We start from the raw sequence: 46,283 nt of genomic DNA on the forward strand, positions 1-46,283 counted from the left end.
AGCATATTTGCATCGGCCAGCACCACTACCGCATCTTCTTTACCTACTTTATTAATAAGCTCCAGTTTCTTTTCTGTCGCAACGGGGTTTATACGGGTATATTCACTATCAATAATTTCACTCACCTTCACCATGCCTAAATCCAGCTTATCACCTTTGGTTTGTGATATACCCCAGTCAATCAGGTTATTCAGTAAATCCACCGTATGCGAAACGTGTTCACCCAACTTGCCTGATAGTTCTTTAAAATCATCGGCAGTTATCATTTCGCTATCCATCATATCAATCATGGATTTAACTGACACTAAGGGGTTGCGTACATCATGGCTGATAATAGCCAGAAACTTATTTTGTAAACTGTTCAGCTTGCTCAATCGCTGGTTTTTCAAACGCAGCTCAAGCATATTTATCACCTGTTTACCCAATGTTTTCAATGCAAATTTTTGGTCTTCGGTAAGTTCACGGGGTTGCGAGTCAAGCACACACAATGTACCTATTTTGAAACCGCTTCTGGTTACCAGCGGCATCCCTGCATAAAACCTCACATTGGGATTATTAATCACATAGGGATTATCAAAAAAACGTTCATCTTCGATGGCATTAGGTACCACCATCAATTCATCGTTCAATATGGCATGGGCACAAAATGCAACATCCCGGTTGGTTTCAGGGTCGTCAATACCAATCCTTGCTTTAAACCATTGTCGTTGCGAATCAATTAAGGATACCAACGACATGGGGGTATTGCAAATTGCAGATGCCAGTTTTACCACATCATCATAATCTTGCTCTTCGGGAGAATCGAGTATCTGAAGATTTTTAAGTTCGTTCAAGCGTTCCGCCTCGTTCTCAGGGATTGGTGCAACTATCATATTAAGCGTTTCCTAAAACTTTATCCCAATTTTATAAAATCAACGCAAATAAAAGCAATTTGTTTGAAGATACCCTGTTAGGATGTTAAACCTATGAGCATACTACAAACAAAAGCCTCTGTTTTTTATTACTTTTGCACCAAACTCAATGTAAAGAGATGCCAAATTTTAGCGAACACCCCGAGATTCAACGAAGCAATAAGCAAGACCTTTTCACTGCACCTGATTTTTATGAAATTGATGACTTGCTTACCGAAGAGCATAAACTAATACGAAACACTGCCCGTGATTGGGTGAAGCGCGAAATAAGCCCCATTATTGAAGATTGTGCCCAACGCAATATTTTCCCCAACCACATTGTAAAAGGTATGGGAGAAATTGGTGCATTTGGTCCGCAACTGCCTGCCGAATACGGTTGTGGCGGTTTGGATTATATCGCATACGGTTTGTTGATGCAAGAAATTGAACGTGGCGATAGCGGTATGCGCAGTACTGCATCAGTGCAAGGTTCATTGGTAATGTACCCCATTTATAAATTCGGTACTGAAGAGCACCGTCGTAAATACCTTCCTAAACTTGCCACCGGCGAAATGATGGGCTGCTTTGGCCTTACTGAGCCTAACCACGGTAGTAACCCCGGCGGTATGGAAACCAATATTAAAGATATGGGCGACCATTACTTGCTAAACGGTGCCAAAATGTGGATTAGCAATGCCCCATTTGCTGATGTAGCTGTAGTGTGGGCTAAAAACGAAGCCGGAAAAATACGCGGTATTATAGTAGAACGCGGTATGGAAGGCTTTACCACACCTGAAACCCACAACAAATGGTCGTTGCGCGCAAGCGCCACCGGTGAGTTGGTGTTTGACAACGTTAAAGTACCAAAAGAAAATATATTCCCAGAAGTTGAAGGTTTGCGAGGCCCGCTAACCTGCCTAAACAGTGCCCGCTATGGTATTAGCTGGGGTGCTGTGGGTGCTGCTATGGATTGCTACGATACTGCCGTTCGTTATTCAAAAGAGCGTGTGCAGTTTGGCAAACCCATCGGTGGTTTCCAATTGCAACAAAAGAAACTGGCCGAAATGCTTACCGAAATCACCAAAGCACAGTTGCTATGCTGGCGTTTAGGTAATTTAATGAATGAAGGTAAAGCTACGGCTGCCCAAATATCGCTTGCTAAACGCAACAACGTAGATATGGCCTTGCAAATAGCCCGCGAAGCTCGCCAAATGCTTGGCGGTATGGGTATTACCGGTGAATATCCTATTATGCGCCACATGGCTAACCTTGAATCGGTTATTACCTACGAGGGTACACACGATATACATTTGCTTATATTAGGTAACGAGATTACCGGCATACAGGCGTTTAAATAAACCACTATTGCATAAAAGAACGGGCATACTTGTATTTTTTATTGTAGCATGGCAATGCTGCTTTGCTTACAGAGATATGCCCGTACTTACCCACTTGGGTAAAAACGACCAAAAAGACACCTTCGGGTTTAATTTGGTTACTTCAGTACCCCAACTGGTGTACGGACTGCTGCAAAAAAAGCAGGTAACCCTTTGGGATTCTCCCGCAAAAAACATCAACATCAGTTTTGATGCCCTGCAAAGTATTGAGAAAAACAGCAATACGCAGTTTACCAATGCTAACGATTTGTTTTTGTACGAGATATGGAGCAGTAACCGCAAACGCACCAAGTTTGAGATTATAGGCTTTTCATTCATCAACAAAAACGAAAAGGGAGAACCTGTTTCATACGGCTTTGTGGATATGGAAGAAATGGCAACTTTGCTAAAAGATAGCATTATTGCCTCTAATGCCAATGGCGGTAACAATACCACTTTTTACACCGCTTTGTATAGCCGCAACTATCACTTTAACGTGGTGCAATTTGGCACCAACACCTTTAAAGATAACCTGATAAAAGCCTTACAGATAAAGGATAAGGCGTTTAACAAAAAGAAGAAGATTGTTGGCAAAACAGCTCTACCTGCTCAAAAACTGGTGGTGTACGAGATTGTAAAATCAGCCCGCAGCGAGTATTTCTACAAAACCATCAATAACTTTTTAAACGATAACCCCGAGTTTTTCTTTAACAACGGCGGTACTCGCATTTTTAATCACCTGAACCACGATTTCAATTTTTCAGTAAGTAATATCGAAGTTACCGAAGTATGGGAAAAAACAGGCTCAACAACACAAAGCAGCTCATTGCACGTGGTACTTTATTTCAATGCTTTTGCATTGCCGCCTATACCCATACAACGATTTACTGATTACCGGTTGAAAGTTGATTTTCAAGACCTGAAAACCATACTCGCTACTAAGAGTTTTGATTACTTGTTGAAAAAAATTAACACGCAGGATATACCCCCCGCACAATCGGGCAAGTATATTAGAGCACTGGAAAATTACTTCTGGACACAGATAACCGAATACGTTAAATACGACTAATACGATGAACGAAAAAATTAAGTTTGGAACCGACGGCTGGCGCGCCATTATTGCCAAAGAATACACCTTGGATAATGTTGCCCGTGTAGCTGAAGCTACCGCCCTTTGGCTTACCAAAAACTACCCCGGTGCCAGCGCCGTTGTAGGCCATGATTGCCGCTTTGCAGGCGAAATGTTTGCTGAAGCCACCGCAGTAATACTTGCACAAAAAGGTATAAAAGTATATTTGGCTAAAGAGTTTGTGAGCACCCCGATGATATCGTTGGGTACTAACAGCCGCAAAGCCTCAGCTGGTATTATCATCACAGCCAGCCACAACCCGCCCAGCTACAACGGATATAAGATAAAAGCAGGCTACGGCGGCCCTGCTACCCCCGCCATGATTGATGAGGTAGAAAGCCTGATACCCGATGCAATGCCCGTACCCAATGAAACCGTTGCAGATTATATTGCAAAAGGGTTGATTGAGTATATTGATTTGGAAGCTGAGTACATTGCCCACGTTGAGAAGAACTTTGATTTGGATTTGATTCGCAACTCAGGTATTGAGATTGCTTACGATGCAATGTACGGTGCCGGCCAAAACGTAATGCGTCGCTTGTTTCCGGATGCTACTTTCCTACACTGCGATAACAACCCCGGTTTTGACGGCCAAGCCCCTGAACCGATTGATAAAAACCTTACCGAGTTAAGCGAAACCATTAAAGCGGCGGGTGATATTGATTTTGGACTTGCTACCGATGGCGATGCTGACCGCATTGGCTTGTATAACGCCAAAGGTAAGTTTATCGACTCGCACCATATCATCCTGTTGCTGATTAACTATTTGGTGAAACACAAAAATTTAGGCGGCAAAGTAGCCGTTAGTTTCAGTTGCACTGATAAGATTAAAGACCTTTGCAAAAATCTTGGGTTAGAAGCTATTATCACCAAAATAGGCTTTAAATACATTTGCGAATACATGGTTGAAGACGATGTATTGGTGGGTGGAGAAGAAAGCGGCGGTATAGCCATTAAAGGCCACATACCTGAGCGCGACGGCCTATGGATGGGCTTTACCTTGCTTGAATACATGGCAAAAACAGGCAAAAGCCTTGATGAGTTGATTGAAGAAGTGTACGCCATTGTAGGTCCTTTTGCAATGGAGCGCATCGACCACCACATTAGCGAAGAGCAAAAGCAAAAAGTGCTTACCAACTGCAAAGAAGGTAACTACAACGCCTTTGGTTCAATTGCTATTGAGAGCGTTGAAGACATTGACGGTTGGAAATTCCACTTAGGCAATGGTGAATGGACAATGATACGTGCCAGCGGTACCGAACCTGTGTTGCGCACCTACTGCCAAGCTCCTTCATCAAAAAGGGCATTTGATATATTAAACGCCCTTGCTACTGAAATTTTGAAGTAATTACTATACCCATTAATATAAAAAGCCCGCCTTGCTTTGCAAGGCGGGCTTTTTGTTTAAGAGACATTATTCTCATTTAAATGCTAACTGGCGGGTATCTTCTTCTACCACCTTTTCAAAAAACTTCTTAAATTCATTGTATTCCGCTACAGGCACTATATCAGCCAAAATACGTACAGTGCGCTTAGCAACAATTTTATTACCCACTACTTTATAAGTAACGGTATACTCTGCCGCATTGCATTTTAGGTGCACATTAGCCGGTAATTCAGCTAGTTTTGTTCCTTCAGGAAGGGTTAGCGATATTGTCTCTTCTGAAACATTGTATTGCAGGTATCCCCAAACTCTGATAGGGTATTTCCTTTCTTCGCTAGACAAGAATGCTATCGACGAAAACTTAGTAGACCATGGAAAACTAAAAATGTTAAGCCCGGTAATTTGAGTAACTGTATTACCGATAGTGTAATTGTAATCATAAACAATAGAATCACTTATAGCTTCCAAATCATTAAACTTATACGTGTTCAACTTAATGCTTGAGTTATCCCCGGTTAGGTTTTGCAACAGTTTCTTACGTCGTTCGGTTTCAGGTATATCAGCATATTGATGACGCACGTCGCTGGCCCAATCACCATATTTTGTGGTTTTTGTGTTTATCGTCATCTCTTTGCCGCTAAACTGGGCATCGGTAACACGAATAATATTGTCAGGAATTGCTGTAGGAGGCGCTAAATAAAAAGGCTCTTGGCTGGTTCCTTCTAACTCATCGTATATTTTTAACGCATACGAGTTTTTAAGTACAGTAGGATGAGATGTAAAACCATTCTTATCAGAAGTTAATTCAACAAAATATTCCTTACCGTCAACCGTAACATTACCAATACAGTGATTAAAATCAATTGAAGGCAGTAAAAGGTCTTTTTGACCATTGTCGCGAGTATTAATCAATACCAAACGAACGCTATCAATACCTGCTTCGCGGCAAAGAGCTACAAATAATGTAGAAACGTCTTTACAATCGCCCACACGTGTATTGATAACTTTGGATGCCTTTTGAGGAATTAAACCACTTTGACGGAACGATACTAAGCTGTAACGAATGTTCTTAACAATGTAATCATGAATAAGCATCACCTTCTCAAGTTTGCTAAGGTTTTCTTTGCCTTTAAACAATTCTTGCGCGGTTTCTTTTACCTCAAAGTCTGATTTTGCCTTTGTTTTAGCCAAATCAGAGTACCAGTTTGATATAAACTTCCAATCAGGGAATGATGAGATAAACAACACCTCACCGTAATCCACCAAGTCAGTCATGTACGACTCACTCTTAATCGCCGGGATATCCCTCTTTTCCCATTGGTACATGGTATATCCGTCCATCACAGTTTTATTTGAAGTTAAATCTCCTGAGAATAGCTCTTTAGACTTAACTACTGTGTCTGACTCTGGTTTAACAAAGTTTTTAATAGGCGCGAACCCTTTGTTTGAAAACTTGTGCCTGAACTTAATACTTGTGTCAATTAACAACGAGTACGATGAGTATTTAACAGGGTAAAACAGCTCAAAATAGTGTTTATCGGTAAAGTGTGGGGCAAGCTTACCGGTTTGGTAGTTCTCAATCTTGTAAGTAATGTGGATACCATCACCTGCCTCAAGGTTGGTAAACACTACACTATTACCATCACTTTCAGCCTCCAATTTGGTTCCGTTTGCCTTAAGAACTTCAACCTTCTCAATGGTTACATCCTGTGTTGAATAATAAGGTACACGATACTCTTTCCATACATCTATACCAGCCTTATTAAGTACTTTCACAACCAAAATGTGCTTTTCTTCAGAAACCCCATCACCATATACAACACGCTGCACAGCATTTACCAAAATAGCACTGTTATCATCTGGATAGTCTGTTGCGCTGCCGCCTTCATTAAATGCTTTGTACACATCTATCTCAGGGAAGTTTTTAAACACATCGGCCTCTTGTCCGTCAAGCTCCCTTGTTTTTGTACGAGCACCAAAGTTTGTAGGGCTCAACTCAATAGCCCTTACATAATTTGTTTTTGCCGCGATATGGTCTTTCTTCTCAGCATAGCATTTGCCCCTTAATTCCCAATACCTGCTTATGGTTGGTGCTATCCTTACCATGTTATTCAGCAAATCTATTGCGCCGTTATAATTTTGAATTTGCATATATATATCGGCCAACTCATAGTGCAAGCCAACCCCAATAGGGTTATCGGCTACAAGTTGTCTGTATATATCCAACCCTTCATACACATTACCGCTTGAAAAATGTATTTGTGCTATTTGCTTTAAAATACTGATGTTGTAGTATTTTTTAGTGTACTTTTTAAGCACCTTAATAGCCCCGCCGTTGTTGTTTTTAGATTTTTCAATCAGTGCTTTATACAATACAAAAAGGTAATTATCAGGATAACGGTCATAGGCCATTTCAATAACACCTATCAACTCCTCGTTTTTCTCTTGGGCACCATACAGGTTCATTTTCTTTTCATACACCATCTCGGCATTGCTGCCAACAACTGCCTCAATACTCTTTAGTAAAGAGTCGGCTTTGGTATAGTTCTTATTCTCCACTGCCTCGTCATAAAGCATATCCAACGAAACAATGTTGTCTTTATCGTTCTCCTTCAGCCATTCAATAGCCTTTGCAATTGCTGTTCTATTGCCCTCACTCTGATAAACACTTATCAGTTTAAGCACCACATAACTGCTTTTAGGAGCCATTTCCTGAGCACGGGTAAGCACCTTGCGGGCTTGGTAGCGCATATCACGGTCGCTGTATGCCCTAGCTAATAAAATAAGGTTTACAAACGATGGATCTTGCTCAACTTTCTTTTCAAAAAATTCGAAGTATGAAGGATTGATTGCCTTAAATTCAACAGGAGATTTATCATACTCCTTATCATCCCTATCCGCAAATGTTAATCCCTGTATGTTCTCACCGTTTTCGTCGGTAATACGCATTAAAAAGTTCGAATTATCAGCCTCACTTTCTCCCACTTGAACTAATACACGGTTGTAACCCTTCTTAAGCGTAGTTTCAACCCAATAGCTGTCAAAATCATTATTGCGCTCCTCAGCTTCACTCAAAATCAATTGATCGTTCAACCACACTTTGATTGAGCCGGAAACACCAAAACGTAAGTGTACTTTTTGCTCAGTAGGAGAGTTTACAAAGTTTTGTGAGTATATAACCGAGTTTCCTGCATAAAAGTAATACTCAAGGTCAACCCAGCGGTCTAAACGTACATCATACAGCGTAAACCAGTTAACCTTTGCGCCTAACTTGTTTTTGAATTGAGTACTAACCTTGGGATTCTTAATAGGCTCGTAGTCTTTATCAAAACCACTGGCCGAAATATTTTCAAAAGAACCCACACACATCCATTTGGTAATTGAACCTATTTGTTCAAACTCTTTTTTGGCATCACTAAACTCCCCTTGAGACTCAAAGTGGTCTCCCAGTGTTGAGTGCAAACGTGCTTTTAAGTTTCCGGGTAGTTTTGGGTCTTTTAACAGGCTTTTTAAAAACTTAAGCCTCTTTTTATCCTTTACCCCTCCGCCATTGGCAACTGCCGAGGTATTCCAGAGTACATCCATATAAGGATATGGGTTGGCGGATATTTTGTAAAAGTTTTGAAAACTTTCTAATGCGTAATCGGCATAACCTTCATCGTGGTAAACAAAACAAAGACCAAGATGTGCCTCTTCAGCAGTGCTTGCATCGCGGGTGGCTTCCAAAAACAACTCAAGAGCCTTAGCACTGTTGTTGTTGTAAAAACTTTGCCAACCTTCATCAATCTTAGATTTTTGGGCCGTAACGCTTAGGGCAATCAGCAACCCTAAAAAGAATAGCGAAAATTTACGCATGTAACTATATAATTGGTTTAAACGCGAATATAAAAACAGATACGTATTCTTTTTGGTATAAAAAGAATTATTCGATGAAGTTGCAACATCAATTTAAATAACATTCGTTTAATAAAGTGTATGTTAAACTAGTTTAAGATTACCGTTATAAAACGGTATTTGCTTTAGGTGTAACCACCCATTTTTGACATGAAATATATTTCAATAACCTGTAAATCATTATATTATAAAAATTTCGATTTTAAATAACGAATAAAAACTTAGCAACTTTAAGTTTAATTTTTATACTTTAGTGGGCGGAAAAACTTATAACTTAATATTTAAAATTATGGCATTTAACGGCACTGAAGGATCTTTTATCACGCTAACCGCTGGCGCAGCTATGACAGAAACTTTCCGCAACACTTTTTTAGGTAATGGCAGAACAAGAAAAGCGGTTTTTTTTGGTAAAGACAAACTACTAGACATTTTGAACCAAACTGATTGCGTTGGTATCCGTTGCTATTTCGGAGGAGTGGTTACAACTGTTGACCCTAAATCGAGCGTGATTGATTTTTCGCTTGTTTTGGTTGGTGCAACCGCAAATGAAAACGACATGCTTGGCGAAATGGACAAAATCTTGGACGACGGTGTTCCCTGCCCTGCACAATGTGGTGTGTCTAACGCATTAAACCCATCAACTTTAGCAAACCTTTAATTAATTAAGTTCTTGGGATTCTATTCTATTTTTGCATATGTAACAACGCTGTCGGTAATTATCCCGACTTTATTAGCATTTTTTAAACTCAAAAGCCTTGACACCAGCTTAAGGCTTTTGAGCTTATATTTAATCATTACTACAGTTAAAGAACTGGTTTGCGTTTACTACTCATACAACCAGTGGTACAATATCCATATTTACAACCCCTTAAGAATTGTTGAGTTTTTTATTATGCCTTTGATTTATTATAAGGCATTTACAAACAAAAAATTCAAGAACATAACTAAATACGCTATTGTACTAATTACAAGCGTTTATCTCGTAAATCTTTTATTCATACAAGGCCTAAACAAATTCAACACCTACACCATTATTGTTGGCCGTATTTCGCTCATTATTATCACTCTTTTATACTTTTTTGAGCTGTTACAAAAAGTAGAGACTACCAGTTTGTACCGAGAACCCATGCTATGGATTAGTACAGGCTTGCTCTTTTATTCAGTGGGTTCATTTCTTATACATGGATTATACGATTTACACTCTAACTTCCCTGCTGATTTAAGTAAGAAAATTTGGGCCATAAACTCTATATTGAATTTATTTTTAAACCTCATTTATAGTATCGCTTTCTTGTGCAAACCCCAGAGTCAGAAATAATAGTAACCATTATAGCCGGTACCATACTGCTTTTGCTGTTGGTATCCTTTATCGTGTTATTTTTATTCCTTCACCAACGACGGGCTTTTAACCATAAACGCCAAGTACAAAAACTACAAGAAGAGTTTAGCCAAGCACAAATAGAGTTGCAAGAGCAAGTACTGGGCAGCGTATCGGCAGAAATTCATGACAACTTAGGCCAAATGCTGTCGGTAATAAAGCTTAACCTATCAAAGCTTAGCCGCATGGTTAAAGGTCAGGAGGAAGAAGAACTTATTGGCTTGGTACGAACTCAGGTATCGGGCGTAATCAGCGATATGCGCAGCATATCAAAAACCCTTTCGCAAGATTTTATTTCGGATTTTGGGCTGTATGAAGCGCTGAGACTCGAAATGGACAGGGTGCAGAACACCGGATTTCTGAAAACTGAATTAACCACTGAGGGCGAACCTGAGAAGTTTAACCCTAAAATGGAAATTGTACTCTTTAGGATTACCCAAGAACTTATTAATAATACTATTAAACACGCCGAAGCAACCACACTTACCGTAAATTTAAACTATAGTACAGACGTATTGGTGATGACGGTGACTGATGACGGCAAGGGATTTGACCCATCGGCAGTAACACAAAGGGCCGCAGGCGATTCGGGCAATGGGTTAAAGAATATGCAGAACAGGGTGAAAATTATCGGCGGATTATTAACTTTGGAGAGTTCTGGAGATACCGGCACAAGGGTAAAAATTGAAATAAACACACAAAAAAGCCCTATTGTGCAACCTAAATAAACAAATAGTACCTAACCTATATGGCCATAAAAATTGCTTTGGTTGACGACCATACCTTGTTCCGTAGGGCGTTGGCCGGTTTAATAGAATCTGACGACAAATACGAAATACTTTTTGAGGCCGAAAGCGGCAACCAACTTTTTGATTTGATTGACGAAAAGGGAGAACCCGATATTGTGCTTTTGGATGTGAATATGCCCGGACAAGACGGCTATACAGTTGCCGGAAAGTTGCGCAAAAACAACCCAACGGTGCGTATTATAGCAGTAACTATGAATGATGATGAGCCTGCTATCATCAAAATGATTAAACTGGGTGCAAGGGGCTATGTACTTAAAGACTCAGAACCTGAGGAATTGCTTACGGCCTTAGAAGATGTGCACACTAAAGGTTATTATTACTCTGATTATGTTTCAAAAACAATGGCTAACTCAATTAACTACCACACCAAGTGGGACAAAGAGGCCAGCACCATTGAAAAACTTACCCAGCGTGAAATAAACTTCTTAGAACTTGTTTGCCACGATTACTCATACAAGGATATTGCCGAGCGTATGAACGTGAGCGTGCGTACTGTAGATGGTTACCGCGACTCTCTATTCCAAAAAATAAACGTTCGTACCCGTGTTGGGTTGGTAATCTTTGCCATTAAAAACGGCATTGTAAAAATTGTATAACACGCACTATTAGCAGCCTTCCTACTTCTCTTTACCCCGTAAAGAGTACATTTACTTTTCACTAAACAATGGTATTAAAGCGATAGTTAGCTGCCACTTGGCACATAAATAGCTATGCACTTGACACCCGCGATTAATCCCCCTACTTTTGAGCCATGCTCCCCGATTCAGAAAATGCCCTTTTTGATATAGCCTTTGATGTTGTAAACAATACTGCCTGTAACCTTTTTTTAACCGGAAAAGCGGGAACAGGTAAAACCACTTTTCTTAAATACGTACAACAACATACGCGCAAACAAACTGTAACTACGGCACCCACGGGAGTTGCAGCTATTAATGCGGGCGGAGTTACGCTGCATTCATTTTTTCAATTACCGTTCATCCCCTATATCTCCGAAGGTTTCTTTAACAACGGAGCAACTACCAACCGCCACGATTTACTTAGTAAAATCCGTTTTAACAGCGATAAAATAGGTCTGCTCAAAGACCTTGAACTGCTGATTATTGACGAAGTGAGTATGCTGCGGGCGGATATGCTGGATGCTATTGACGATATTTTGCGTCACTATCGCCAAAACCGTAGCACCCCGTTTGGCGGTGTGCAAGTGTTATTAATAGGTGATTTGTTTCAGCTTCCACCCGTGGTGAGTGATAGCGAGTGGCCTTTATTACGCAACGAATACGAAAGTCCCTTCTTTTTTAGCGCAAAGGTGATACGTGATAACCCTCCGCTGTTTATTGAACTGAAAAAGATATACCGCCAAAACGAGGAACGTTTTATCAACCTGCTGAATAATATACGAAACAACGAGGTTGAAGAGTGGGACTTACAATTGCTGGAAGAACACTACCAGCCCGAAATGCAGGATGCTTCGGAAAATACAATTACCCTTTGCACCCACAACTATAAAGCCGACCAAATAAACCAGCAACAGCTTAACCAATTAGACGGAGAACTGTACACGTTTACTGCCGATGTGAAAGGAGATTTTTCAGACAAGGCCTACCCTACTGAGGAAAAACTGACGCTAAAAGTTGGGGCACAGGTAATGTTTATTAAAAACGATGTTGAAAAACGCTATTTCAACGGAAAACTGGCTACAGTTAAAGCAATCAGCGATGGCAAAATAACCCTTGAACTGGAAGGCAGCGGCACCGAGTTACAACTTGAAAAAGAGAAGTGGCAAAACATCCGCTACAAAGTAAACAACGATACCAACCGAATTGAAGAAGAAGAAATAGGCAGTTTCACACAATACCCCGTTAGGCTGGCGTGGGCCATCACCATTCACAAAAGTCAGGGGCTAACCTTTGACAGGGCTGTGATTGATGCAGGCCAGTCGTTTGCCGCAGGGCAAGTATATGTGGCACTAAGCCGTTGTCGCACACTTGACGGCGTTACCCTGCTATCGCGCATTAGCGGGCAAAGTATAAAAAGCGACGAACGCATTATACAGTTTGCCACCCAAGAAAACAGCATGGACGAGGTATTACGTGTGCTGGAGCAAGAAAAGCCTGCCTATGCCGCCCAAGTGCTTATCAATACCTTTAGCTGGGATAAACTGCTTAGCCGCTTAAATGCGTTTTACGAAATCACCCGTGCAAAAAACCTTCCTGAAAAAGAAAAACTTCACGTGCTGGTGCGCGGTATGGTTGAAAAAGCAGCCGAACAAAACGAGGTAGCGGGCAAGTTTATGGCACAGCTAAAATACATTTTCCATAACAAGCCTATTGACGAAACCTTGCTAAACGAGCGCGTTACCAAAGCCAAACAGTACTTTGCCAACACTCTTAACAATGATATTGTGAGTGTGATTACCGAAATACACTCGCTACTGAAATTGAAACCTAAGGTAAAACAATACTTAGGCGATTTGGCTGAGCTGGAGAAACTGGTATGGGCCAAAATACGCGATATTGAAAAAATAACTTTCGGCGATATGCACTTTGAAGTGCCTACTCTGCAAGCACCCGTTGAAAAAATCACCGTAGAAAAAGGTAAAAAGGCTGAGAAGGGCGAAAGCAACCGCATCACACTTGGATTATACAAAGAAGGGAAAACAGTCTCAGAAATTGCCGCAGAACGCAGCATGGCCGAAAGCACCATCGAAGGCCATTTGGCCGAATACATAAGCACGGGCGAGGTGAATATTCTTGATTTTATGAGCAGTGAATTGCTTGACCAGCTTACCCGCTTGATTAATGAATTGGGTGGCGACCAAGCAAAACCCATTAAAGAAGAATTAGGAGATTCGGTTTCGTACGGGCAAATACGCATGGCCGTTAACTACCTTAAAGCAAAACATATTGCAGCCGGATAAATCCATTCTCAATACATTTGCAGTTACAACTGCAAACTATGGATAATACAATTTTTGAACAGGTAGATGGCTACATTGGCCAACTACTTGCCCCTGAAGACTCTGCTTTAAAAAACACCCTGCAATCATTAGCCAGTAATAATATTGACAACGCCAGCATTTCGCCCGTGCAAGGCAAACTGTTGCAAGTATTGGCCAAAATGTGCAATGCTAAAAACATTTTAGAGCTGGGCACATTGGGTGGTTATAGCACCATTTGGCTGGCAAGATCGGTCTCTCAAAACGGGAAAGTAGTCTCAATTGAGTACAGCGAAGAACACGCCCTCATCGCCCAAAACAACATTAAAAACGCAGGACTTGAAAACACGGTTGAAATTCGTGTGGGCAATGCCTTGGATATTCTTCCTCAAATTGCCGCTGAACAGCGTGCCCCTTTTGATATGATTTTTATTGATGCCGACAAACCTCCTTATGTTGAGTACTTTGAATGGGCATTAAAACTGGCTAGACCCGGTACCATAATAGTTGCCGATAATATTATACGCAATGCCAAAGTACTTGATGCAAACAGCACCGATGAGAAAGTAAAAGGCGTACAGCGGTTTAATACATGGCTTAGCAACTGCACCCAAGTTACAGCCACCATATTGCAAACCGTTGGAGCAAAGGAATACGATGGGATGGCTATTGCTGTGGTTAACCATTAATTGCCGTTAATAGATATTTTTCAATCATTCATCCGATAAAAAATTTTCTATGCCGTTTTGCTTTTCAGTAAAAAATCTTTCAAACCCTTAACTATCAAAGGATGTGACAGAAAATGAGTCTCTTTTCTCACCCCTTTTGAAAATATTTTTTTGGTTTTGCACATAAGATTGGCATTCAATTTGAAATATATCATGCAACGGTTCGATGGGATATCGCCCCGTTAAACTATTAAGCAACAATCAGCTTAGTAATTGGTTTATAGGTTAGTTTCCCCGTTACAACCATGTGACGGGGTTTTTTCGTTATAGGGACATATTAAACTAATTGTTACCTATTATGACAAAGCTCTATTCTTTATCTGCATTACTTTTCGCCTTAGTAATTGGCACAATACATGGCGTAGCCCAACCTGTTGTTTCGGCCACAATAGAAGCAAATAATGTAAAAGCCCAAGCTAATACAGCAGGCTTACTATTTAATAATATAGGTTTAGGCAGTGGGGCATTTATAGCCCCAAAAGGTCCCGGCGGCCCATCATCAATATACGCTTCAACGCTTTGGATAGGCGGGCTTGATAACGGCGGCAACCTACACATGGCTGCGCAAACTTATCGCCAAGCGGGAAACGATTTCCACAGCGGGCCTATTGACCAACTAGCAGGAACACCCGTGAATTCGGTAGCTTTTGATTCTTTATGGCGCATTACAAAAGCCGATTATCTTTCTGCCCGTCAAGGGGTTTGGACAGACAACTTGCGTAGATGGCCTGTATCATACACTACTGCTAATGGCACTTACAAACTAGCTCCTTTTCACGATGCCAATAACGATGGCAAAATGGATGTTAGCGGTGGTTTAGAATACCCCATCTTCCCCGGTGATGAAGCACTCTTTTTTGTATATAATGATAAAACCCTTCACGGAGAAACAAGCGGCAGCCAATTAGGTGTTGAAGTAGCCGGTTTTATGTATCAACTAAAAAGCGCCACTAACGAGTATTTAAACAATACCGTGTTTGTTGATTACTACATCACCAACAAAAGTTCAAACGCATACTATGATGTGCTTGCGGGTATTTGGACAGATTTTGACTTGGGTAATTATGCTGATGACCGCATCGGATCCGATTCTGCACGCAATATGTATTATGCCTACAACGGCGACGATAACGACGAAGGAGTAATAGGTTACGGTACTACTCCTGCTGCAATGTGTGTGATGTTTATTAACCAACCTATGTATGCTACAATGGGATACGGTAGCGACTTTAGTGTAATTGGCAACCCTATGTTGGCCGAACAGTACTACGGCTACACACGCGGTATTTGGAAAGACGGCAGCCCGCTTACTTACGGAGGCAACGGCTACAACACAGGCTCACGCACCCGTTATACGCTTAGTGGAAACCCTTGTGCTAATACCGGTTGGACTGAACAAAATTCAGGAGTTGGAGCCGGAGACAGGCGTATGCTTGGCTCGGTAAACTTAGATACCCTGTTGCCCGGAGGCGTTAAAAAAATATCACTAGCCTACTTATGGAGTAGAGCTGCTACGGGCGGAGCAAAAGGAAGTCTTTGCAAAATGTTTGACCAAGCCGATAGCCTTATCAACTGGACAAATAACAACCCTCCCCTTTCAGTAAAAAATCCCGCTACTGAAACTGTTAAAATTTATCCCAACCCTGCAACAAGCGCAGTAACCATCGAAACCGAGGAAGAAAATATTAAGGTTTCACTGTTTGATATTAGTGGTCGTGAGGTGTTATTATCCACCCAAAAAACAATAGATATTTCAGGCTTAACAAAAGGTATTTATGTGGTACGCGGTACTGCAGGTACTACCTATATCAGCCAAAAAATACTGGTCCAGTAAATTTTTCATTTCTTATTGGTTTCTTTAAAACCTGCTCTACGGGGCAGGTTTTTTATTTTTGTATTTAATCCCCTGTTTCACAGGCAACATTTTACCTGTTTTGTTGTATCTTGTAGAAAATTACCCTGGGGAAAAGAGCTCATGACCGAAGAGGAGTTGATAAAAGGATGCATACGGGAAGACCGCACTTGTCAGCAAAAGTTATATAAAACTTATGCAGGCAAGATGTTGGTGGTGTGCCTTCGGTATTGCAGGAGCAGGCAGGAAGCAGAGGATATTTTGCAAGACGGTTTTATACGGGTATTTGACAACATAAAAAAATTCTCTTTCAACGGTTCGTTTGAAGGATGGGTGAGAAGGATAATGATTAACTGCGCGTTGCGCAACTATCGCAAAAGCAGTTATCAAAAAGAGCAGATTGGAATAGCCGATGATTACGATATACCTGAAGACACAGGAGTATATGATAAGTTATCGGAAAAGGAGTTGATGGTGATGATAAACGACTTACCCGAAGGGTATAAAATGGTTTTTAACCTTTATGCCATTGAGGGATATAGTCACAAAGAAATTGCTGATACGCTGGGCATAAACGAAGGGACGTCGCGCTCGCAATTAAATAAGGCACGTAAGCAATTGCAAAAAAAATTATACGATACAAAAGGCTTTAAGGAACCTGCTGAACAAGCAGATAAAATTTTGACAGAATGAGTATGGAGACTAATAAGATTGATGAACTGTTCAGGAGTAAGTTGGGCGATTATTCGTTAGACGCACCTGACCATGTTTGGAAGAGTATTGATGCAAAACGTACACCGCTGCACAAAGCGATAAACTACTTTAAACGTAGAAAAGCCGCTGTGGTCGGTGCATTCTTGCTAATTGCAGGCATTAGTGCTGCAGCATTTATTGGGTTTGGCCCCACTGCTGATACACAGCAAACGGCTGTAGTTACTTCGCAATCAACAACCACAACCCCTGTGGCCAATAGCGAAACAAGCGGCAGCAATGCAGCAGTAGCTACTACTCCATCCGCTACTTCTGCTGAAAACCTTGCAAACACTAACACGCCTGCCACAAACAGTACTACTGTTTATACAACACCAAACCGCACAAATACCAACGATGGAGGTAATACCCGCAACGGTGGCAACAACGGCGGCGGTACCGATGCAACTTCTCACACGGTAACACCCGCTACAAACCCAACACAATCAACTTCTTCAACAGATAATAATACAACCCCTATAGTTACAACTTCTACTACTACAATAACTGATAACAGTACTCCGGCACTTACGAATGAAGAAAAAGAAGTAGTTGTTGCCGATGCACAACCTGTTTCTGAGCCGGTAGCAACCGCTAATAACGAAACCGAAGGCACCGAAGCTACTGATGCGGCTGAAAAAGCTAACAAACAAGCTATTGAGCCTCAAAAACAACGTTGTAACAGCCTAACCGCTGATTTGTATGCAGGAATAGGTTTTGCAGGCCGCAGCTTAAACGCAAACGGTATTGGTGCAGGATATTTTGCAGCTAAAAAACAAGCTGAAAGCTACACCCCTTCGTTCACTGTAGGCGCAAGGTTTAACTTAGACCTTAATAAATCAAAAACATTGAAGTTGCGCGTAGGCTTGCAATACACCCGTGTAGGTGAAAAATTGAACTACAACGCTGAACAAACCTATACCCGCACTCAAGTTTATATCGGTGATATTATCGACCCTGTAACCGGACAAGTAATTGGCCACACCGACCCTGAATACAGGCAAGTTACTGAAACCCGCAGGGTTGCTGTAAGTGCTAATAACTCGTACACCTTTATTGATGTACCCGTTCAGTTAGAGTACAGTTTCTTCAGAACTGAAAAATACAGCCTGTTTGCTACAGGTGGTGCCAGTGCAAACCTTCGCTTCTCACAACGCGGCAGCCAATTAAATACTGACTTAAGCGGTGCCCACGAGATACGCAGCAACAACCCTTACAAGCCAACAACAGGCCTAAGCCTATTGGCAGGTATCGGTGGCGAATATAAATTCAGCCCCATATCTAAATTCTCGTTGCTTGCCGAAGGAACTTACAGCCACGGTCTAACCAACGTAATGCAAAGCAATGCAGGTATGCGTCAAAGCTTCCGCACATTTAATGTAAGTGTTGGCCTTCGCTACCGTTTCTAACAAAAAAATACGTACTTAGCCCCTATGCTAAAACAAGCGGCATTAAGTATATTGGCTCTTGCCTCGCTAACTAAGTTGGCGGGGCAATCCTATTTTACAACACTATCTTCCAATAACCTCAATGCTACCGTCAATGCAAACGGTATCTTGTTTAATCGGGGGCTTGAGGCTCCAAAAGGCTCAGGTACAAAATCCATAAGCATCTCGCAGTTTTGGATTGGAGGGAAAAGCAACGGTAACCTGCACATTGCAGCCCGTTTAAACGATAGCCTTAAAAACGATTTCTGGCCAGGTCCTATTGATACTGTTAATGGCAATGCAGGCGACAGTACTTTTTGGAATTCGATTTACAAAGTAAGTGCGGCTGAAATTGCTACGCACAAAACCGACTATAATAAAAACGGGTACATAATGCCCGATGGTATTAAGCACTGGCCGGGCAGCAACCCTACTCAACAACCTTTTAAGCAGGTATTGGCAAAGTTTGTTGATTACAACGCTAACCGTATTTATGAACCCGAAATGGGCGAGTACCCTTTTATAAAGGGCGACGAAGCTGCATATTTTATTGTAAACGATAAAGCCAATACACATTTTGCTAGCGGCGGTATGCCTATGGGTGTTGAAGTACAAGGTTTGGCCTATGTGTATGCCAATAATCCGGCATTAGCCAACACTGTTTTTTTAGAATTAACTTTTATTAACCGCTCTACTAATAATTACGATTCGGTATTTGCAGGTGTTTGGACTGATTTTGAACTGGGTGCTAAAGGGGATGAGTATATTAGTTCTTTGCCCTCAAAAAACGCCTTTTTTGGTTATAACAGTGATACTTCGGATGCGCTTTACGGAACGTACCCACCGGTGCAAGGAGTACTGTTTTTAAACCGCCCCTTGCAATACACGATTGAAATTGATGCTGACGGCGGAGTAGCCAACCGCGGTTTACCACAAAGCCCGCAAGAGTTTTATAATTACCTGCACCGCAAATGGAGAAATAATATCCAGCTTACTGAAGGTGCCAACGGATTTATGAGCAGTGCTACCCCTGCCGATTTTATTTACAACGGCGACCCTTGTAACCAAGGTAATCCCGGCTGGACTGAGGTAGGCTCTGCACAAGCACCGGGCAAACGCAGCATGATGGGAAGCATTGGTCCTGTGCAATTGCCTTCAAATGGCTTTTTAAGGCTTGAATTAGCCTATGTATGGGAGCGCGGTACTAACGGGCCGCTTGAAAGTATTTGCAAGCTTAATAACACGTTGGATGCGGTAAAAGCTTATTACAATAAATTTATCAGCAGTGTGGATGTTGCCCAACCCTTACAATTTGGAGTGTACCCAAACCCTGCGGCAGATTATGTAGAGGTGAAGTTGCCCGAAAATGTTGATTTACCTGCCTTAGTACAGGTGTTTGATGTGCAAGGTAAGTTGCTACATACCGCAACCGTTAACGAAACCAACCAAGTTATCAATACCCAACAGTTGCCAGCGGGAATGTACACCCTCCAACTCACCACCCAAAACCAATCAGGTTACGCAAAGCTGATGATTGCAAGATGATTTAGATGTTTATAATGTTTAGTGTGCATGACCAACAAGACGTTGATGTGATTTAGCACTACGCCAAAATTTGTTGTGTTTGTACTATGTAAATTTTTTACCTAAGATTTTAACTGTTAGATGATTATAAATTTTAAACAAAAAGTTCTCAAAAAGGTTAGGTTGATACATTGTTGGCAAATGAAGTTACTACTTTTGATTACGCCCATAAATCAGCATCTTTTCATTATTTCTAAACATTGAGTAATTTCTAATATCTATCGGGAAATTATAAGCTGGATTTGAAGCTTTCTCGAGTAATATACGTTTCAAACTTTCTTCTAATTTATCATCAGTTAGTTTGTCTGATCTCTCAATAAGTTTAATTAAAATAACACGTCTTTGCTCTAGTGTAGCATCTGAGCAAGGAGTATTTGTACTTCCGATATGTTTACCAAAGTTGAGACCATAAATAGGCATGCGTTTGCTTGAATTTAGATTACTGCTTACCAAGTTTATTAGTGTCTCCACCCTATCTCCAGCACGAGTTTGCTCACCAATTAATTGCCCCTCTGACGAGGCCGTACCTATACAAACAATTCCCAAAGCATTCTCTAGCTCCGCATTATCATGATATTGCCTTATGACTTTACCAATATCAACAACGTCATCACCTCTAACAATTTCTGTTATACTCCCACATCTCCAACGAAACTGTTCTGACAAAAGATCTATTTGAACGTTAAGAAGCACTTCACCATTTGAGGCAACATCAACTCCAGTATAAACGGTATAGGGATAATCTCCTATTGTCTTTGTTCTCTTTGAACAATCAACACAGTGCTCAAAATCCTTTTCAAGTTTAGTCAATCGATGTTCATAATCTTTGATGAATTGAATATATAATAGAACTAATCCTGCAATAATAGCAACAACAACTCCACCAATAATGATTTCCCAAATATATTTCCTCATACTCATTAAATAGATTTTAAAAATGGTGATAAATCTTGTTCAAGGCTAGAGCTAAAACACCATATTTTCTGCCTAAAAAATGATACAAACGAAAAAAGCCACCCTTTTCAGAATGGCTTCTATAGTTAGTATTGTAACTTAAATTACTATTCAAGTGCGGCAATAACACCTACGATTTCTGAAATCTCGTTGGTAATAGCCGCTTGGTGTGCTTGGTTGTAGCTAAGTTTCAACAATTTTAGCAGTTCACCTGCGTTTTCAGTTGCCTTATCCATAGCCACCATACGTGCGCCGTGTTCAAATGCAAATGAGTTAAACAACGTGCGTTACACTGTCTGAACTAAGATTTTTAGAATTGGATAGCTATTAATCAACCTAATAATCTACATCGACAATGCAGTTGCCCCTGCAGGTTTTTTGTTCAGTTAATTTACCATCAACAAATATTTTCACAGTAATAGTTCGCAATCCAATACTGTTGATTATATCGTCATTTTGTGCCATTAAGTACCCAAACCCCTTGCCTGTGGAATCAGTATAATAACGAAAACTCTTTTCCCAATTGCCCTTCACGTTTTCCACTTCTTCAAAATCATAGGTGTCTGGGTTAAAGTACCTGATGTCTACATCCTCGCTGTCGCTCTCCAGCCGGTAGGTGATAGTTTCATTTAATACATCATCCGATCCGCTGCAGGCTGCAAAAAAGATAATCAGTACCAGCAAGTAAAGGTTTTTCATTTCTGAAAACCAGCAAATTATGTTCCATAAAAGCTTATTAATAAGGGTTTTCGACAAAAATGAGTACTTGCCAAGGCAAGTGATACTGTTACTGCAAGAACTTCATTCGATAGCATGAAAGTATAGATATCACGCATATTTTGAGCGTTCTATCATTTATAAGAAAAAAGCCATTCCGAAATCGGAATGGCTTCTATAGTTAATAGGGTAACTTAAATTACTATTCAAGTGCGGCAGCACCACCCACGATTTCTGAAATCTCGTTGGTAATAGCCGCTTGGCGTGCTTGGTTGTAGGTAAGTTTCAACGATTTCAGCAGTTCACCTGCGTTTTCAGTTGCCTTATCCATAGCCACCATACGTGCGCCGTGTTCAGATGCAAACGAGTCAAGCAAAGCACGGTACAACTTAGTTTTCAACGCACGGGGTATCAAATCGTTTAAGATTTCAACCTTACCGGGTTCAAAAATGTAGTTTACATTGCTATCGTTGCCTTGCATTTCTTCCATATCCACAGGCAGGTATTGCTCATCTTGCAATATTTGTGTAGCCGCATTTTTAAATTGGTTGTACACCAAATCCACACGGTCGTATTGGCCGCTCAAAAAAGCTTCAAATACATAGTTACCGGCTTCAAATGCTGTATCAGCGTTCAGATTTTGGAACAACTCACGGAAACGGTTATCCACCTTGTATCCCATTTTGCCAAAAAACTCAGAACCCTTTTTACCAATACACAACAGCGTAATGTTTTCTTTACCCAAGTGAGCGTACTTGTTTTCAAGCAAGCTGCGGGTTTTCTTAATCACGTTGCTGTTAAAAGCGCCACACAATCCCCTGTCAGAAGTTAACACCACCAACATCAGCTTTTTGGTTTCGCGCTGGTCAAAATACTTTGCCAAGCTCTCATCCTCAACACTTCCGGCAAGGTTAGCCAGCATACCAAACAGTTTGTTGGCGTAGGGGCGCATTTGCATAATGCCGCCTTGAGCCTTGCGCAGTTTAGTAGCTGATACCAATTTCATTGCCTTGGTAATCTGCTGTGTACTGATGGTGGAACTAATCCGTATGCGTATTTCTTTAAGATTCGCCATTTGTTTGAATCTTCTTAATTAATTATGCTTTGTACTTGGCCGTAAGTTCTGCGGCAACCTTCTCAAGTACAGCGGTTATATCATCGTCAATTTTACCTTTGGCCAATAGGTCAAGTGTATCCCTGTGTTTAGCATCAAGGTAAGAAATGAATTCAGCTTCAAACTCTTTTACCTTGTTCACAGGCACGTTACGCAACAAGCCTTTAGTACCCAAGTAAATAACAGCAACTTGGTGCTCAACGCGCACAGGTTGGTATTGTCCTTGTTTCAAAACTTCCACGTTACGAGAACCTTTGTCAAGTACCGATTTAGTAGCCGCATCAAGGTCAGAACCGAATTTTGCAAACGCTTCCAACTCGCGGTACTGTGCTTGGTCAAGCTTCAACGTACCCGCAACTTTCTTCATTGATTTAATCTGAGCGTTACCACCCACACGTGATACCGAAATACCTACGTTGATAGCAGGACGCACACCTGAGTTAAACAAGTTCGACTCAAGGAATATCTGACCATCAGTAATAGAGATTACGTTGGTTGGGATATAAGCAGATACGTCACCCGCTTGTGTTTCAATGATGGGAAGTGCAGTAAGTGAACCGCCGCCTTTTACCAATCCTTTGATTGACTCTGGCAAATCGTTCATTTTTTGTGCAATCTCATCAGATGCGTTCACCTTAGCAGCACGCTCAAGCAAGCGGCTGTGTAGATAAAACACGTCACCGGGATATGCTTCACGGCCTGGTGGACGACGAAGTAGCAATGACACTTCACGGTAAGCTACCGCTTGTTTAGAAAGGTCATCATAAATAATCAAAGCAGGTTTACCCCTGTCCCTGAAGAACTCACCAATAGCACAACCGGCCATTGGAGCGTACATTTGCAAAGGAGCTGGATCAGATGCTGAAGCCGAAACTACTACGGTATAATCCATAGCGCCTTTAGCTTTCAGCGTATTTACCACCTGTGCAACGGTAGAAGCTTTCTGTCCGATAGCTACGTACACGCAAAATACAGGCTGGCCTTTATCGTAAAACTCTTTTTGGTTAATAATGGTATCGATAGCAATAGCCGTTTTACCGGTTTGGCGGTCACCAATAATCAACTCACGCTGACCACGTCCGATAGGAATCATCGCATCAATCGCTTTAATACCGGTTTGCAAAGGCTCTTGTACAGGCTCGCGGAAGATTACCCCGGGTGCTTTACGCTCCAAAGGCATCTCATACAAATCACCTGAAAGGGGTCCCATACCGTCGATAGGTTCGCCAAGTGTGTTAATTACACGACCCAACATGCTATCACCTACTTTAATAGAGGCAATACGGTTCAAACGTTTTACAGTATCGCCTTCTTTCACCTTGTCAGATCCACCCAACAATACCGCACCCACGTTATCTTGTTCAAGGTTAAGGGCTATACCCTGCAAGCCACCGTCAAATTCAATAAGTTCGCCATATTGAACTTTGCTTAGGCCGTATATAATGGCAATACCGTCGCCCACCTGTAACACGGTACCAACTTCTTCAAGCTGGGCTTCGGTTTTCAGGTTTGAAAGCTGCTCCCTTATGATGGCTGAAACCTCATCGGGCCTTATTCCTGTTACTGACATATTAAATTATTGTCGATTTAGTTTTGATGAATTAATTCTTTTTTCAAACGGTTAAGTTTCTTCGCGATACTTGAGTCGTACAAGCTATCCTCGATACGTATTACAAGACCGCCTATTATATCAGGGTTCACAACTGCTTTCAGGTCAACCCTTCCATTTGTTTCCTTTTCAATAAATTCTTTCACAGCTGCCTGCATACCTGCATTAAGTACAGTTGCACTGGTAACCGTGGCCGATTGTATACCGTTGTGCACGTTGTATTGGCGTAAAAACTCTTCGGCCATCAGGGGCAATAACATTTCCCTGCGTCTTGAAGTTACTTTATCAATAAACAACATGGTTAGTTTATTGAAAGTGTTGCCAAAAACGGCGTTCATTACGGCAGCTTTTTTATCGCTTTTAATGATGGGGCTTTTAAGCACATTTAACAAAGCAGGGTTTTCTTTTACCACAATTTGCAAGTTGCGCATATCGTAGTTCACCTGCTCAAGCAGGCCCTTCTCTTGTGCCAATTCCATCAGCGATTTGGCATACCTTGCTGCTATTCTGATTTCAGACATTAGTTTAAAGTAGCGTTTTGCAGGTAATCTTTCACCAATTGCTCCTGCTCAGCAGGATTTTCAAATTTCTTTTTCAGGATTTTCTCAGCCATCTCAATAGAAAGAGCAGCAACCAATTCTTTAATCTCAGCTTTGGCAGCTTCTTTTTCTTTGTTTATGCTATCCTGTGCGCTTTCAATCAAACGCTTGCCTTCGATATCAGCTTTTTGTTTAGCTTGTGCTACAAGCGTATCGCTGATTTCTTTGGCTTCTTTCAAAATTTTATCGCGCTCTGCACGGGCTTCGTTCAGCAGTTTTTCGTTATCTGCTTTCAAAAGCTCCATTTCTTTGCGGGCATTTTCAGCCATCTGCAATGAGCCTTCAATTTTATCTTCCCTATCTTTCAGGCTCTGCAATATGGGCCTCCAAGCAAATTTGCGCAATACAAAGAATACGATTGCGAAAACCACTAAGGTCCAAAAAAATAATCCAAGCGCCGGGGTTAATAATTCCATACGGTTTTTTGTGTTTAAATAACACAACTACGCAGGCCGCCTTGCCCAGCCTGCGTGTTGGTATATATTTTTTGTTTTGAAATTAAGCTGACATGGCAAGGAAACAGATTACTGCACCAAACAGAGCCACACCTTCGATAAAGGCGGCCAAGATGATCGCAGTAGTCCTGATGTCACCTGATGACTCAGGTTGACGGGCGATTGATTCAACAGCTCCTGAACCAATTTTACCGATACCCAAGCCTACGCCAAGGGCAACAAGACCTGCACCAATACCGGCACCTAACGGGCCCCAACTTTCAAGAAGCAATTTTTGTAATAACATAATTGTGTTTATTTAATGTTCGATTTTATATGGGTTTCTTCTTTTTTTATGTTCACTATTAGTGAGCTGCATGGGCGTGCTCATCATCATGGTGTCCGTGGTCTTCCATTGCTTGACCGATAAACAACGAGGTAAGCATGGTAAAGATGAACGCCTGAAGGAAGGCAACCAACAACTCAAGGCAAAACAGGAACAGTGCCAATGGCAATGCTGCCAACGATACACCAAAACCTGCTCCTACGTTTGCTCCGCCATTGCTAAACATAAATATCAAACCAAGGATACTTAGGATGATGATGTGGCCTGCAGTAATGTTTGCAAACAAACGTATCATCAACGCAAAGGGCTTAGTAAAGATACCTAATATTTCAACAGGCCACATAATCAAAAGTAGTGGCTTGGGAACTCCCGGAGGATTGAAAATGTGACCCCAGTAGTGTTTGTTACCTTTAAGGTTGGTAACTACAAGGGTGATAACTGCCAATACCGCCGTAACTGCAATGTTACCGGTTACGTTAGCTGCACCGGGCAACAAACCTAATAAGTTGTTAAACCAAATGAAGAAAAACAAAGTAAGCATGTAAGGCATAAATACATCGCCTGTTTTCTTACCCATGTTAGGGCGCACAACATCGTCGCGTACAAATAGTATCAAAGGCTCCATAAACGATTGCAAACCTTTGGGTACCCATTGTCCTTTTTTAACATAAGCGTTAGCCACTGTAATAAATATAAGGCACAATAGAACCAATGATACAATCATTGAGGCTACGTTTTTGGTTAGTGAAAAATCCATCGGCTTAGCGTTGGTAGCATGGTGATGCTCATCCATAGTAAGTCCGCCATCAGCATTTGCTAAATATATTTTCTCGTGATGTATCACGTAGTTCTTATAATATTTAGGAGCATCGTGGTCATGCTCACCCTCTTTGTGTTTAAACGCGCTTGACAAGAAAATGTCTAAACCGTTTTCTGCACTATATAATATAACAGGCAAAGGAAGGGTTGCGTGGAATGATTTAGTGGCAAAGAATTCCCACTCGTGTGCATCACTAATGTGGTGCATGATTACCGATTTGGCATCGTACTTTGTTTCTGTTGCATGGCCACTGTCGTGTGCATGAGCCTCATCATGATGAGCTGCACCTTCAACAGTTGAGTCATGGTGACCTCCATTTTCGTGAGGAACACTGGCTTTTGTTAACGAAAAAGTAACAAAAAACGCTAAAAGCACTAAAAAGTTTAGGGCTTTAAAATTTGAAAATCCTTTATTGACGCTACTCATCACCGATTGAATCATTTTTCGAATCGGGGCGCAAGTTAATCACTAAATGGTAATTTTCAAACACAGTGAATAATAAATAAAGAATCATGAACATCAGCGCAAAGGAAATACTTGAATTGCCTGATACTGAAACATATAAAACGAAGTACCCGAAACTTAGAAACAAACGGAGTATCAGCGTGCCTAACAGCAACCTTAGTGCTGCGGTAGGTGATGCCTTTAAACTTGTTTTGGAAAGTATATATATAAATAGTGAGATGCTAAAAAAGAAAGCAAACACTCCCCACGTGCCTTGGGGTATGATAGTAGTTACCTGTTGCAATGCAAAGATTACAACAGCCAGCAGAACTGAATATATTAACAGTCGTACAAAAAATTTCGACGGATTCAAGTAAGTAAACAGGCTTAGTTGTTTTTTTTGTTATCCAGCTCTCTCAATATTTTTATTACAGAGGCAGTTAACCCTGCAAGTATACCCAACATAAGAAACAATGGAAAACTAATTTTTAAAAACTCATCCAAATAATGACCCAAGATGCCCAATACACCTGTGGATATCACTAATTGAAGACCTAACGATAAAAATGCGTAAGCGTTAAGAATCCGCTTCGGTTTTGATGGCTTTTGGGGCAGTTCTTCCATGTTGTTGCATTGTATTATCGGCGGGAATATGCTTAGTTGACAACATATTACAGTTACCGTTAAACTCCGCTCCCGACTCTACCACCAACTTATTAACTGTTACATCACCGTGAACTTTAGCAGTGCCTTTTAAGAAAAGTGTCTCTGTAACGGTAATTTTACCTGTAACTGTGCCTGATATATCGGCATTCTGCGCCTCAATATCGCCTTTGATAACGCTTGATGCGCCTATAACCACCCTTGCTTTTGATAGTATGGTGCCTTTTATATTGCCATCAATACGTATATCACCGTTTGAGTTAACGTCGCCGGTAATATCTGTACCTACACCTATTATGTTGATTGAAGCTGAAGGTGCATCCGCATTGCGGCTTTTAGTTTCTTTATTAAACATCATTAAAAAAGATTAACCGAAGTGTGTGTGTTAAGTATCTCCTTTTTAAAAAAGGATTTCGAAGATAGCAAAAATAAACCCGCAAACCAAACAAAGCTTGGGGCAGGTACACCCCCACCCTATTAACTAAGGCGTTTGCTGGGTTGGCTTAATACTGTCTGCACGTTCAAAACGTCCCTCAAGCACCTTTTCCATGTTCTGCCATTTCTCATAGCAGCGGTTATTGGCACGCTCTAATGAATCAATGCGCGCTTCCTGCTCCATTTGCATGCGCAGGTAATCTGTTTTATCAAAACCGGGGATATACTCTTTCAGCGGAGTGTAAAAAAGCAGCAATACAATAAACGTAGTAAACACCACCAGCAACATACTAAACAGTATAAAAACGTTCATCGGCTTCAACACAACAGATGCCCGCTCTTGCAAAGTACCATCGTTCATTATTATCAGGCGGTACTTGTTCTTTAGCCGTTTTATAAACCGTTTATTTTTACCTTTTGCCACTACTTCGTATAAAACCGTTTGGGGTGATTACTTCTTCAAACCTACGTATTTTGGGCAATAATAAGGTAATACCCTAAACTAATATTGCGAAAGTATCGTTATGTAGTATATTTATCTGCTTAAATGAAATAATTTTGCAACTTTACAGTTAGTACTTACGGACGGAAAACAAGAGGTTTTGAACTTAGTCAAACAAACATATATAAAGGCATTAGGACTGGCGGCATTGCTTATTATCACAGTTAGCTGTAATAAAAACAGTACCAGTTGGATGAACCGCAAATACCAAAACATGGTATCGCGGTACAACGTATATTATAATGGCACGGAGAAGTTGAAAGAGGTGCAGCTTAACCTTGCACTTAACCACAAAGACAACTACAACGAGGTGTTGGATGTTTTCCCATACGGGGATGAACAACAAGCCAAAGCACAGGAAGCCACGCTTGACGAGGTGATTAAAAAAGGGTCGAAAATTATCCTTAACCGTCCTGTGAGCAAATGGGTAGACGATGCTTATCTGCTGGTGGGCAAAGCCTACTTTTTTAAAGCCGATTACTACGCCGCCATCGAGACTTTTCAGTACATCAACACCAGGTATAAAAACACCCCTATAGCTCAAGAAGCCACTGTATGGATTTTAAAATCATACATTATGCTGAAACGCTATAACGATGCCGAAGCATTATCAGGTCTTATACGTAACAGCGCCGCTCTGCCCCCTGCTTTGGTAGGTATGTTTGCCGCCGCCACTGCCGAGGTTTACAATAAGCAACACAAGTACGAGCCTGCACTGGATGAAATGCGTACTGCACTTTCAAAAACTAAAAAACGCTCGGTAAGGGCACGTTATACCTATATCACCGCCCAATTGCACGAACGTTTGGGCAGGCCTGATTCAGCCAAGTATTATTTGCAAAAAGTACTGAAACTGAACCCTACCTATGATATGGCCTTCAATGCCAAAATAAGTCTTGCCCGTAACTACGACCCCAAAGATAACGGACAGGTACGCAGTGCCCGCCGCTATTTGAGAAGTATGTTGAGGGACGATAAGAACATCAGCTATTTCGACCAGATTTATTACCAACTGGCCATGATTGAGAAAAGCGAAGGCAATACGGACAGAGCCATTGATAACTTTAAACTTTCGCTTCAAAACTCTCAAAGCAATAAAAACCAACAAGCCTTGTCGTATTTGGCAATGGCCGATATCTACTTTAACAAGCCTGATTACACACTTTCGCAGTTGTACTATGATAGCACTGTGCGTGTAATTGAACCCGGTTTTTACGATTATAAAAACATCATCAAGAAACAATCGGTTCTTTCTGAATTGATAAAATACAAAGTGATTGTGGCACGCGAAGACAGTTTGCAAAAGCTGGCTGCCCTATCTCCATCCGATCTTGATAAAAAAGTTGACCGCTGGATAAAAGAAGAGGAACAACAACGCAAAAAGGCTGAGGAGCAAAAAGAAAAAGACAAGCAAAATGCGAACCCCGGGGGTGGCGGTTTACCCGGCTTTCCCGGACAGCCCGGCCTTGGCGGCCAACAACCTCAACCACAAGGTTCAGGCTCTAATTGGTATTTCTACAGCCAACAGCAACTTAGCATAGGCTACACTGATTTTATCCGTAAGTGGGGTAATCGTAAAATGACTGACGACTGGCGTTACAGCCAAAAGGAGAAGGATATGTTTACAACAATGCCTAATCCTAGCGACCCTATTAAAAAAGACCCGGGCGGAAGCAATACTGATACCTCTAGCCAACAAGTAAACGGTGGCGAAAATAACGACGAATTGAATAAACGTCTTGCCGATATACCCGAAGCAAAACGCAGGTTTTATAAAGACATTCCTTTTACTGATGATGAAAAGGCCCGCTCAAACGCCAAGATTGCGGATGCTCTTTACAACATTGGTATTATTTATCTTGAAAAACTAACCGATATGCCCGAAGCCATTAATGCGTTTGAAACCCTTGTTTCACGCTTTGCGGGCAGTGAGTACGAACCAAGGGCATATTACTACCTACACAAAATTTACAAGACTGATAACCCGGCAAAAGCCGCTGAGTATAAAAACCTGCTGATAACCAAATACCCTGATACTGATTACGCCTTGTTAGTTAACGACGGTACAATTACTACTAAGGGCACTGCGGGGGTTGATTGGCGTAAAACCGACTTTTACAATACTACTTACGGACTGTTTACAAACGGCCGCTACAATGAAGTGAAAAGTCGCCGTACAGTGGCCGATACAATGCTTGCAGGCACATCTATGATGCCTAAGTATGAGTTGCTGTATGCCATGAGCGTGGGTAAAACTGAGAGCAAAGAGAATTACCGCAAGGAACTGGAAAAAATAATAGAGCAATACCCTGCTACCGAAATTGGACAAAGGGCAAAAGACTTGCTGGATGCTGTTTCAAAACACGAAATAAAAGATACTGCATCAAACAGTGTGGCACCAGTACGCGATACCCGCGAAGACTTGTTTAAATACGAACAAGACGGGCAGCATTATACCATTGTAATACTACCCGGTGCTAAGGCCGATATGAACTCTATACGTATTAAAATTGCCAACTACAACGAATCAACTTACCCGGGCAAAGAGTTTGAGGTGGTGGCAGGTTTGTTAAATGCTACTCACAGGATTTTATTAATACGTACCTTTGAAAGTCGTGATAAAGCTAAGGACTACGCAAAAGACCTTGAGAAGTTCCATGCAATGTTTTTAGGCACCATCGAAAAAAAGGAAACGGAGTATCTTACCATCACCCCAAACAACTACGCAGAGTTGTTGAAAATGAAAGAACTAGGTCCGTATTTAAGTTTTTATAAACGCTACTACAGCAAATAATTATGGCTGATAAGCAACCCAAAAAGAAACGTCACCCATTGGTGAGGTTTGCATTATTTTTCTGGATAGGGCTGATGGCCCTTTCTGTTTTTATACTGCTGCTGTTTGCAGGTATCAGTTTCGGTATGTTGGGCAAGCTGCCCGATATACAACAGCTTGAAAACCCTCAAACTTTTTTGGCTTCGGAAGTTTATAGCCAAGACGGGGCTTTGCTGGGTAAATACTATTACGAAAACCGCTCAAACGCCACCTATGAAGAGCTTAGTCCCAACCTGCTAAATGCGCTGGTAGCCACTGAAGATGCCCGCTTTTACAAACACGCAGGGATTGACGTACGCGGATTGGGGAGGGTATTTTTGAAAACCGTAATTCTTCGTCAGCGTAGTTCGGGCGGAGGTAGTACCATTACACAGCAGTTAGCACTTAATCTTTTCTCAGACGCAAGGGCAAACACGCTTATTGAGCGCATCAAACAAAAACTGAAAGAATGGGTAATTGCCATACAGCTTGAAAAACGTTATACCAAAGAAGAGATTATCACCATGTACCTTAATACGGTGCAATTTTCAGGCAACTCATACGGGATAAAAAGTGCCACCAAAGTATTCTTTAATACTTCACCCGATAAACTTACTGTAGACCAAGCTGCGGTGCTGGTTGGAGTACTGAAAGCTATCTCTAAATACAACCCAAAGCTTAATCCTGATAACGCATTGAACCGTCGTAACGTGGTAATGAACCAAATGAAACGTTACGGATACTTGAGCTCTGAGCAATACGACTCATTGAAAGTGCTGCCCATTGTACTTAATTACCAAGATGATACCCACAACGAGGGGCAGGCAACTTATTTCCGCGAATACCTTAGGCAATACCTAAACGCACAAGAACCTGAAAGGGATGATTATTTAGACAAGTATGCTTACGAGATTGATAAGTATTACTGGGAAAACAACCCGTTTTACGGCTGGATTAACAAAAACACCAAGCCTGACGGCAGCAAATATGATTTGTACCGAGACGGATTGAAAATATATGTAACTCTTGACAGTCGATTGCAACGTTATGCCGAAAAAGCGGTTGATCAACACATGACCGACTTGCAAAAATCGTTTAACCAGCACTGGAAAAACAGCTCACCTTGGGGCAACGACAACGAGTTTATCCCTTTAGCCATAAAACGTACTGAACGCTACCGACTAATGAAAGCCGATGGTGCCAGTGAGGATGAGATAAACAAGGCATTTAACCGCAAAAGCAAGATGCGTATATATACCCACGGTGGCGAAAAGGATACAACAATGACTCCTTTAGATTCTGTGAAGTATTACAAGTATTTTGCCCAAACAGGTTTTATGTCGATGGACCCAAAATCAGGCGCAATTAAGGCTTGGGTAGGAGGCATCAATCATAAGTATTTTAAATTCGACCACGTAAATATCCATGCCACAAGGCAGGTAGGCTCTACCTTTAAGCCTTTTGTGTACTCAAAATACGTTTCTGAAACCAAAGATATATGTAAGCGTTTGCCCAACACCCGTTCAAGCATCATCTTAGATGACGGAACGGTGTGGGAGCCGCAAAACTCTGACGGTAAAGAAACCGAATCGGAACCATTGTACAGGGCACTGGCGTTATCGTTGAATAATGTTACGGTAAACATTATGAAACAGCTTGACCCCAATGCGCCAAAAGTGGTGCGCCAAACCGCCCAAAGCATGGGCATACGCAACCACTTGGAAGACGTGTACTCGATTTGTTTGGGAGTATCTAACCTTTCGTTGTATGAAATGGTAGGTGCTTTCTCAACCTTTGCCAACAAGGGCAGCTATACCGAGCCTTATTTTATTGCCAAGATTGAAGATAAAAGCGGTGCAATGATTACCGGTAATGTGATGCCTCCTACGCACGAAGCATTGAATGAAAAAACAGCCTTTTTGATGCTTAAAATGATGCAACGGGTTACCACAGGCGGTACGGGCTCGCGTTTACGTTTTAAATATGGTATTGATTACAACATACCTATTGCGGGCAAAACAGGTACTACACAAAACAACAGCGACGGCTGGTTTATTGGTATTACCCCTGATTTAGTTTCGGGTGCTTGGGTAGGTTGGGACGATATGAAAATACGCTTCCGCAGTACTGATTTGGGGCAAGGTGCAGCAATGGCTTTACCCATCTTTGCTTATTATATGAAGAGTGCCTATGCTGATGAGTCGATTAAAATAAGTAAGGGCGATTTTGAGCCGCCAAAAGATACTGAGGGGCTTATTTATGACTGCAAAAAAGAGGACGATGAGGCAGGCGAAGGAGGGGTCGACGGTCAATCTTTATTTGATAAGTAACAAACTGATTTATCTATAAATAAAAAAACCACCTGCAAAAACAGGTGGTTTTTTATTATCGTTTGAGTAGTTGTTTTGTCTAGTACAAACTATTCGTATTTCTATTACCGGGGTTGTTGTTGTACCAATTGGTGTAGCCACTGCCTCCTGATATGGCCCAATCGTCAAAGAAGTTATATCCGCTGGTGATAGGTGTCTTTTCAACCGGATACACAAAGTTTTCAGGTATCAGTATTGCCCAAGGCATACCGTTGCTGTTTTTGTAATAAATATTGTTGCTGGGGTTTGTGCGGTCAACATAAGTGCCGAATAGCGATGTGTTCGCTAAGTCTGTAGGTTTAAAATTACCCAAGTGTATTTCATATCCTCTACGTTTATTAGTAAACATAAAGGGATTAAATTTATCAATACTCAACTTGCTTCCCTCTACAGGTGTGCTTAGAGCAATGTTAATATAAATAGAATCCGATGCGTAAAGAGGGTTTGTTTTGATGGTATTAAACATCGACCCGCCCATGCGATGCAAAGTAGGCTCAGGACTATCGTAGCAAATAATAACGGCTTTGCTCTGGCCTGCTTCGGTATTATTAGCGTTGCGGGTAATCAGGTTTTGAGTAAGCACTTGGCCTGTTACGCTGGCAATATCGGCAGGCACTAACTCATCCAATTGAAAACCAAAACCATTTACATACGAACCCCCGATGGCTTTCACTTTCATCTTTATTTTAATATCCACCACCTTGTTATCAGCATTATATACTTGTTGAATATTAAATGCCAATACCAAATCATTAAAATCATAATCGGCAAGAGTTGGCCATAAATCTTCAAAAGCAAGCGTGGCTGTTGTTACAGCACTTGGATAGTAGCTGTTAAAAGCACGGTTAGCGTCGTTAGGATATTCGTCTTGGCTATCCATCACACCATCATTATCGGTATCGGCAGAACTATATGACCCAAAACCTTCAGGGTTGCAAGTGCTGGTTGGGATATATCCCGCACAGCTTGCTAATGCCGGAGTTTGCAACGTTCCTGCGTTGTTTTCAAGACCATTGGCATCACATAAATCAACGTTACCTTTAAGTGTGGTTCCGCTTCCAAAATTTGTAATACTGTTAACTTTTATTTTACTACGTGCAGTACTTCCTGCACCATCAATTACCCCATCTATAAACTGTAATTCATCAACTGTTATTTGTGCGCTATTGCCTAACGTAATTGAAGGAATAAGTTGGCCTGGCCCCCAGCTTACTTGCGTAAATATTCCATCAACTTTTAAATATCCATTGTTTATTATAGTTGCATTAGACTCTGAATTTACGGTAGATTGAAAAAAGCAATTATTCTCTAACACTCCTTTGTCGGTAACATACAGCCCTTTTGCTTTTACGTAGTTATTGTTTATAAACTTACATACAGGACTGCCCCAAATAAAAATTGGCCCATTGGCAGTTATAATATCGCCATTGTTTGTATAAATACCATCCAGTACTTTTATACCTGCACCATAAACTTTGCCATAGTTTTCGCCAATACCGCCACCATAAAAATCATAATCTGATGTAGTTGTTAAACTATCGCTGTAGTTTATAATTTTTCCGCCTTGTGTAATTATAGAATAAACGGTGAGAATGGTGTTTTCAAGAAAATAGACCTCACCGTCATCAAATGTATGCACCTCATAAAAGTTTCCGCTGGCACAAACTTTTGCTACACCGCCCTTATTTACCGTTAAATCTATAGAACCGCTTATTGTACCTGTAATGCAGGCTACATCTCCGCTATCCACGGTAATGTTGCTGCTTGGGTTGTTATAGGTTACGGTACAACCGGTGCTACAATTCATCCCTGAGCTTTTCTTAGTGATGATATACGGTGCTTTTGTTTGACTACCATTGAATACTGCTGCTGCAAATTGGTTGGCTTTTACCTTCTCAAACTGACTGCTGCCATCGGGATTTATTTTTTCTATGTAGATAAACTCTTCCCATGCTGGTATTTGGAGGGTATTGGCATATTCACCGTTTGCGTTGGTTGCCCCTGTACTTATCAGTTTACCTGTTGTGGGAACATCACCATACACTTTAATCACGTATCGCTCGCCTGCCTTGGCATCGGCTACTTTAACACGTACATTTAAGGTTTTTTCAGACGAAAAATTAAAATTGGCCGGCACCACCAAGTCTTTAGCCTCTATAGTTACCGCCGAAGCGTTGGTGGATGAGGGGCTGTCGGTTTGCGGAGTATCCCGCTTACAACTTGCAATCAATACTAAGGTAGCACAAAGCAACCCCATGATTTTAATACGGTTCATATCTCTTTTATTTTTAATACAAATTGTTAGTGTTCCTGTTTCCGGGGCTGTTGTTGTACCAATTGGTGTAACCACTGCCTCCTGATATGGCCCAATCGTCAAAGAAGTTATATCCGCCTGTTATAGGAGTCTTTTCAATCGGATATACAAAATTTTCGGGTATCAGTATTGCCCAAGGCAGGCCATTGGCTGTTTTATAAAACTTGTTGTTACCTGGGTTTGTCCTATCATCAAAAGTTCCGAACAAACTTGTGTTTGCCAAATCCGTTGGGCGGTAGTTAGCCATGTGGATTTCGTATCCCCTCCTCTTATTGGTGAATATAAAAGGGTTGAATTTGTTAAAAGCTAGTTTAGACGGAGCCTGCGGAGTGCTGAACACGATGTTTATCCTAATAGAGTCGGATGTGCCTGCTCCGTTAGTTTTAACGGTGTTAAACATCGAGCCGCCTGCACGATTCAAAGTAGGCTCGGGACTATCGTAACAAATAATTACTGCTTTGCTTTGGCCGGCCTCTGTATTGTTGGCGTTACGGGTAATCAGGTTTTGGGTAAGCACTTGGCCTGTTACGCTGGCAATATCAGCAGGAACTAACTCATCCAATTGAAAACCGAAACCGTTTACATACGAACCTCCGATGGCTTTTACGCGCATTTTTACTTTGTATTCAACTACTTCGTTGTTGGCATTTAATACTTGTTGTATGTTGAAGGCCAGTGCCAAATCATTAAAGTCATAATCGGCTTTTGCAGGCCATAAATCTTCAAAGGCAACGGTTGCCGTGGTACTTGCATTAGGATAAAAACTGTTGAATGCACGGGTGGCGTCATTAGGGAATTCATCCAACAAATCTGAAATACCATCATTATCTGTATCCTGTGGCGGTGCTGCACCAAAACCTTCGGGGTTACAGGTACTGGTGGGTATATAACCATCGCAGCTAAAAGCAGCCGAAGAGGTGAGCGCAATACCAATGTTAATTTCAACACCATTGGCATCACAGTAATCCAATGTGCCTTCAAGCACCGGTATCTGTGTCCAATATTTTTCCAACTCAGAGTAATCGGCTTTCACTTTGCTCCTGCCTGTTCCCGTTCCTTTAATAGCACCTGTATTCAGGTATACTGAACCTGCACTCATCATTGCAGCATTATTCAACTCAAGAAATGCCGCATCGTGTTTATTTTGCAAAAAAATACCTGCTTTTATATAGCCTTTATTAATAATTTCTCCCTCATTGTCTATCATCCCTTTCACCTCAAGGCGGCAATTATTGGTAATTATATTGTTAGGGTAATTACCAATATTATTTTCAACATACAAATAGTTGTTGTTGGTAATTGTGTTAACAGAAGAGTTTGTTACCAAGCCACCACTTCCCATAAAAAATAGTTGCCCATTATTGGTTATGGTTGAGTTGTCGAAATTTACTGCACCCATGAAATACATTTTGCCATGATTCTCAATATTTATAAACTGTGGCGCGTAGCTGTTATTTATTTTCAGGCTATCACTCCAGTTTATGATATTGTAATATGAAGTATTAATCATATTGGTAACGCTAATTTCAGCACCTTCAACAAAAACTACAGCAGCGTCATTACCATCTAATCTGATTGTATTAATAGTACCTTTGCCACATACAATTAATTTAGAATTTGTGCCCACAGTAACGTTAACTGTGCCGGTAATAGTTCCTGATATTGTTACAATAGCATCTATAAGAATTAAATTCAGCCCCCCGATATTGTTCCCGGTAATACATACGTTATCATCAACAACATAATATGCTGAACCGGTAGGGTTGGTTACTGTGCTGTTGCAGCTACTGCAACTGATACCAGAGCTTTTTTTGGTAATAATGTAAGGTGAGTTGGTTTGCCCGCCATTAAACACTGCTGCTGCAAACTGGTTAGCTTTCACCTTCTCAAACTGACTGCTGCCATCGGGGTTTATTTTTTCTATGTAGATAAACTCTTCCCATGCTGGTATCTGAATGGTATTGGCATATTCACCGTTTGCATTGGTGGCTCCCGTGCTTATCAGTTTACCGGTTGAAGGAACATCCCCATACACTTTAATCACGTATCGCTCGCCTGCCTTGGCATCGGCTACTTTAACGCGCACATTTAAGGTTTTTTCAGACGAAAAATTAAAGTTAGCTGGTACCACCAAGTCTTTAGCATCGATAGTTACCGCCGAAGCGTTGGTGGATGAGGGGCTGTCGGTTTGCGGCGCATCGCGCTTACAACTTGCAATCAAAACTAAGGTAGCACAAAGCAACCCCGTGACTCTAATACGGTTCATTATGTGTGTATAAAGGTGAGAACTATTAAGTAATATCCTCACCAATAATACCCCTTAGTAATAAAACTGCTTTGTTAAATCTAATATATGGTAGTATAACTTATTTAAACGGAGGTATTTTTAATGCAAACAGAATTTAACAAAAGTTATAATAATTTGTATTATTTAGTAATTTTCTACCAATAATCCTAATACGACTACCGTAACACGCTCTGCGATAAACCAATACATACAACAACCTCTAAATAGCTACTTGTAGTTGCATTAGTACCATGCTTCTACGCTCACTCACTTTTTGGTCGGTTGCCCTAAACACAGGGCGGCTTTGATAATTGAGGGTAAGTTTTGCTTTATACCCGTCGATAAACCAATTGAGCCCGGCATCATACACCGTCATGGTCTCGGCCAAACGGTCAAATTTGGCAGCCATTACCATTACATACGGCATTAATTGGCCGTGCTTTTCACCCAAAACATCTTTTTGAAATAAATAGCCCGCCTGTGCCTGCACTACATTACCCGTACCCATCATAGGGAAAGCATTTCCTCCGCCGTTAAGGTTATTGCTGCCTGCGGCAACCCCGTTGGCTGTATTCATCACCCCGAGGTTTCTCAAGTAACCTTTGCCAAAATCCATGCTTACAAACGTTGCATACGCAGATACAGCTGCTCCTTTGCTACCCACAGGATGATCGTAGTACACATCAGCAGCAAACTGAGCCATGTTTTCATACACCGTGTCGGCACCATTAAGTCTCCACATAGCCTGTGGTTGGTATTGAAACCCCGCACCTATATTAAACACCTTCTTTTTTCCCAAATAAGTTCCTGTCATATAAGGGGTTGTATTGCTTTCTTCATCCAAAAACTGATACATAAAATACCCGCCGTATTGCAACTTGGCAGGCTTGCCCGAGAAATCTGCATTCACATTCAACGGGGCAATCACCGTGCTGTTTTGTGCTGCCATCGGATTGCTCACTATTACCCTGTAGTCTAGTTTACCCAGTTTACCTTTTGCATAAATACTCAACTTGCGCAAAAACTGGTCGGTAGCATCGTTGGTAGATTGCTCAAAAAGCGGCGCATCGTACCCCATTATTGAGGCTACCGAAGGTGATGAGAACCTTGCAAAGCCCGTCCAAGCAGTTAACCCCATACCCATGTGCAAACTGCGTTTAGTAATGTGATACTCGCCCAACGCATCGTGAAAGAAAATGGGTGTTTTACGCGCTGAAATGGCGTTGAAGTTATTGATGCCAAACTGCGTGTACAAAAATACCCGGTCGCTTATTTGCCCGAATAATTGGGCACGCACACGGCGCAATCCTATATCAAAAGTATTGGGAGCATCGTACCCGAAAATTGTACTGCCGGGGTTGTTTTGGGTATATCGCGCCCATACTTGGGCTGTGAAAGTAACTTTTATATAGTGGGTACTGTCGTCGTTAAGATTAAACCTTAAATCCCTGTCGGGTTTCTTTTGTGCTTGCACTTTCTGCGCAAAAAATAGTGCCATCAAAACAACAAAACTTTTAAAAAACATCTTTCTCATTGTATGCCTTCCTTTTGTAAACGCTCAGCCTGTTTGCAGCAGGCCTCTGTAAAAAACCTTAAGCACCGCAACAATAGTGCCTGTACAACAGCTTGCAACCCAAAATAGCCTTGCAGCAAGCTGTTTTAGCAAGCTATACGGCATACACTCAACAACCTATTGAAAATTATTTTTTCTGTTAGATAGAGGTAGTTTTTTACCCTGAAAAGATATGGGAAAAGACTTTTTTTTAGATGGAAATAGTGGTTGGCAAGCTATTAATAGCGACCAAACCAGCTTGAAACCTTCATTTGCACTACGCCAACGATAGCCTCCCAAAAGATGCCCTTGCTCATTTTAGATTGGCCTTCGGTACGGTCGGTAAATATTATAGGCACTTCGGTTATTTTGAAACCGCGTCTCCACGCTCTGAATTTCATCTCAATCTGAAAGGCGTAGCCCTTGAATTTTATTTTATCTAAGCCGATACCTTCCAGCAATTTGCGACGGTAACAAACAAACCCTGCGGTGGTATCGCTGATGTTCATACCCGTAACAAAGCGTACATATTTGCTGGCAAAGTAGCTCATTAGCACACGGCCCATCGGCCAGTTTACTACGTTCACACCCTTCACATAACGTGAACCCACAGCCAAATCATACCCTTCTTCTTCGCAAGCCTTGCTCAAACGCTCCAAGTCATCAGGATTGTGGCTAAAATCAGCATCTATTTCAAAAAAGTATTCATAACTGCGTTGCAAGCCCCAGTTAAATCCTGCTATGTAAGCACGACCCAAACCGTCTTTAGTTTTGCGCTCAAGAATATGCAAACGGTGGTCAAATTCACCGATAAGTTTCTTTACGATTGCACCGGTACCATCGGGCGAAGAATCGTCAACAATCAACAAATCAAACCCCATAGGAAGAGCCAACACCCTCTTAATCATCTTCTCGATGTTCTCCTTTTCGTTATACGTGGGTATGATTACTAATTTGTTACTCAAGGTACCTGTGTTTTTTTAGGAAACCGCGAAAATAGCTATTCACTGGTGAAGTTTCAATACGTTAACGTCACGCAACCGTTTTATTATACTATTTTAATGTAAGATTTATCAAATAAGTGAATGAACCCCGAACTGAAATCCGGTTCGCCCAATCGTAAAGAAGCACTGCTAAGCACAAAAATTAGCCTTAATATAAAATCAGGTCTTTATAAAAAGTAAAGGGGCTGTACCAAAAGGCAAGGGGCTTGAAAACTCCTCCTAATACAATTACCGTGTCGTGAAGGACTTAAGTCCTTCACGACACGGTAATTACAAAAACGATAGGTTTTAACCTCTCGTACCATTCCGTTCCCACGACGGGCTTTATACCCGTTGGTACAACAGATTAAACCGTTGCAAGCTATTACGAATTTTGTGCAGGTTTAAGCGGTTGTGGCAGGGCAAGGAAGTATGCCACGTAATTTAAACTTGAATGTTGATTGCCGATTTGCTCTAACCAATCACCAAGGGTATTTGATGTATAACTTGAATCAATTGGCACCGTGAATGAGAAACTGCCTTCGTTTGCATTGGTTTGCATATACCCGAAGTAGCCGTTTTTAAGCATATCCAAATCAATAGCATCACGCACCCCGTCAAAAAAGTCGTGCAAAGTAATTTGCAATCCGTCCAAAGTAAAGCCGATATTATTGGCATCAGGGCCACCACTGTACATATTAGCTACCGAACCCAAACTGGCAGGGCACATTGGTATAACATCGTTAGTATTGTAGAAACGGAAAGAATTTCCGGCAAACAATGTGTTGTAGTAATCAGCAAAATCAACATTACCCGCAGCAGGTGCAGCAAAGGTAAATACCTGCATATTCGGGTATGGGGTATTGCGGCCATAGTATTTGCTGCTGGGTTCGTTATTCAGGTACCATTGCATCCAAGGGGCAAACACGCTGGCCAAGTTACCGCCCAAGCTATGACCGGTAATTGTAACCTGCAAATCATAGGATGAAATCATGCCCATCAAAAAATTAGGCAGGGTTACATTAGTATCAGTATCCACCATTGTTTGCAAAGCTGCCAAGCCGTCGCCGGCACCGGCAGATATACAGGCATTGTAGTTGCCGCTCACTGATGAAGGGACAAACGTTGTCCAAGGATCTTGTTTAAACACGTTAAAATCTTCCTTAAACCAGTCTACAAAACCGGTTTCAGAAAACTGAAGCAAAGAACCACGGATTGCAACAATACACTCACTGTTATTACTGGCTGCAAAAGCAAAGTTTGGGTCGCTGTAATTGTTAGCCCAAACAACACTCCAGCCATTAGTAAAGCCCGGATATTGATCAAGAACTGATTGTGGGTTTTCGTTGTAAGCTGCAAGAGCAAAAATCATTGGCAGTGTACCAATGTTGGGGTTTGTAGTAGAAGTTGTCATATTGATAAGTATTAGGTTTTAATTAGGACAAATCTCACCCCTATTGTTGGTTGCTAACAGGTCAGAAATATCTGTTTTTGGGAGTAGATAATTCTTGTTGTCATAACCTACTTTCTAATTGAAGAATAATATTCAAAATTATTATATTTGACATAAACTAAACATTGTATGGAACTTAAGAGTATTACTATTAAAAATTATAAAAGTATTAAAGAAATAACGATCCCCATTGATAGCTATGGAGAGGGGGATAACAAAAGCAGTACTACAATATTAGTAGGCCTAAACGAAAGTGGTAAAAGTTCAATACTTGATATTATTAATGCCTCACAAACAGAATTTTCAACCATCGTTTTTTCAGACTCATTTCACAAAGGTTCTAATGAAGAAGAATCTCCTTTCATTGACGTTTGTATCGAATTAAAAATAATTGACAGAAATTTTTTTGAAGCTGGGCTGCTACAAAAATATCCTCTTTTTAAAATACTTGGTGCTACTTTTAAAGTTAAAAACGTCTCTCAAAGCATATGGAAAAGTGAAAAAGAAAATTTCGGAAAAAAATATTTAGCTGATTTTGAAACAAATATTACATATGCGAAATATGCCCTGTTAGATTCCGAAATAATAACTATTACTGACCTCATTGCAACGCACGGACTCCCTCAAAACTCATCACGGGAAAGTATAGAAAAATCAATACCCACTGTTAGCTTCCTTTCAAAAGAAATTCTAGAAAAATTAATTACCGCCCAATTCGAAAATGTTTTTGAAACTAAAATTCCAAAAATACAACTTTGGAAACCCAAAAAATCATTTCTTATAGATGAAGACATTGATTTACTTTCATTTATGAATGACACTTCTTTATCTATCCCACTTAGAAATATTTTTCATATTAACGGAGATGGTACTGATGAAAAAATAAAACATCAAATTGAGAAAGCACTAAAAAAAATTGAAAATAAAGCCCAATTAGAAAACTCCCTCTCGAAAAGTATTACCGCCTTCATTAACAATGCATGGAAAGAACATAAAATTAATATTAAGGTTCGCATCGAAGGAAATATCTGTAATGTTTTTGTTGAAGATAAAGATACCGAAGACCGATTTTATAATATGTCTCAGCGAAGTGATGGATTTAAGCAATTCGTTTCTCTTCTTCTTACGTTATCAACATCTAGCTCAAGTAATACTTTGTCAAATAACATAATACTTTTAGATGAACCTGAAACACATTTACATCCGAGTGGTATAAAATACATGCGTGATGAGATTCTGAAAATTGGTAAAAACAACCATGTAATTGTAGCAACTCATAGTCATTATATGATTGACACACTCACTCCAGAAAGGCATTTCATTGTTTCGAAAGAAAAAATGCAAACCAAAATTGAGCAAGTTGACAAAAATATCTCTACCCTTGAGGACCAAGTTCTTGTTAAAGCATTTGGTATCAATGTATTCAAAGAACTTTTACCACAAAACATATTAGTGGTTGAAGGAGGTGATGATAAATCAATTATATCTCATTGTTTCAAATTGCTACATGAGAATTTCAGTTGTGGAATTAAACCCGCGGGAGGTGCCAGTAAGGTTAGAAATGTAATGGCTTTGTTGGCTGATGAACAGGTTGATGCCTTAGCTCTCTTTGATGACGACGAAGATGGAAGAAGAGAAAAGTCTGAAATTTTGAAAAACTTCAAAGGGATTTATACGACAAAAAACATCTATACTTTAAAGGACATTCTATCCGAGCTGCCTCACAAAAGCACTATCGAGGATTTGTTACCCAACGATTTTGTTAAAGAGTTCTTTGAGAAAGAAATGAAGCAAGACTTTGACTTGCCTGCTGAGGAGCCAATTCTCAATAAAATTAAAAATCAATGCAAAACCTTGCAACAAAACAAATCACAACTTGATGCATTAAAGATTAAACTTTCTGAAGAGTTCATAAGCACTTTTAAAACTAAAGAAGAAATAGAAAGTAACGCCCCCCTAATGACTGAATTCGTAAATAACCTTATCGCCAAAATGCAAAAATCTGAGTAAATACTTGTTGTTGACTGGGTAGCTTTCAATGCAGAATAATCTCGCATCACTTATCCACCCCCTTTAAAAAACCAACCAAAGCATTAACTTTGTGAAATTTTTAAACTAACAAGTATTAGTATGTCTCTTCCTATACATCATTACGACCGCTTTGAGAACCGCCACAACGGCTCGAGCAGTGAAGATTTGAGCAAAATGCTGGAAGCCCTTGGCGTAAACAGCATAGACCAATTGATTGACGAGACCGTGCCGGCGGCCATACGTTCACCAAAGCCTTTAAACCTGCCCGCATCAATGGCTGAGCCTGAGTTTCTGGCCGCATTGAAAGCCATAGGAAGCAAGAATAAAATATACAAGAGCTACATAGGCATGGGGTATTACAACACCCATACCCCCGGCGTAATTTTGCGTAACATTACCGAAAATCCGGGTTGGTACACTGCCTACACCCCTTACCAGGCTGAGATTGCACAAGGCCGTTTAGAAGCCCTTATCAATTTCCAAACACTGGTAATGGATTTAACAGGAATGGAAATTGCCAACGCTTCGTTGTTGGATGAAGCAACTGCTGCTGCCGAAGCTATGCACATGTGTATGGATTTGAAAGGCAAAGCACAGGGCAATAAATTGTTTGTTGATGCTGAAACCTTCCCTCAAACTATTGATGTAATTAAAACCCGCGCCATTCCTTTGGATGTGGAACTGGTTATTGGTGATTATAAAACATTTGAACCTACTGCTGAGTACATGGGCGTTGTATTGCAATACCCTAACAACAGCGGTGATATTAAATCGTACAAAGCGATTGCTGATAAAACCCATGCCGCCGGCGGTAAAGTGGTAGTATTGGCCGATTTGCTTGCCCTTACCATGCTTACAGCTCCCGGCGAATGGGGCGCTGATATTGTAGTGGGTACTTCACAACGTTTTGGTGTACCGTTGGGCTATGGTGGTCCGCACGCAGGTTACATGGCTACCAAAGAAGAGTTTAAACGCAGTATGCCCGGTCGTATCATCGGTGTATCTATTGATGCACAAGGCAAAACCGCATTGCGTATGGCCTTGCAAACCCGCGAGCAACACATTAAACGTGAAAAAGCTACCAGCAACATTTGTACTGCACAGGTATTGCTATCGGTAATGGCAAGTATGTATGCTGTTTACCACGGACCAGACGGTTTGAAAAAAATTGCCCAAAAAACCCATGCCCAAGCCAAAGTATTGGCAGCAGCATTGGAACAATTAGGCGTTAAAAACATTAACGATACTTACTTTGATACACTGCGTTTGAGCGGTGCTGATGCTGCCAAAGTGCGCACAGTAGCTGAAGAAAACGGTGTAAACTTCCGTTATTTTGAAAACGGTGATATCGGTATCTCACTTGACGAAACTACCACCTTGGCCGATGTACAACTATTGGTGGATTTGTTTGCCAAAGCAGCAGGCAAAACCACTGTAGATGTGAAAGCCCTTGCCAACAATGTAGACCTTACTTGGGGAAATGAGTTTGTGCGTAACAGCGCTTACCTTACTCATCCGGTATTTAACAGCTACCACACCGAGCATGAAATGCTGCGCTACATTAAGCGTTTGGAAGCTAAAGACCTTTCACTAGTGCACAGTATGATTTCATTGGGTTCTTGTACCATGAAACTGAATGCTACCGCCGAAATGATACCCATTACATGGCCTGAGTTTAACCAACTGCATCCGTTTGCACCGTTGGCACA

Annotated in this window: 35 protein-coding genes and 1 pseudogene (1 of these 36 cut by a window edge); 17 read left to right on the forward strand and 19 right to left on the reverse strand. The window is 41.1% G+C overall.

The annotated features are described in order from the left end of the window. On the reverse strand, window positions 1-872 hold the 5' portion of the coding sequence (locus F9K23_04940) for a GAF domain-containing sensor histidine kinase (protein ID KAB2917731.1). The gene continues 331 nt to the left of window position 1, outside the view; 872 of the gene's 1,203 nt are visible here — the first part of the coding sequence; its start codon is at window positions 870-872; its stop codon lies beyond the left edge, outside the window. A 158-nt stretch (window positions 873-1,030) separates the two neighbouring features. On the opposite strand from F9K23_04940, the gene F9K23_04945 reads away from it, so the two are divergent. The 3 genes from F9K23_04945 to F9K23_04955 all read left to right on the forward strand — a co-directional run bounded on the left by F9K23_04945 (window position 1,031) and on the right by F9K23_04955 (window position 4,743). Further along, window positions 1,031-2,248, forward strand: a complete 1,218-nt coding sequence (locus F9K23_04945) for an acyl-CoA dehydrogenase (protein KAB2917732.1) — start codon at window positions 1,031-1,033, stop codon at window positions 2,246-2,248. Between the two features lie 76 nt (window positions 2,249-2,324). Next, entirely contained in the window at window positions 2,325-3,335 is a 1,011-nt protein-coding gene (locus F9K23_04950; GenBank protein ID KAB2917733.1) for a hypothetical protein, read from the forward strand. Between the two features lie 4 nt (window positions 3,336-3,339). Continuing rightward, complete coding sequence (locus F9K23_04955; protein KAB2917734.1) at window positions 3,340-4,743, forward strand: phosphoglucomutase/phosphomannomutase family protein; 1,404 nt, start codon at window positions 3,340-3,342, stop codon at window positions 4,741-4,743. A gap of 72 nt (window positions 4,744-4,815) precedes the next feature. Here F9K23_04955 and F9K23_04960 read toward each other — a convergent pair whose 3' ends face one another. Then, window positions 4,816-8,634: a DUF3857 domain-containing protein gene (locus F9K23_04960; protein KAB2917735.1), complete on the reverse strand. Its 3,819-nt coding sequence runs from the start codon at window positions 8,632-8,634 to the stop codon at window positions 4,816-4,818. Between the two features lie 328 nt (window positions 8,635-8,962). Here F9K23_04960 and F9K23_04965 point away from each other — a divergent pair, with 328 nt between their 5' ends. The 9 genes from F9K23_04965 to F9K23_05005 all read left to right on the forward strand — a co-directional run bounded on the left by F9K23_04965 (window position 8,963) and on the right by F9K23_05005 (window position 20,097). Further along, on the forward strand, window positions 8,963-9,331 hold the full coding sequence (locus F9K23_04965) for a hypothetical protein (protein KAB2917736.1): 369 nt from the start codon (window positions 8,963-8,965) through the stop codon (window positions 9,329-9,331). A 635-nt stretch (window positions 9,332-9,966) separates the two neighbouring features. Then, entirely contained in the window at window positions 9,967-10,779 is an 813-nt protein-coding gene (locus F9K23_04970) for a sensor histidine kinase (GenBank protein KAB2917737.1), read from the forward strand. A gap of 20 nt (window positions 10,780-10,799) precedes the next feature. After that, window positions 10,800-11,456: a response regulator transcription factor gene (locus tag F9K23_04975; protein KAB2917738.1), complete on the forward strand. Its 657-nt coding sequence runs from the start codon at window positions 10,800-10,802 to the stop codon at window positions 11,454-11,456. Window positions 11,457-11,611: 155 nt separating this feature from the next. Continuing rightward, window positions 11,612-13,777, forward strand: a complete 2,166-nt coding sequence (locus tag F9K23_04980; protein ID KAB2917739.1) for an AAA family ATPase — start codon at window positions 11,612-11,614, stop codon at window positions 13,775-13,777. Window positions 13,778-13,815: 38 nt separating this feature from the next. Beyond that, window positions 13,816-14,484 carry an O-methyltransferase gene (locus tag F9K23_04985; protein ID KAB2917740.1) on the forward strand — a complete coding sequence of 223 codons (669 nt, stop codon included), beginning with the start codon at window positions 13,816-13,818 and terminating at the stop codon, window positions 14,482-14,484. A 337-nt stretch (window positions 14,485-14,821) separates the two neighbouring features. Then, window positions 14,822-16,357, forward strand: coding sequence for a T9SS type A sorting domain-containing protein (locus tag F9K23_04990; GenBank protein ID KAB2917741.1), 1,536 nt, complete (start codon window positions 14,822-14,824; stop codon window positions 16,355-16,357). A gap of 141 nt (window positions 16,358-16,498) precedes the next feature. After that, window positions 16,499-17,068 carry an RNA polymerase sigma factor gene (locus F9K23_04995; GenBank protein KAB2917742.1) on the forward strand — a complete coding sequence of 190 codons (570 nt, stop codon included), beginning with the start codon at window positions 16,499-16,501 and terminating at the stop codon, window positions 17,066-17,068. Continuing rightward, window positions 17,065-18,534 carry a PorT family protein gene (locus F9K23_05000; GenBank protein KAB2917743.1) on the forward strand — a complete coding sequence of 490 codons (1,470 nt, stop codon included), beginning with the start codon at window positions 17,065-17,067 and terminating at the stop codon, window positions 18,532-18,534. Before F9K23_04995 ends, F9K23_05000 begins: the two co-directional genes overlap by 4 nt. Before the next feature lie 24 nt (window positions 18,535-18,558). Then, the gene (locus F9K23_05005; protein ID KAB2917744.1) at window positions 18,559-20,097 is read left to right on the forward strand and encodes a T9SS type A sorting domain-containing protein; all 1,539 of its coding nucleotides are present in this window, start codon (window positions 18,559-18,561) and stop codon (window positions 20,095-20,097) included. A gap of 189 nt (window positions 20,098-20,286) precedes the next feature. Here the strand turns inward: F9K23_05005 and F9K23_05010 are convergent, their stop codons facing one another. From F9K23_05010 to atpB, 9 genes and pseudogenes are all read right to left on the reverse strand, one after another. Next, entirely contained in the window at window positions 20,287-21,051 is a 765-nt protein-coding gene (locus F9K23_05010) for a hypothetical protein (protein ID KAB2917745.1), read from the reverse strand. 146 nt (window positions 21,052-21,197) lie between these two features. Beyond that, window positions 21,198-21,434: pseudogene (locus tag F9K23_05015) on the reverse strand (F0F1 ATP synthase subunit gamma). Then, window positions 21,427-21,789 (reverse strand): hypothetical protein, encoded by a 363-nt coding sequence (locus F9K23_05020; GenBank protein ID KAB2917746.1) that lies wholly within the window; start codon window positions 21,787-21,789, stop codon window positions 21,427-21,429. The pseudogene F9K23_05015 and the gene F9K23_05020 overlap by 8 nt, the downstream one beginning before the upstream one ends. Window positions 21,790-22,009: 220 nt before the next feature. After that, window positions 22,010-22,882: an ATP synthase F1 subunit gamma gene (gene atpG, locus F9K23_05025; GenBank protein ID KAB2917747.1), complete on the reverse strand. Its 873-nt coding sequence runs from the start codon at window positions 22,880-22,882 to the stop codon at window positions 22,010-22,012. Between the two features lie 22 nt (window positions 22,883-22,904). Then, on the reverse strand, window positions 22,905-24,491 hold the full coding sequence (locus F9K23_05030) for a F0F1 ATP synthase subunit alpha (GenBank protein KAB2917748.1): 1,587 nt from the start codon (window positions 24,489-24,491) through the stop codon (window positions 22,905-22,907). 17 nt (window positions 24,492-24,508) lie between these two features. After that, window positions 24,509-25,051, reverse strand: coding sequence for an ATP synthase F1 subunit delta (gene atpH / locus F9K23_05035; GenBank protein KAB2917749.1), 543 nt, complete (start codon window positions 25,049-25,051; stop codon window positions 24,509-24,511). Then, window positions 25,051-25,545, reverse strand: a complete 495-nt coding sequence (locus F9K23_05040) for a F0F1 ATP synthase subunit B (protein ID KAB2917750.1) — start codon at window positions 25,543-25,545, stop codon at window positions 25,051-25,053. The genes atpH and F9K23_05040 overlap by 1 nt, the downstream gene beginning before the upstream one ends. Window positions 25,546-25,627: 82 nt before the next feature. Then, window positions 25,628-25,870 carry an ATP synthase F0 subunit C gene (gene atpE / locus F9K23_05045; protein ID KAB2917751.1) on the reverse strand — a complete coding sequence of 81 codons (243 nt, stop codon included), beginning with the start codon at window positions 25,868-25,870 and terminating at the stop codon, window positions 25,628-25,630. A gap of 58 nt (window positions 25,871-25,928) precedes the next feature. Next, complete coding sequence (gene atpB, locus F9K23_05050; GenBank protein ID KAB2917771.1) at window positions 25,929-27,155, reverse strand: F0F1 ATP synthase subunit A; 1,227 nt, start codon at window positions 27,153-27,155, stop codon at window positions 25,929-25,931. 86 nt (window positions 27,156-27,241) lie between these two features. On the opposite strand from atpB, the gene F9K23_05055 reads away from it, so the two are divergent. Beyond that, complete coding sequence (locus tag F9K23_05055; protein KAB2917752.1) at window positions 27,242-27,550, forward strand: hypothetical protein; 309 nt, start codon at window positions 27,242-27,244, stop codon at window positions 27,548-27,550. Window positions 27,551-27,560: 10 nt separating this feature from the next. Here F9K23_05055 and F9K23_05060 read toward each other — a convergent pair whose 3' ends face one another. The 3 genes from F9K23_05060 to F9K23_05070 all read right to left on the reverse strand — a co-directional run bounded on the left by F9K23_05060 (window position 27,561) and on the right by F9K23_05070 (window position 28,695). Beyond that, a complete protein-coding gene (locus F9K23_05060; protein ID KAB2917753.1) occupies window positions 27,561-27,797 on the reverse strand; it encodes an AtpZ/AtpI family protein in 237 nt (78 codons plus the stop codon). Beyond that, window positions 27,751-28,191 carry a polymer-forming cytoskeletal protein gene (locus F9K23_05065; protein ID KAB2917772.1) on the reverse strand — a complete coding sequence of 147 codons (441 nt, stop codon included), beginning with the start codon at window positions 28,189-28,191 and terminating at the stop codon, window positions 27,751-27,753. Before F9K23_05065 ends, F9K23_05060 begins: the two co-directional genes overlap by 47 nt. A gap of 126 nt (window positions 28,192-28,317) precedes the next feature. Further along, window positions 28,318-28,695 carry a hypothetical protein gene (locus tag F9K23_05070; GenBank protein ID KAB2917754.1) on the reverse strand — a complete coding sequence of 126 codons (378 nt, stop codon included), beginning with the start codon at window positions 28,693-28,695 and terminating at the stop codon, window positions 28,318-28,320. 178 nt (window positions 28,696-28,873) lie between these two features. On the opposite strand from F9K23_05070, the gene F9K23_05075 reads away from it, so the two are divergent. Both F9K23_05075 and F9K23_05080 read left to right on the forward strand, forming a co-directional pair. Next, window positions 28,874-31,567, forward strand: a complete 2,694-nt coding sequence (locus F9K23_05075) for a tetratricopeptide repeat protein (GenBank protein KAB2917755.1) — start codon at window positions 28,874-28,876, stop codon at window positions 31,565-31,567. Between the two features lie 2 nt (window positions 31,568-31,569). Next, a complete protein-coding gene (locus tag F9K23_05080; protein ID KAB2917756.1) occupies window positions 31,570-33,915 on the forward strand; it encodes a penicillin-binding protein in 2,346 nt (781 codons plus the stop codon). A 79-nt stretch (window positions 33,916-33,994) separates the two neighbouring features. Here F9K23_05080 and F9K23_05085 read toward each other — a convergent pair whose 3' ends face one another. From F9K23_05085 to F9K23_05105, 5 genes are all read right to left on the reverse strand, one after another. After that, window positions 33,995-36,229 (reverse strand): LruC domain-containing protein, encoded by a 2,235-nt coding sequence (locus F9K23_05085; GenBank protein KAB2917757.1) that lies wholly within the window; start codon window positions 36,227-36,229, stop codon window positions 33,995-33,997. A gap of 13 nt (window positions 36,230-36,242) precedes the next feature. Beyond that, entirely contained in the window at window positions 36,243-38,534 is a 2,292-nt protein-coding gene (locus tag F9K23_05090) for an LruC domain-containing protein (protein ID KAB2917758.1), read from the reverse strand. 241 nt (window positions 38,535-38,775) lie between these two features. After that, window positions 38,776-40,089 (reverse strand): hypothetical protein, encoded by a 1,314-nt coding sequence (locus tag F9K23_05095; GenBank protein KAB2917759.1) that lies wholly within the window; start codon window positions 40,087-40,089, stop codon window positions 38,776-38,778. Window positions 40,090-40,346: 257 nt separating this feature from the next. Continuing rightward, a complete protein-coding gene (locus F9K23_05100; protein KAB2917760.1) occupies window positions 40,347-41,072 on the reverse strand; it encodes a polyprenol monophosphomannose synthase in 726 nt (241 codons plus the stop codon). Window positions 41,073-41,475: 403 nt separating this feature from the next. Beyond that, window positions 41,476-42,504, reverse strand: a complete 1,029-nt coding sequence (locus F9K23_05105; protein ID KAB2917761.1) for a lipase family protein — start codon at window positions 42,502-42,504, stop codon at window positions 41,476-41,478. A 168-nt stretch (window positions 42,505-42,672) separates the two neighbouring features. Between F9K23_05105 and F9K23_05110 the strand changes: the two genes are divergently transcribed. Both F9K23_05110 and F9K23_05115 read left to right on the forward strand, forming a co-directional pair. After that, on the forward strand, window positions 42,673-44,553 hold the full coding sequence (locus F9K23_05110) for an AAA family ATPase (protein KAB2917762.1): 1,881 nt from the start codon (window positions 42,673-42,675) through the stop codon (window positions 44,551-44,553). 120 nt (window positions 44,554-44,673) lie between these two features. Next, window positions 44,674-46,283 (forward strand): aminomethyl-transferring glycine dehydrogenase subunit GcvPA (locus F9K23_05115; GenBank protein ID KAB2917763.1); only part of this gene is annotated, 1,610 nt, incomplete at its 3' end.

The sequence above is a fragment of the Bacteroidota bacterium genome (assembly GCA_008933805.1).
Lineage (GTDB): Bacteria > Bacteroidota > Bacteroidia > UBA8524 > UBA8524 > SB11.

Coding starts and splice junctions, on each gene's coding strand:
- F9K23_04945 (KAB2917732.1), top strand. CDS start 1,031: ATGCCAAATTTTAGCGAACACCCCGAGATTCAACGAAGCAATAAGCAA.
- F9K23_04950 (KAB2917733.1), top strand. CDS start 2,325: ATGCCCGTACTTACCCACTTGGGTAAAAACGACCAAAAAGACACCTTC.
- F9K23_04955 (KAB2917734.1), top strand. CDS start 3,340: ATGAACGAAAAAATTAAGTTTGGAACCGACGGCTGGCGCGCCATTATT.
- F9K23_04960 (KAB2917735.1), bottom strand. CDS start 8,634: ATGCGTAAATTTTCGCTATTCTTTTTAGGGTTGCTGATTGCCCTAAGC.
- F9K23_04965 (KAB2917736.1), top strand. CDS start 8,963: ATGGCATTTAACGGCACTGAAGGATCTTTTATCACGCTAACCGCTGGC.
- F9K23_04975 (KAB2917738.1), top strand. CDS start 10,800: ATGGCCATAAAAATTGCTTTGGTTGACGACCATACCTTGTTCCGTAGG.
- F9K23_04980 (KAB2917739.1), top strand. CDS start 11,612: ATGCTCCCCGATTCAGAAAATGCCCTTTTTGATATAGCCTTTGATGTT.
- F9K23_04985 (KAB2917740.1), top strand. CDS start 13,816: ATGGATAATACAATTTTTGAACAGGTAGATGGCTACATTGGCCAACTA.
- F9K23_04990 (KAB2917741.1), top strand. CDS start 14,822: ATGACAAAGCTCTATTCTTTATCTGCATTACTTTTCGCCTTAGTAATT.
- F9K23_04995 (KAB2917742.1), top strand. CDS start 16,499: ATGACCGAAGAGGAGTTGATAAAAGGATGCATACGGGAAGACCGCACT.
- F9K23_05000 (KAB2917743.1), top strand. CDS start 17,065: ATGAGTATGGAGACTAATAAGATTGATGAACTGTTCAGGAGTAAGTTG.
- F9K23_05005 (KAB2917744.1), top strand. CDS start 18,559: ATGCTAAAACAAGCGGCATTAAGTATATTGGCTCTTGCCTCGCTAACT.
- F9K23_05010 (KAB2917745.1), bottom strand. CDS start 21,051: ATGAGGAAATATATTTGGGAAATCATTATTGGTGGAGTTGTTGTTGCT.
- F9K23_05020 (KAB2917746.1), bottom strand. CDS start 21,789: ATGAAAAACCTTTACTTGCTGGTACTGATTATCTTTTTTGCAGCCTGC.
- atpG (KAB2917747.1), bottom strand. CDS start 22,882: ATGGCGAATCTTAAAGAAATACGCATACGGATTAGTTCCACCATCAGT.
- F9K23_05030 (KAB2917748.1), bottom strand. CDS start 24,491: ATGTCAGTAACAGGAATAAGGCCCGATGAGGTTTCAGCCATCATAAGG.
- atpH (KAB2917749.1), bottom strand. CDS start 25,051: ATGTCTGAAATCAGAATAGCAGCAAGGTATGCCAAATCGCTGATGGAA.
- F9K23_05040 (KAB2917750.1), bottom strand. CDS start 25,545: ATGGAATTATTAACCCCGGCGCTTGGATTATTTTTTTGGACCTTAGTG.
- atpE (KAB2917751.1), bottom strand. CDS start 25,870: ATGTTATTACAAAAATTGCTTCTTGAAAGTTGGGGCCCGTTAGGTGCC.
- atpB (KAB2917771.1), bottom strand. CDS start 27,155: ATGAGTAGCGTCAATAAAGGATTTTCAAATTTTAAAGCCCTAAACTTT.
- F9K23_05055 (KAB2917752.1), top strand. CDS start 27,242: ATGAACATCAGCGCAAAGGAAATACTTGAATTGCCTGATACTGAAACA.
- F9K23_05060 (KAB2917753.1), bottom strand. CDS start 27,797: ATGGAAGAACTGCCCCAAAAGCCATCAAAACCGAAGCGGATTCTTAAC.
- F9K23_05065 (KAB2917772.1), bottom strand. CDS start 28,191: ATGTTTAATAAAGAAACTAAAAGCCGCAATGCGGATGCACCTTCAGCT.
- F9K23_05080 (KAB2917756.1), top strand. CDS start 31,570: ATGGCTGATAAGCAACCCAAAAAGAAACGTCACCCATTGGTGAGGTTT.
- F9K23_05085 (KAB2917757.1), bottom strand. CDS start 36,229: ATGAACCGTATTAAAATCATGGGGTTGCTTTGTGCTACCTTAGTATTG.
- F9K23_05090 (KAB2917758.1), bottom strand. CDS start 38,534: ATGAACCGTATTAGAGTCACGGGGTTGCTTTGTGCTACCTTAGTTTTG.
- F9K23_05095 (KAB2917759.1), bottom strand. CDS start 40,089: ATGAGAAAGATGTTTTTTAAAAGTTTTGTTGTTTTGATGGCACTATTT.
- F9K23_05105 (KAB2917761.1), bottom strand. CDS start 42,504: ATGACAACTTCTACTACAAACCCCAACATTGGTACACTGCCAATGATT.
- F9K23_05110 (KAB2917762.1), top strand. CDS start 42,673: ATGGAACTTAAGAGTATTACTATTAAAAATTATAAAAGTATTAAAGAA.